Origin of the sequence: Nocardia lijiangensis NBRC 108240 (assembly GCF_001613045.1) — a bacterium.
GTDB classification, from domain to species: domain Bacteria; phylum Actinomycetota; class Actinomycetes; order Mycobacteriales; family Mycobacteriaceae; genus Nocardia; species Nocardia lijiangensis.
Genome location: NZ_BDBP01000089.1, coordinates 1 through 43,345, shown reverse-complemented (window position 1 = coordinate 43,345; position 43,345 = coordinate 1). Strand labels below are relative to the sequence as shown.

The 43,345-nt window shown below is 68.1% G+C and carries 18 protein-coding genes and 2 pseudogenes; 14 read left to right on the top strand and 6 right to left on the bottom strand.

Going from position 1 to position 43,345, the window contains the following annotated elements; all coding sequences use genetic code 11:
- The 3 genes and pseudogenes from NL1_RS28395 to NL1_RS28385 all read left to right on the top strand — a co-directional run.
- The coding region (locus NL1_RS28395) for a type I polyketide synthase (RefSeq protein ID WP_067845504.1) at positions 1 to 3,990 on the top strand (3,990 nt) is incomplete at its 5' end.
- A 36-nt stretch (positions 3,991 to 4,026) separates the two neighbouring features.
- Positions 4,027 to 15,126 (top strand): annotated as a pseudogene (locus tag NL1_RS40455) (type I polyketide synthase); the annotation flags it as partial.
- 62 nt (positions 15,127 to 15,188) lie between these two features.
- Positions 15,189 to 27,518, top strand: coding sequence for a type I polyketide synthase (locus NL1_RS28385; RefSeq protein ID WP_084511048.1), 12,330 nt, complete (start codon positions 15,189 to 15,191; stop codon positions 27,516 to 27,518).
- Positions 27,519 to 27,702: 184 nt separating this feature from the next.
- On the opposite strand, the gene NL1_RS28380 is transcribed toward NL1_RS28385, so the two are convergent.
- Positions 27,703 to 28,539: an SAM-dependent methyltransferase gene (locus tag NL1_RS28380; protein WP_084511046.1), complete on the bottom strand. Its 837-nt coding sequence runs from the start codon at positions 28,537 to 28,539 to the stop codon at positions 27,703 to 27,705.
- 55 nt (positions 28,540 to 28,594) lie between these two features.
- The gene (locus tag NL1_RS28375) at positions 28,595 to 28,981 is read right to left on the bottom strand and encodes a VOC family protein (protein ID WP_067845497.1); all 387 of its coding nucleotides are present in this window, start codon (positions 28,979 to 28,981) and stop codon (positions 28,595 to 28,597) included.
- Between the two features lie 182 nt (positions 28,982 to 29,163).
- Here NL1_RS28375 and NL1_RS28370 point away from each other — a divergent pair, with 182 nt between their 5' ends.
- On the top strand, positions 29,164 to 29,760 hold the full coding sequence (locus NL1_RS28370; protein ID WP_067845494.1) for a TetR/AcrR family transcriptional regulator: 597 nt from the start codon (positions 29,164 to 29,166) through the stop codon (positions 29,758 to 29,760).
- Between the two features lie 378 nt (positions 29,761 to 30,138).
- Positions 30,139 to 33,036 (top strand): VWA domain-containing protein, encoded by a 2,898-nt coding sequence (locus NL1_RS28365; protein ID WP_162272779.1) that lies wholly within the window; start codon positions 30,139 to 30,141, stop codon positions 33,034 to 33,036.
- A gap of 83 nt (positions 33,037 to 33,119) precedes the next feature.
- On the opposite strand, the gene NL1_RS28360 is transcribed toward NL1_RS28365, so the two are convergent.
- Both NL1_RS28360 and NL1_RS38660 read right to left on the bottom strand, forming a co-directional pair.
- Positions 33,120 to 33,329 carry a hypothetical protein gene (locus NL1_RS28360; protein ID WP_067845489.1) on the bottom strand — a complete coding sequence of 70 codons (210 nt, stop codon included), beginning with the start codon at positions 33,327 to 33,329 and terminating at the stop codon, positions 33,120 to 33,122.
- A 213-nt stretch (positions 33,330 to 33,542) separates the two neighbouring features.
- Positions 33,543 to 33,713: a hypothetical protein gene (locus NL1_RS38660; RefSeq protein WP_169813615.1), complete on the bottom strand. Its 171-nt coding sequence runs from the start codon at positions 33,711 to 33,713 to the stop codon at positions 33,543 to 33,545.
- A gap of 375 nt (positions 33,714 to 34,088) precedes the next feature.
- Here NL1_RS38660 and NL1_RS28355 point away from each other — a divergent pair, with 375 nt between their 5' ends.
- The 8 genes and pseudogenes from NL1_RS28355 (at position 34,089) to NL1_RS28320 (ending at position 39,788) form a co-directional block, all read left to right on the top strand.
- Entirely contained in the window at positions 34,089 to 34,601 is a 513-nt protein-coding gene (locus NL1_RS28355) for a DUF2231 domain-containing protein (RefSeq protein WP_084511050.1), read from the top strand.
- 34 nt (positions 34,602 to 34,635) lie between these two features.
- Positions 34,636 to 35,052 carry a hypothetical protein gene (locus NL1_RS28350; RefSeq protein ID WP_067845486.1) on the top strand — a complete coding sequence of 139 codons (417 nt, stop codon included), beginning with the start codon at positions 34,636 to 34,638 and terminating at the stop codon, positions 35,050 to 35,052.
- A 260-nt stretch (positions 35,053 to 35,312) separates the two neighbouring features.
- Positions 35,313 to 36,800, top strand: coding sequence for an alpha/beta fold hydrolase (locus NL1_RS28345; protein ID WP_245673599.1), 1,488 nt, complete (start codon positions 35,313 to 35,315; stop codon positions 36,798 to 36,800).
- Positions 36,801 to 37,060: 260 nt separating this feature from the next.
- Positions 37,061 to 37,481, top strand: a pseudogene (locus NL1_RS28340) (PPOX class F420-dependent oxidoreductase).
- A gap of 33 nt (positions 37,482 to 37,514) precedes the next feature.
- On the top strand, positions 37,515 to 37,979 hold the full coding sequence (locus tag NL1_RS28335; RefSeq protein WP_156095096.1) for a nitroreductase/quinone reductase family protein: 465 nt from the start codon (positions 37,515 to 37,517) through the stop codon (positions 37,977 to 37,979).
- Between the two features lie 355 nt (positions 37,980 to 38,334).
- Positions 38,335 to 38,859 carry a L,D-transpeptidase gene (locus NL1_RS28330; protein ID WP_067845479.1) on the top strand — a complete coding sequence of 175 codons (525 nt, stop codon included), beginning with the start codon at positions 38,335 to 38,337 and terminating at the stop codon, positions 38,857 to 38,859.
- A 21-nt stretch (positions 38,860 to 38,880) separates the two neighbouring features.
- Positions 38,881 to 39,207: a carboxymuconolactone decarboxylase family protein gene (locus NL1_RS28325; protein WP_156095095.1), complete on the top strand. Its 327-nt coding sequence runs from the start codon at positions 38,881 to 38,883 to the stop codon at positions 39,205 to 39,207.
- Positions 39,204 to 39,788, top strand: coding sequence for a carboxymuconolactone decarboxylase family protein (locus NL1_RS28320; RefSeq protein WP_245673597.1), 585 nt, complete (start codon positions 39,204 to 39,206; stop codon positions 39,786 to 39,788). Before NL1_RS28325 ends, NL1_RS28320 begins: the two co-directional genes overlap by 4 nt.
- Positions 39,789 to 39,816: 28 nt before the next feature.
- On the opposite strand, the gene NL1_RS28315 is transcribed toward NL1_RS28320, so the two are convergent.
- Positions 39,817 to 40,428 (bottom strand): phosphoribosylanthranilate isomerase, encoded by a 612-nt coding sequence (locus NL1_RS28315; protein WP_067845466.1) that lies wholly within the window; start codon positions 40,426 to 40,428, stop codon positions 39,817 to 39,819.
- A gap of 180 nt (positions 40,429 to 40,608) precedes the next feature.
- On the opposite strand from NL1_RS28315, the gene NL1_RS28310 reads away from it, so the two are divergent.
- Positions 40,609 to 41,604 (top strand): hypothetical protein, encoded by a 996-nt coding sequence (locus tag NL1_RS28310; protein WP_156095094.1) that lies wholly within the window; start codon positions 40,609 to 40,611, stop codon positions 41,602 to 41,604.
- Positions 41,605 to 41,750: 146 nt separating this feature from the next.
- Here the strand turns inward: NL1_RS28310 and NL1_RS28305 are convergent.
- Positions 41,751 to 43,345 (bottom strand): helix-turn-helix domain-containing protein (locus NL1_RS28305; RefSeq protein WP_162272778.1); only part of this gene is annotated, 1,595 nt, incomplete at its 5' end.

Here is a 43,345-nt window from a genome sequence, read left to right as displayed (position 1 = left end):
GCCGCGCCCTTCGGCGACAGCGAGGTCGTCGTAGACGATCGCGATGTCGTGCCCTGGGTGTTGAGCGGAAAGTCCGCTTCGGCGCTGACGGACCAGGCACGGCGGCTGCGCGAATTCGTCTCGGCGGATCCGGATCTCGATCCGGCCGACGTGGCCGCGTCGTTGACGACGCGGTCGGTCTTCGAGTATCGGGCGGTCGTGCTCGGCCGGGACCGTACCGAGTTGCTCCAACGGCTGGCGACTCTCGCCGGTGGCGGAGAACTCGAGTCCGCCGCACCCGGAGTGGTGACGGGCCGGGCCGGTGCGGAGGGGAAGACGGCATTCGTCTTCCCTGGTCAGGGTTCGCAGCGCCTGGGAATGGGCCGGGAACTGCACCGCGCGTTCCCGGTGTTCGCCGCCACCTTCGATGCGGTCGCCGACGAGCTGGATCGGTACTTGCCGCAGCCACTGCGTGAGGTGGTCTGGGGCGGGGACGAGCAGTTGCTGGCACGCACGGATTTCGCCCAGGCCGCGCTGTTCGCGGCTGGCGTCGCACAGTACCGATTGCTCGCCGACTGGGGCGTGAAACCGGATGTGCTGCTCGGCCATTCGGTCGGCGAGATCGCCGCCGCACACGTGGCCGGGGTGCTGACGCTGGAGGATGCGTCCAGGCTGATCGGTGCGCGGGGCCGACTGATGCGGGCGCTGCCCGAAGGCGGCGCGATGGTCGCGATCGAAGCGAGCGCGGACGAGGTCACGCCTTTGCTGAGGGCAGGCGCCGACATCGCGGCGATCAATGCCGCGGACGCGGTGGTCATCTCGGGCGCGGCGGAGGTCGTGCTCGGGATCGCGCAGAAGATCGCCGCCGAAGGACGCAAGACCACTCGCTTGGCGGTGTCGCACGCGTTCCACTCGGTGCTGATGGATCCGATGCTCGCGGACTTCGCGGCGGCGGTGGACGGGATCGTCGTGTCGGACGCCCGAATTCCCATCGTGTCGAATCTGACGGGTCGGCTCGGGGGCAAGGGCTACGGCGCGCCGGAATACTGGGTCGAGCATGCGCGGCGGCCGGTGCGCTTCGCCGACAGCGTCGCCGCGGTGCGGTCGATGGGAGCGACCCGATACGTGGAGCTCGGACCCGGAGCCGCTTTGACGGCGATGATCACGCGATCGGTTCCGGCCGACATGGCCTCCGCGATACCGCTGCTGCGCGGCCGTGCGCCCGAGCCGGTGTCGTTGTCGAACGGACTGGCGCAACTGTTCGTTCGCGGCGCGGTGGTGGATTGGGCGCGAATGACGGCGGACCGCGGTCGGCGGATCGCACTGCCGACGTACGCGTTCCAACGCCGACGTTACTGGCTCGACGCCGTGATCACCGGTACGGCCGCGCGGCAGGGACTTCGCCGGACGGGCCATCCGCTGATCACGGGCGCGATGGAACTCGCCTCCGGCGGATTGGTCCTGACCGGAACCTTGTCCTCGGCGACACATCCGTGGTTGGCCGATCACGCGGTGTGGGGCTCAGCGCTGTTCCCGGCGACCGGGTTCGTGGAGCTGGCGATCGAGGCGGGCGCGTCCGTGGATTGCGCCGCGCTGCACGAGCTCACGCTGCATGCGCCGTTGATCCTGCCGGGAACGGACGGGATACATCTACAGGTGACAGTCGGCAGTGTCGATGCGTCCGGCCTGCGGCCGGTATCGGTGTACTCACGCCTCGACAACGCCGCGGAGTGGACCCTGCACGCGGAAGGAGCCGTGGGGGCGGGCGACGTGCCTGCGGTCGATCTGGTGGAGTGGCCGCCGACCGGTGCGGTCGAGGTCGATATCGTCGGTGTGTACGACCGTTTGGCCGAGCGTGGGTTCGAGTATGGGCCGGTGTTTCAGGGTTTGCGGGCGTTGTGGCGTCGTGGTGGTGAGTTGTTCGTCGAGGCGGTGTTGCCGGAGTCGGTGGCGCACACCGGGTTCGGGCTTCATCCCGCGTTGCTGGACGCCGCCTTGCACGGAGTCCTGGCGATCGGCGACAGCGCGGGCGCCGATGGTGAGCTGCGCTTGCCGTTCGCGTGGCAGCGGGCTGTCCTGCACGCGGGCGGAGTGCGTGCGATTCGTGCGCGGATCAGCGGTGTGGGTTCCGACATCGTCGAGGTCCGGGTCGCCGACGAGCACGGGACGGCGGTCTTCGGCGCGGAATCGTTGGTGTCGCGAGCGGTGACCCGGGATCAGCTCGGGCGCGGCGCGTCCCGTGACGCCTCGATGTTCGAGGTCGTCTGGGAGCCGACGGTTGGTGACGACGAGCCGATCGCCGTGACCGAGTGGGACGCGGTGGGCGATGCCGAGGTGGTGTCCGGTGCGGTGGTGCTGCGGTGTGATCCGTTACCGGGAGACGGTGTACAGGGGGTTCATGCCAGGGCGCTCGCGGTGCTGGGGGTCCTCCAGAGGTGGTTGAGCGAGGCACGATTCGTCGATTCCCGGCTTCTTGTGGTCACGCGGGGGGCCGTGGGGCTGCCGGGGGAGTCGGTGACCGATCTGGCCGGTGCGGCGGTCTGGGGTTTGGTCCGTTCGGCGCAGTCGGAGAATCCGGGCCGTATCACCCTCATCGACACCGACACACCCGTCGGGTCGTGGACGCTCACGTCCGCGCGGGACACCGAAGTCGCGGTGCGTGCGGGACAGCGATTCGCGCCCCGGCTCGTTCCGATCGAGACCGCGGAGCACCGCACCACCGCGCTGGACGGCACGGTACTGATCACCGGCGGCACCGGCGGGCTGGGTCTGGTGCTGGCCCGGCATCTGGCGCTGGAGTACGGCGTGCGGAACCTCGTTCTCACCGGCCGGAGCGGGACGGTGCCGCCGGGCTCGGAGGACCTGTACGCCGCGCTGCTCGACTCGGGGGCGGACGTGCGAATCCACGCCTGCGACGTATCCGACCGCGCGGCGTTGCGAGATCTCTTGAACGACATACCGAGCGACCGGCCGCTGGCCGGCGTGATCCACGCCGCCGCCGTGCTCGACGACGCGGTCGTCACCTCGCTGACGCAGCAGCAGATGGAGTCGGTATTCCGCCCGAAGATCGACGGTGCGTGGCACCTGCACGAGCTCACCCGGGACATGGATCTCTCGCTGTTCGTTCTGTTCTCGTCGATCGCGGGCGCCGTCGGCGGCGCCGGGCAAGGCAACTACGCGGCCGCGAACGTCTTCCTCGACGCGCTCGCCGCTCAGCGAGCAGCGAGCGGTCTCGCCGCGACATCCATCGCTTGGGGGCCATGGGACTCCGGAATCGGCATGGGCCGACGGTTGACCGAGGGGGACCGTGATCGCTGGCGCCGCAGGGGAATTCGGGAAATCGAGCCGACCGCGGCGCTCGCGGCGTTCGACGCGGCCGTCGCGAGCGGCCCGGTCGGGTCGATCGTCGTCCGCGTCGGCGAGCGCGCCGCCACGGACACGGAGCTTCCCCGGTTGCTCGACGGCGTCGTGCGCAGACGCCGCCCCGCCACCGCGCCGAACGGCGCGGGGGAACGGTTCCTCTCGCGGCTGCACCGCCTCGACGCCGGCGCGAGAGTGGCCGAGCTGGTCACCCTCGTCCGAACCGAGGCGGCCGCCGTGCTCGGCTACGACGGGCCGGAGGATCTGGAGCCTGACCGCGCATTCCGGGAAATGGGTTTCGATTCGTTGGGCGCCTTGGAATTACGCAACAGACTGGCCGTGGTCACCGGAATGAACTTCACCTCCACGCTGATGTTCGACCATCCCACGGCCGCGGCGATCGCCGAGCACATCGCCGCACGGCTGAACCATTCGACCGGCCCGGAATCGGCGGATCCCGAAGTGCAGCGCTTGATCCAGGCGATCCCCCTCGACCGGCTCCGCGCATCGGGACTGCTCGCCGCGTTGCGCGAGCTCGCCGACGAGCGGAGCGCGCCGGAATCCCGGGAATCTCGTGTTGCCCGAATCAATGACATGGACGAAGACGCGCTGATCAACGCGGTGCTCGACCGCGTGAACGCGGATGAATAGCTTCGAAGGAACGAAACGATGACGACGTCGAACAATCGGTTGGTCGATGCCCTGCGCGCCTCCCTGATCGAAATAGAAGACCTGAAGGAAAAGAACAGAAGCCTGGCGAAGGCGCGGGTGGCCGAACCGGTGGTGATCGTCGGGCTCGGATGCCGCCTTCCCGGCGGTATCGGGTCTGCCGGCGAACTGTGGCGCATGGTGGCCGAGGGCCGCGATGTGATCGACGAGTTCCCGACGAACCGCGGCTGGGACGTCGACGGGTTGTACGACCCGGAACCTGGCGCTCCGGGGAAGTCGTATGCACGCGAGGGCGGATTCCTTTACAACGCTGGCGATTTCGACGCCGACTTCTTCGGCATCAGCCCGCGCGAAGCCTTGGCGATGGACCCGCAGCAGCGGCTGCTGCTGGAGACGTCGTGGGAGGCGATCGAGGATGCCGGTATCGCCCCGGAGTCGCTGCGCGGCAGTCGCACCGGCGTGTTCTCGGGGGTGATGTACCACGACTACGGGATCCGATTCGGTGATCGGATTTCTCCCGAGGTCGAGGGATACGGCAGCAACAGCACCCTGGGCAGCGTGGTCTCGGGCCGGGTGGCCTACGTGCTGGGCTTGGAAGGTCCCGCGGTCAGCGTCGACACGGCGTGTTCCTCCTCGCTGGTGGCGCTGCACCTGGCTTGTCAGTCACTGCGGTCGGGGGAGTGCGACCTGGCATTGGCGGGTGGCGTGACGGTGATGTCGACGCCCCAGACGTTCACCGAGTTCTCCCGGCAGGGTGGGCTGGCGCGCGATGGCCGGTGCAAATCGTTCGCGGAGTCGGCGGATGGGACCGGATGGTCCGAGGGTGTGGGAGTACTTGTCCTGGAGCGGCTTTCGGACGCGCGCCGATTGGGTCACCGGGTGCTGGCCGTGGTGCGCGGCTCGGCGGTCAATCAGGACGGCGCCAGCAACGGATTGACCGCGCCGAATGGTCCGTCGCAGCAGCGGGTGATTCGGGCGGCGTTGGCGAGTGCGGATCTGACGGCCGCCGAGGTGGATGTGGTGGAGGCGCACGGCACCGGGACGGTGCTGGGTGATCCGATCGAGGCTCAAGCTCTTCTGGCGACGTATGGGCAGGATCGGCCGGTGGATCGGCCGTTGTGGTTGGGGTCGATCAAGTCGAATCTCGGTCATGCGCAGGCTGCCGCGGGGGTGGCTGGTGTGATCAAGATGGTGCAGGCGATGCGGTGTGGGGTGATGCCGTCGACGTTGCATGTGGATTCGCCTACGTCGCATGTGGATTGGTCGTCGGGTGCGGTGCGGTTGTTGACCGAGGCGCGGTCGTGGGATGTGGAGGTGGGGTGTCCGCGGCGGGCGGCGGTGTCGTCGTTCGGGATCAGCGGTACCAATGCGCATGTCATCCTCGAACAAGGCCCCGAGCTCGAATCGGCCGCCGCGGTAGTACCCGATGACCACGAGGCCATCGCGGCATCGGACCCGGCGGACGCATCGGTGATCGCGTGGCCGTTGTCGGCCAAGACCCCGGAAGCGCTTGCGGCGCAGGCTGATCGTCTCCGCAAGTACGTTTCGGCGCAACCGGAGGTGGACCCCGGTGACGTCGCCGTGTCGTTGGCGCGGCGGTCGGTGTTCGAGCACCGCGCGGTCGTTCTCGGCGCGGACCGCGCGGAACTGACGGCCGGATTGTCGTCGCTGGCGAACGGATCCCCGGTGGCGGGAGTGTTCGAGGGGAGCGCAGCCGCGGGAAAGACGGCCTTCGTGTTTCCGGGACAGGGATCGCAGTGGCTGGGTATGGGACGCGAACTCTACGAACGATTCCCGGTGTTCGCGGCGGCGTTCGATGCGGTCGTGGCGCAGTTGGATCCGTACGTGGGCGGATCGGTGCGAGACATCGTGTGGGGTTCGGATGCCGCGGCGCTGGAGCAGACGGTCTGGGCGCAGGCCGGTCTGTTCGCGGTCGAAGTGGCGCTGTTCCGGTTGCTCGAGGGCTGGGGCATGCGGCCGGATGTGCTGGTAGGCCATTCGATCGGCGAGATCGCGGCGGCCCACGTGGCCGGCGTCCTGACGCTCGAGGACGCGTGCCTGCTGGTCGGCTCGCGGGGACGGTCGATGCAGGCGTTGCCCGAGGGCGGCGCGATGGTCGCCGTCCAAGCCACGGCGGACGAGGTCGAGCCGCTGCTGGTGGCCGGCGTCGACCTCGCGGCCGTCAACGCGGCGGACGCGGTGGTGATCTCCGGGGTCGAGGACGCGGTGCTCGGCATCGCGCGCGAGTTCGCCGATCGGGGACGCAAGACGCGTCGGCTGACGGTGTCGCACGCGTTCCACTCGGCGCTGATGGATCCGATGCTCGCGGATTTCGCGGCGGCGGTGGACGGGATCGGGGTGTCCGCCGCTCGGATCCCGATCGTGTCGAACCTGTCCGGGGACATCGCCGAGGAGGGCTACGGGTCGCCGCGATACTGGGTCGAGCATGTGCGTCGCCCGGTACGGTTCGCCGACAGTGTCACCGTGCTGCGGTCGATGGGCGTGACGAGGTTCGTGGAACTCGGACCCGGAACCGCCTTGACGGGGATGATCGCGCAATCCGTACCGGCCGGCACCGTCTCCGCGATACCGCTGCTGCGGACCGACCGGCCCGAAACGCACTCGTTGCCGACGGCGCTCGCGCAACTGTTCGTTCGCGGCGCGGTCGTGCACTGGGCCGACCTGACAGCCGGTCGAGGTACACAGATCTCCTTGCCCACCTACGCTTTTCAACACAGGAACTTCTGGCTGTCGCCCTCGCCCGCCGGTGACGCCACAGGCTTGGGGCTTCGGTCGCTCGAGCACTCGTTGCTCGCGGGAATGCTGGAACTTCCCGGTGCCGACGGAATGGTGGTGACCGGGCGGCTGTCCGTGGCCACGCACCCGTGGTTGGCCGATCACGCGGTGTGGGGCACGGCGTTGTTCCCCGGGACCGGTTTCGTCGAGTTGGCGATCCAGGCGGGCCGGAGCGTGGATGCCGCCGCGCTGCGCGATCTCACGGTGCAGGCGCCGTTGCTGATCCCGGAGCACGGTGGAGTGCGGATTCAGGTCGTCCTCGGCGGGGCCGACGAATCCGGACAGCGCACGGTCTCGATTTTCTCGTGCCCCGACGGTGATCGGACAGCCGGATCAGGGACGTGGACGCTGCATGCGCAAGGCGTCGTGGCCTCGGATGCCGTAACGCCGGTGGAAGCCGCGGTCGATCTGGTGGAGTGGCCGGCGACCGGTGCGGTCGAGGTCGATGTCGTCGGTGTGTACGACCGTTTGGCCGAGCGTGGGTTCGAGTATGGGCCGGTGTTTCAGGGTTTGCGGGCGTTGTGGCGTCGTGGTGGTGAGTTGTTCGTCGAGGCGGTGTTGCCGGAGTCGGTGGCGCACACCGGGTTCGGGCTTCATCCCGCGTTGCTGGACGCCGCCTTGCACGGCGTGCTCGCGGTCGACGCGGGCGGTGGAGACGACGGTGCCGTGATGCTTCCGTTCGCCTGGACCGGGGTCGCGCTCCATGCGGGTGGAGTGCGCGCGATTCGCGCGCGGATCACCGGGGCAGGCACCGACAGCGTCGCGGTGCATGTCGCCGACGAGGACGGGCATCCTGTTCTTGTCGCGAACTCGTTGGTGTCGCGGCCGGTATCGAGCGATCAGCTCGCGGCCGGCACGCCGGTGGACGGTTCACTGTTCGAAATCGCCTGGGAGCAGGTGTCTTTCGACGCAGGCGACGCCGCAGTGGTCACCGACTGGAACGAGGTCGGTACGGCCGAGTCCGTCTCCGGCGCCGTGGTGCTGCGCTGTGATCCGGTGCCGGGCGAGGTTGTCGCTGCGGTGCATGCCAGGACGATTGCGGTGCTGGAGGTCCTCCAGCGGTGGTTGAGCGAGGAGCGATTCGCCGATTCCCGGCTGGTGGTCGTCACCGCGGGCGCGGTGGCGCTGCCCGGTGAGACGGTCACCGACCTGGCGGGCACCGCGGTGTGGGGTCTTGTCCGTACGGCGCAGCTGGAGAATCCGGGCCGGATCTCGCTCGTGGACATCGGCGACCAGGTCGGATCTCCCGCGCAGTGGCCGCTGTCGGCGACCCGGGACGAGCCGGAGATCGCCCTGCGCGCGGGCGAGGTGTTCGTGCCCCGGCTGGAGCGCGTCGTCCGGGACGCGGCGAGCGAGATGAGCACGCCGGTGGCGGAATCCGCCGCGGCCGCGCCCGTGGCGCCGGGCCAGATCCGTGTCGCGGTGCACGCGGTCGGTGTGGACTACCGGGATCGGATCGCGCCGGGGGACGATGCGGGCGAGGACGCCGCGACGGGAGCGGGAGCGGGCGTCGTCATCGAGGTGGGTGCGGATGTGCCGGATCTGGAGGTCGGCGCACGGGTGATGGGGACGTTCACCGGGCCGGTCGGGCCGGTGTCAACCACCGACCACCGGCTCGTCGTTCGTATTCCGCGCGGATTGAATTTCGCGCAGGCCGCGGCCGCGATTCCGGTGGCGTCCGCGACGGACTTCTACAGCCTCGGTGATCTGGCGAACATGCTCGCGGGCGGACTACTCAAGCCGCCGGCGGTGATGCAGTGGAGCATTCACCGTGTGCGCGAGGCGTTCCGGCACTTCCATCGCGCTCGTCATGTCGGAAAGATCGTGCTCACCTACCCGCACCCCGATCCGGAAGGGTGGGTGCTGATCACCGGCGGCACCGGCGGCCTCGGCGCGGCGCTGGCACGGCATCTGGTCACCCGGCGCGGAGTACGCCGGTTGCTCCTGGTCAGCCGAAAGGGTCCGGCGGCGGCGGGTGCGGACGCGTTGGTGGCGGAATTGACGAGCCTCGGGGCCGAAGTCGAGGTGGCGGCCTGCGATGTGTCCGATCGCGCCGCGGTGACCACGCTGCTGGCGGGAGTGCGGCTGTCGGGTGTGGTGCATGCGGCCGGGGTGCTCGACGACGGTGTGATCGCATCGCTGACGCCGGAACGAGTGGACGCCGTGCTGGCGCCCAAGGTGGACGCGGCCTGGAATCTGCACGAGGCGACGAAGGATTCGGACCTGTCGATGTTCGTGCTGTTCTCGTCCGTCGCGGGCGTGCTCGGCGGCCCGGGGCAGGGAAACTATTCCGCGGCGAACACGTTCCTCGATGCCCTGGCGGTCCATCGCCGGGTCCTGGGACTACCGGCGATCTCCCTGGCCTGGGGATCGTGGACGCAATCGGGCGGCATGACGGAAGGCCTGCAGCACGCCGACGTCAGTCGCGCCCGGCGCAGAGGACTGTTGCCGCTGTCCACCGAACAGGGGATGGCGCTGTTCGACGAGGCGTTGAATGTCGGTGGCGCCGCGCCGATTCCGGTGCGGCTGGAGCTGACGGCACTGCGCGCGATGGCGTCGAGCGGTGTCCTCGCGCCGATATTCGGTGGACTGGTCGGCACGCGGTCGGTCGACACGGGCGGAGTGCAGCGCCGGTCGAAGCTTCGGGACCGATTGGCGACAGCGCGTTCCGACCAGCAGCGACAGGTCGCGCTGGACACCGTGCGCGCGACAGCGGCGGCCGTCCTCGGGCATTCGTCTCCGGCGGCGATCGATGCGGATCGGGCGTTCGACGAACTCGGCTTCGATTCGCTGACCGCGGTGGAATTCCGCAACCAGCTGGGTGACGCGGGGGATCTGCGGTTGCCGTCGACCATGGTCTTCGATCACCCCACGCCGCGTGCGCTGGCGGATTTCCTGCTCGATGAGCTCTCCGACGTCCCCGCGATACAGCAGAGCCGGGCGAACGTGCCCGCAGTCGTCGCGAACGAATACGAGCCGGTGGCGATCGTGGGTGTGGGCTGCCGCTTCCCCGGCGGTATCCGCTCCGCGGAGGACCTCTGGAAGGTGGTCGCCGAGAGCCGCGACGTGATCGGCGAATTCCCGGACGATCGGGGCTGGGATCTGGCGCGGTTGTTCGATCCGGATCCGGACGCCGCAGGTAAGTCGTACGTACGGGAGGGCGGTTTCCTCTACGACGCTCCGGATTTCGATGCCGGGTTCTTCGGTATCAGTCCGCGCGAGGCGTTGGCGATGGATCCGCAGCAGCGCCTGCTGCTGGAATTGACCTGGGAGGCATTGGAGCACGCCGGTATCGATCCGGCCTCGCTGCGCGGCAGCGACAGCGGGGTGTTCGCCGGGGTGAGCAACGTGAGCTACGCGATCGGCTCGGGTGACGTCGGCGAGGTGCAGGGCTTCCGGCTGACCGGAACGACGCCGAGCGTGGCGTCGGGCCGCGTCGCCTACGTGCTGGGGCTGGAGGGTCCCGCCGTGAGCGTGGACACGGCGTGTTCGTCGTCGTTGGTGGCGTTGCATCTGGCGGTGGCGTCGCTGCGGCGCGGGGAGAGCGCACTGGCGTTGGCGGCGGGCGTGACGGTGATGCCGACACCGGAGACGTTCGTCGATCTGAGTCAGCAGCGAGTGTTGTCGCCGAACGGGCGATCCAAGTCCTTCGCCGAGACCGCGGACGGTGCCGGCTTCAGCGAGGGCGCGGGTGTCGTTGTGCTGGAGCGTCTTTCGGATGCACTGCGGCATGGACGCCGGGTGCTCGGCGTAGTGCGCGGTTCGGCGATCAACCAGGACGGGGCCAGCAACGGATTGACCGCGCCGAGCGGTCCGGCCCAGCAGCGGGTGATTCGCGCCGCGTTGGCGGACGCGGGACTGCAGCCGGCGGATGTCGACGTCGTCGAGGCGCACGGCACCGGGACGGTCCTTGGCGATCCGATCGAGGCGCAGGCGATCATCGCCACCTACGGGCGGGAGCGGCCGCAGGATCGGCCGCTGTGGCTCGGATCGATCAAGTCCAACATGGGCCACACCCAGGCCGCGGCCGGGATGGCCGGGTTGATCAAGATGCTGCAGGCGATGCGGCACGAGACTCTGCCGCAGACGCTGCACGTGGATACGCCGACCTCACATGTCGATTGGTCGCCGGGGACGGTGCGCCTGCTGACCGATGCCCGGCCATGGGAGGCCGGGACGGGCGGCCCGCGGCGTGCGGCGGTCTCGTCGTTCGGGATCAGCGGCACCAACGCTCACGTCATCCTGGAGCAGGCCCCCGAACCCGATCCGGCTACGGATCCGGGCGTCGGCGTGGACGACGCCGCCGCGGTGGCGTGGGTGTTGTCCGGCAAGAGCCGGGAGGCGTTGCTCGAACAGGCCGACCGCTTGCGCCGGTTCGTCGCCGAGCGCCCGGAGTTGCGTCCCGGAGATGTGGCGGTCTCGTCGGCGACCCGGTCGGCGCTCGAGCACCGCGCGGTGGTCGTGGGTACGGAGCGCGCCGAGCTGTCCGCGGGACTGTCGGCGCTGCTGGACGGGACACCGGCGGCCGGAGTTTCCGACGGTCGGGCGTACACGGGCGGCAAGACGGTGTTCGTGTTTCCCGGACAGGGGTCGCAGTGGCTCGGCATGGGACGCGAACTGTTGGAGACCGCACCGGTGTTCGCGGATCGAATGCGCGAGTGCGCGGCGGTGGTCGACCCCATGGTCGGGTGGTCGCTCCTCGACGTCGTCCGGGGAGCCGACGGAGCTCCCTCGCTCGAACGCATCGAGGTGGTGCAACCGGCTCTGTTCGCCATGATGGTGTCACTGGCGGAACTCTGGCGTTCGTTCGGCGTGACGCCGGACGCGGTGGTCGGGCACTCGCAGGGGGAAATCGCGGCTGCCTACGTCGCGGGCGCCCTGTCGCTGGAAGACGCGGCCCGAGTGGTGGTGCTGCGCAGCAGGCTCTTCGCCGAGGCCCTGGTCGGCAAGGGCGCCATCGCCTCGGTCGGCGCGTCGGAAGAGGTTGTCGCCGCGCAGTTGTCGGATGTTTCGGAGCTGTGGATCTCCGGGGTGAACGGTCCGTCCTCGGTGACGGTCACCGGCGCCCTCCACCAGCTCGTCGACTTCGTGTCGAGCATGGTCGAGCAGGGATTCCGGGCGCGGATCGTCCCCAATACCGTGGCGTCGCACTCGCCGTACGTCGAGCCGCTGCGCGACCGTCTCCTGGAATCCCTGGCGCCGATCAGCGCGCGAGCCGCTGACATCCCCGTCTATTCGACCGTGTTCTGCGGCGCCATCGAAGGCGCCGAGATGGGTCCCGAGTATTGGTACGAGAACTGCCGATCCCCGGTGTTGTTCGAGCAGACCGTGCGAGCGCTGCACGCGGACCAGTTCGACGTGTTCGTGGAATGCAGTCCGCATCCAGTTCTCGTGTACGGCATCGAGGAGACCCTCGGCAACGCCGCGCACCCCACCGCCGTGGTCGGCTCGCTGCGGCGTGGCGAGGACGCGTGGCGGTCGTTCGCGGAGTCGATGAGCGAGGCGTTCGTCCGCGGCGTGCGGGTGGATTGGCCCGCGGTGTCGGCTGGACGCGGTCGATTCGTGGAATTGCCGACCTACGCCTTCCAGCGGCGGCGGTATTGGATTCCGGCGACCTGGATGGGCGGCGACGTGTCCGGGCTCGGCGTGAATTCGGCCGGACACCCGTTGCTGGGTCTGGTGATGGACACCGCGGCCGATGGCCGGGTGGTGTTCGCGGGTCGGTGGTCGTTGGCGAACCAGGAGTGGCTGGCCGACCACGCGGTGTGGGGGCGTGTCCTGTTCCCCGGCGCCGGGTTCGTGGAATTGGCGATGCGCGCAGGCACCGAGGTCGGCTGCCCCGCGGTGCGCGAGTTGCTGTTGCAGGCGCCGCTGTTGATTCCGGATCGAGGTGCGATCCGGGTTCAAGTGGTGGTCGACGCGATCGACGACGCCGGGCATCGTCCGGTCGCGGTGTATTCCAGCGGCGAAGACGACGAGATCGGTAACGGCGCCTGGACACTGCACGCGCAGGGCATCCTGGCCGCCGATGCCGAGCCGGCTGCCGCGGCCCCGTGGACCGTCCAGTGGCCACCGGCGGGTGCGGAAATGGTGACCGCGGCGGCCGAGGCCTACGATGCGCTCGCCGATCGCGGCTACGACTACGGTCCGTCGTTCCAAGGGCTGCGCGCAGTGTGGCAGCGCGACGAGGAGATCTTCGTCGAGGCGGAGCTGGCGCCCCAGCCGGCGGCGGACGCGGACTCCTTCGGGATGCATCCGGCTCTGCTGGACGCCGTCCTGCAGGGCATCGCGGTGGCTCGGGGAGACGGCAGCGCCGATACCGGCCAGGTGGACTTGCCGTTCGCGTGGAGCGATGTCACCGCGCATGCGGGTGGCGCATCGGTGGTGCGTGGCAGGATCGCCCGGGTCGCCGACGGTGTCTCGCTGGACATCACCGACCCGGGCGGCCGCCCGCTGCTGTCGGTCGGTGCGCTGTCGTCGCGGCCGGTGCGGCCGGATCAGCTCGGCGCGGGTCGCCGTATCGATTCGCTGTTCCAAGTCGGGTGGACTCCGGTGACCGTGGCGAACGGCCATGGGACCGTGTGCGATTGGGGCGAGACCGATGACGCGAACGAAACCGCCGACGTGGTTGTCTGGCGGTACGCTTCGACGTCCGACGGGGCGCCGGAGGCGATGCGCGGCGGTGTCCACGCGGCGCTACCGGTTCTGCAGCGGTGGTTGGTCGACAACCGCTTCGCCGACTCGCTGCTTGCGGTGGTGACCGAGGGAGCCGTCGCCGTGCCCGGCGCCGAGGTGGCCGATGTCGCCGCGGCGGCGGTGTGGGGTTTGGTGCGCTCGGCGCAGTCGGAGAACCCGGGCAGGATCGTCCTCATCGACACCGACGGGTCCGTCGACGTCGCTCTGCTCGCCGATCCACACCGACCCGAGCTCGTCGTACGAGACGGGCAGGTCCTCGCCCCCCGCCTGGAGCGCGTATCGGTGGCGGAAGCCTCTGTGCCGCAGCTGGATCCGGCGGGAACGGTGCTGGTGACCGGAGGCACCGGAGGACTCGGCGCGCTGGTTTCGCGACACCTTGTCGCCGAGTACGGAATACGTCACCTCCTGCTGCTGAGCAGGCAAGGGGAGACTGCGCCCGGAGCGTCCGAGCTGTGCACCGAGCTGACCGAGATGGGTGCGCGCGTCCAGATTCTCGCCTGCGACGTCGGCGACCGGCAGTCCTTGGACCGGGCGCTTGCGGAAATACCCGCCGATCACCCGCTGACCGGTGTCGTCCATGCCGCGGGCGCCCTCGACGACGGCATGATCGGGTCGTTGACGCCGGAACGGATCGACGCTGTGCTGGCTCCGAAGGCGGACGCGGCATGGCACCTGCACGAATCGACCGCCACCGCGGATCTGGCGTGTTTCGTGCTGTTCTCCTCTGCCGCAGGCCTGTTGGGCAGCCCCGGACAGGGAAACTATGCGGCGGCGAATGCCTTCCTGGACGGGTTGGCGTCGTATCGTCGTTCCCAAGGACTTCCCGCGACATCGATGGCGTGGGGTTTGTGGGAACAGGTCGGCGCGATGGCAGGCCATCTGTCGGCCGCCGACACCGTGCGGCTCGGGACGGCGGGCGTCTCGGCCATGTCGGCCGAGCAGGGCTTGGCGCTGTTCGATGCGGCACTGAGCTCGGGGACGGAGTTGGTCGTACCGATCCGACTGGACATGGCCGCGTTGCGCGCGGCGGACGCCGAGCCGGCGCCACTGCTCCGGGGTTTGGCGCCCGCCCGTCGACCCGCCGCCGAGAGCGCCTCGCTGTCGCCATACCGGTTGGCCGGGCTCGAACCGGACGAGCAGGAGCGCTTGGTGACGGTCGCCGTGCGCGAGCAGTCGGCACTGGTGCTCGGTCACGGGTCGGTCGAGATGGTCGATCCCGACCAGGAATTCGGTTCCCTGGGATTCGACTCGCTGACCGCGGTGAAGTTCCGGAACCGCATGGCGACCGCGACGGGTCTGCACCTGTCACCGACCGTGATCTTCGACTACCCGACGCCGAGGGACCTGGCCCGGTTCCTGGTCGCCGAGATCACGGAAACCGTTCGGCCGGAACCGGGCGCGGAGCATCCGGCGGACGAAAGGGAAATACGGCGATTGTTGCTCGAGATTCCCATGTCGCGATTGCGCGATACGGGTGTCCTGGACACCTTGTTGCAGCTGGCCGGAAAACAGGACTTCGACCGTACGGAAGAAGTCTCCGACACAGCGATCGACGAGATGTCGGCCGAAGCTCTCGTTCAGCTCGCGTTGGATACCAGCGGCGCGAGCCTGTCCGACGATCGCTGACGATTCATTTCCACGCCAGCATTACCAAAGCACTACCGAAAGAGATCAGGGGAGATCGGATCATGGTCGGCGACAGTGAACTACTCAACAGCCTGCGATGGGCCACCATCGAACTCGACAAGCATCAGCGGGAATTGAACCTGCTGAAGGCCAGGGTGGATGAGCCGGTGGCGATTGTGGGTATGGGTTGTCGTTTTCCGGGTGGTGTGGGTTCGCCGGGGGATTTGTGGCGGGTTGTTGGTGGTGGGGTGGATGTGGTGTCGGGTTTTCCGGTGGATCGTGGGTGGGATGTGGGGGGTTTGTTCGATCCGGTGCCGGGGGTGGTGGGTAAGTCGTATACGTGTTCTGGTGGGTTTTTGTATGGTGCGGGGGATTTCGATGCGGGGTTTTTCGGGGTGTCGCCGCGTGAGGCGTTGGCGATGGATCCGCAGCAGCGGTTGTTGTTGGAGGTGTCGTGGGAGGCGTTGGAGTCGGCGGGGATTGATCCGTTGGGGTTGCGTGGCTCCCAGACCGGCGTCTTCGCCGGTGCGTACTTCCTGGGGTACGGACAGGGCGCGGCGGCGGATGCCGAGTTGGCGGGCTATCAGCTGACCGGTGGGGCGGGTTCGGTGGTGTCCGGTCGGCTGTCGTACACGTTGGGACTGGAAGGCCCCGCCATGACAGTCGATACGGCGTGCTCGTCGTCGTTGGTGGCACTGCATCTGGCGGGGCAGTCGCTGCGGTCGGGGGAGTGCTCGCTCGCGCTGGTCGGCGGGGTGACGGTGATGGCGACTCCCGGGGTGTTCGTGGAGTTCTCGCGCCAGCGCGCGTTGTCGGCGGATGGGCGGTGCAAGTCGTTCGCCGAAGCCGCCGACGGCACCGGCTGGGGTGAGGGCGCCGGTGTCCTTGTGGTGGAGCGTCTTTCGGATGCCGTGCGCAACGGCCGCCGGGTGTTGGCTGTGGTGCGTGGTTCGGCGGTGAATCAGGATGGCGCCTCGAATGGGTTGACCGCGCCGAATGGTCCCTCGCAGCAACGGGTGATTCGTGCGGCGTTGGCGAATGCGGGGTTGACGACGGCGGATGTGGATGCGGTGGAGGCGCATGGGACCGGGACGGTGTTGGGTGATCCGATCGAGGCGCAGGCGCTTATCGCGACGTACGGTCAGCGGGGGGTGGGTGCGGAGCCGTTGTGGTTGGGGTCGTTGAAGTCGAATGTTGGTCATATGCAGGCGGCTGCGGGGGTGGGGGGTGTGATCAAGATGGTGGAGGCGTTGCGTCGTGGTGTGTTGCCGAAGACGTTGCATGTGGATTCGCCTACGTCGCATGTGGATTGGTCGGCGGGTCGGGTGGAGTTGTTGGTCGAGGCTCGTGTGTGGCCGGAGGTGGGTCGTGTTCGGCGGGCGGGTGTGTCGTCGTTCGGGGTGAGTGGCACCAATGCGCACGTGATCCTCGAACAGGCGCCGCCTTCGCTGTACCGGCCGGACGAACCATCGGCGACCCCGACGGACGCCGCGCCCGACCCTGTGGTGTGGGTCGTCTCGGCGCGCGACCGCGCCGCGTTGGACGAACAGGCGCGGCGGCTGCTGGAATTCGTGACCGCCGACGAGGATCTGTCCGCGTCGGATGTGGGATTCTCGCTGACCGAGCGGACGGTCTTCGACCATCGCGCGGTGCTGCTCGGCAGCGGCCGGGCGAATCTGGTGGAGAGTTTGCGGGGACTGGTCGAGGATCGCCCGGACTCGGCGGTGATCACCGGGGCGGTCGGGCGGACCGGCAAGACGGTGTTCGTATTCCCCGGGCAGGGCTCGCAGTGGGTGGGGATGGGCCGGGAGCTGATGCGATCGTCCCCTGTCTTCGCCGCCCGCATGCACCAGTGCGCCGAGGTGTTCGCTCCCCTGGTGGACTGGTCCTTGCTCGATGTGGTGAACGGTTCGGAGGATGCCGCGTCGCTGGATCGCGTGGATGTGGTGCAGCCGACGCTGTTCGCGGTGATGGTGTCACTGGCGGAGCTGTGGCGATCGCTCGGCGTGGTCCCTGATGCGGTGGTCGGGCACTCGCAAGGCGAGATCGCCGCAGCCTGTGTGGCGGGCGCACTGTCGCTGGAGGACGCGGCGCGAGTGGTGATCGTGCGCAGCACGATGCTGGCGGAGGAGCTGGCGGGCGCCGGTGGCATGGCTTCGGTCGCCCTGCCATCCGCCACGGTCGAACAGGCACTGGTCGGGTGGGGCGGCCGGATCGTCGTTGCCGCGGTGAACGGCCCCAACTCCACCGTTGTCTCCGGTGCGATCGACGCCTTGGAAGAGTTCCTGAATTCCTGTGCGGCCGAGGGAATCCGAGCGCGGCGGATACCCGTGGACTATGTAGCCCACTCGCCACAGGTCGAGAGACTGCGCCGCCCTCTGCTCGAGGCGTTCTCGGATGTGCGGCCGCGGTCGTCGGACGTCCTGTTCTACTCCACGGTCACCGGTGCCGCGCTGGATACCGTGAACCTGGACGCGGAGTACTGGTACCGGAACTTGCGCGATGTCGTGCGCTTCGACGACGCGACCCGCGTGCTGTTCTCCGACGGTTACCGGGCGTTCGTCGAGGTGAGTCCGCATCCGGTCCTGACCGTCGGGGTACAGGAAACGCTGGAGACGGTGGGCGCGAAGGACGGCGACACGGTCGTCACAGGATCGATTCGCCGCGGCGAAGGCGACCTCGGCCGGTTGCTGAGTGGGGCGGCGGAGCTGTTCGTGGCGGGCGTGACAGTGGAGTGGTCGGTGTTGTTCGCCGCCCGCGGCGCTGGCCAGCGAGTGGAGCTGCCGACGTATGCGTTTCAGCGGCAACGGTATTGGCTGGTCGGCGGTGGCGCAGCCGACGCGTCGGGCCTCGGGTTGGGTGCGGCGGGGCATCCGTTGCTCGCCGCGGTGCTGTCCTCGCCCGATTCCGGCGGTGTGGTGTTGACGGGGCGGTTGTCGGTGGCGGGGCAACCGTGGCTGGCCGATCACAGGGTTTCCGGCCGGATCCTGTTCGCGGGCACCGCTTTCCTCGAGCTTGCCGTGCGGGCCGGCGACCAGGTCGGTTGCGGGGTGGTGCGGGAACTGACGCTGCGGTCGCCGCTGGCGCTGCCTGCTGACGCGGGGATACAGGTCCAAGTCGTGGTGGCAGGACCCGCCGAGGACGGACAGCGGTCGGTATCGATCTACTCTCGCGCCGAAGGTCTCGACACCGAGGGCGACTGGACGCTACATGCCCTCGGGACACTGAGCCCGAACATCGAAATCATCGAATCTGCAACAATGTTCGCGCATTGGCCGCCGTCGGCGGCCACACCGGTGGCCATCACGGGACTGTACGAACAGCTCCGGGAAGCCGGTTACGACTACGGCCCCGCATTCCAGGGACTACAGCGCGTCTGGCGGCGCGGCGAAGAACTGTTCGCCGAGGTTGCATTGCCCGAATCGGTGGCGGCGGAGGCGGGCCGGTTCGGACTGCACCCGGCGCTGTTGGATGCTGCCCTGCACACCCTGTTCGCCGACGGCGCGCTCGGCCAGACTCCGATGTTGCCGTTCGCTTGGCAAGACGTGACCCTGCACGCCACCGGCGCCACCATGCTGCGAGTGCACATCACCCCGGCCGAGCAAGGCGCCGGGATGCGCGTAGAGGTGGCCGACGCGGCGGGCCAACCGGTGCTCACAGCGCGATCACTCGTCTCACTTCCGGTAGGTACGGCCGAGCCGGTCGGGGCCGGCAGCGACCTCTATGTCGTGCGGTGGTCGTCCTTCTCGATGCCACCGCCTGCGCCGGTTTCGGCGTTCGCCGAATGGTCCGAAGTCGCGTCGCGCGGTGACGAGTCCGCCTCCGCGCCACCGGTCGTGGTGCTCGATTGCCGCCGCGGTGACAGATCGGGCGTCGCGGCCGAGGCGGTCGTGCCTGCGGATGTGCATGCGGCAACGCGCGAGGTCTTGACGGCACTGCAGGCGTTCTCGAGCGAGGACCGTTTCGCCTCGTGCACGTTGCTGGTGCTCACCCACGGTGCGGTGCGGCTCGGCGGCGAAGAAGCCACCGATCTACCAGGGGCGGCGATTTGGGGTTTGGTGAGAACCGCGCAATCCGAGGACCCCGGACGTATCGTGCTCGCCGACATCGATGCAGGCCGAGAGGACTTGGGCGAGGCCGGGTTGGCCGATATCGTGTCGGCGGTCCTCGCACCGGGGGAACCGCAGGTGGCGATCCGCGCTGGTGTCCTGCACGCGGCTCGCCTGACCAGAGTCTCCCAGCGCGACGGCCTGGTTGTTCCCGAGACGGAACACTGGCGGTTGGAGATTGTCGACAAGGGCACGTTCGACGGTCTCACGCTCGCGGCCGATCCGAGGTTCGGCGGACCACTCGAAGCCGGGCATGTGCGTATCGCGGTGCGAGCGGCCGGCTTGAACTTCCGGGATGTGCTCATCTGCTTGGGGATGTACCCGGATGCCGACGCGCTGATCGGCTCCGAGATGGCCGGCGTCGTAATCGAGGTCGGCGCCGATGTGACCGGCTTGAAGCCCGGTGATCGGGTGATGGGGTTGGCCGACGGCGGCGCCGCTCCGATCGTAGACGCCGATCGTCGGCTGATCACCCGCATACCGGCGGGCTGGTCGTTCGCCGAGGCGGCGGCGATCCCGGTCGTGTTCCTGACCGCCTACTACGCGCTGCGGGATCTGGCCGATGTCCGAGCGGGAGAACGGTTGCTGATTCATGCGGCGACCGGCGGCGTCGGCCTGGCCGCGATACAGCTGGCGCGGCACTGGGGGATGGACGTCTTCGTCACGGCCAGCAGGCCGAAGTGGAAGACGCTGCACGACTTCGGTTTCGACGATTCGCGCATCGGCGATTCGCGAACGCTGGAATTCGAGGAGAAGTTCGCGTCCGTCACCGGCGGTTCCGGAATGGACGTCGTGCTGGACTCCCTGGCCGAGGACTTCGTCGACGCCTCGTTGCGGCTGTTGCCGCGCGGCGGGCGCTTCATCGAGATGGGCAAGACGGATATCAGGGATCCCGAACAGATCGCCCTGGATCATCCTGGCGTCTTCTATCGCGCGTTCGAAACGGGTCAGGCAGGCGCCGACCGGATTCGGCAGATGTGGGTGGACCTCGGCGCCCTGTTCGACAGCGGCGCGCTCGGCCGACTTCCGGTACGCGCGTGGGATATTCGCGAGACCCCGGACGCCCTGCGGTTCTTCAGCCAGGCTCGCCACATCGGCAAGCTGGTTCTTACGATGCCGAGCACCGCCCACGGCACGGTTCTGGTGACCGGTGGAACGGGCGGTCTCGGCAAACTGATCGCCAAGCATCTGGTGAGCACGCACGGTGTTCGCTCGCTGGTGCTGGTGAGTCGCCAGGGGACGGCGGCGCCCGGCGCCGCGGAGTTGACAGCGGAGCTCACCGGCCTGGGGGCCCGTGTGCGGATCGCGGCGTGTGACATGTCGGACCGCGCGGCGGTTCAGGAACTGCTGAACTCGCTGCCCGCAGACATCCCGCTGTCCGGAATCGTCCACGCCGCAGGTGTCCTGGACGACGGTGTCATCCCGTCGTTGACACCCGAGCGGCTCGACGCCGTACTGGCCGCGAAGGCCGACTCCGCATGGTATCTGCACGAGCTGACCGCACACCGTGACTTGTCGATGTTCGTGTTGTTCTCGTCGGCCGCGGGCGTAATGGGATCGCCGGGCCAGGGCAATTACGCGGCCGCGAACATGTTCCTGGACGGGCTGGCGGCGGCCCGGCGCGCACAGGGTTTGCCCGCGCTGTCGATCGCCTGGGGATTGTGGACCTCGGCGACCGGAATGACGAGTCATCTCGGGGAGACGGATACCGGGCGTACAGGCCAGGACGGTTTCCCCTCGTTGTCCACCGAACAGGGGCTGCGCCTCTTCGATGCCGCCATGCGGCAACAGCATGCGGAGGTAGTGGCTGTTCGCATCGATTCGGCCGCTCTCTCGGCACGATCGCGAGCAGTGACGGTGCCGCCGCTGTTGCGAGAACTGGTGCGCGGATCACAGCGCGCGAGCGCGGCCGGCGTTTCCGGCGACGCCGACGCGACGGCCGCCCTGCGGAGCCGCCTGACCGGGCTGACCGAGGAGGAGCAGCACCGGATCGTCCTGGATGTGGTGCGGACCCAGGTCGCGGTGGTACTGGGGCATCCGGGGCCGACCGCGGTCGATCCCGACCGCGCCTTCCGGGATCTGGGGTTCGACTCGTTGAGTGCGGTGGAGGTTCGCAATCGATTGAAGTCGGTGACCGGATTGTCGCTCCCCGCGACGCTGGTCTTCGACTATCCGTCATCGGCCGTGCTCGCCGAGCATCTGCGCACGCTGATGACCGGTAGCGATGCGCCCCAGGCGATCTCCGTCGCGGCGCCGGTCAGGGTGGATGAGCCGGTGGCGATTGTGGGTATGGGTTGTCGTTTTCCGGGTGGTGTGGGTTCGCCGGGGGATTTGTGGCGGGTTGTTGGTGGTGGGGTGGATGTGGTGTCGGGTTTTCCGGTGGATCGTGGGTGGGATGTGGGGGGTTTGTTCGATCCGGTGCCGGGGGTGGTGGGTAAGTCGTATACGTGTTCTGGTGGGTTTTTGTATGGTGCGGGGGATTTCGATGCGGGGTTTTTCGGGGTGTCGCCGCGTGAGGCGTTGGCGATGGATCCGCAGCAGCGGTTGTTGTTGGAGGTGTCGTGGGAGGCGTTGGAGTCGGCGGGGATTGATCCGTTGGGGTTGCGTGGCTCCCAGACCGGCGTCTTCGCGGGGGTCATCTATCACGATTACGGGCTGACCGGTGGTGTCGGGGTGCAACCGGGTTCGGTGGTGTCGGGCCGGGTCTCCTACACGCTGGGATTGGAAGGTCCTGCGGTAAGCGTGGATACGGCGTGTTCGTCGTCGTTGGTGGCACTGCATCTGGCCGTGCAGTCGCTGCGGTCGGGGGAGTGCTCGATGGCGTTGGCCGGCGGCGTCACGGTGATGGCGACTCCGGCGGTGTTCGTCGAGTTTTCGCGGCAGCGCGGCTTGTCGCCGGACGGTCGATGCAAGGCGTTCGCCGAAGCCGCCGACGGTTTCGGATCGTCGGAGGGCGTGGGTGTCCTCGTGCTGGAGCGTCTGTCCGATGCTGTGCGCAATGGTCACGAGGTGTTGGCTGTGGTGCGTGGTTCGGCGGTGAATCAGGATGGCGCCTCGAATGGGTTGACCGCGCCGAATGGTCCCTCGCAGCAACGGGTTATCCGGGCGGCGTTGGCCAATGCGGGGTTGACGACGGCGGATGTGGATGCGGTGGAGGCGCACGGCACCGGGACGGTGTTGGGTGATCCGATCGAGGCGCAGGCGCTTATCGCGACCTACGGTCAGCGGGCGGCGGATGCGGAGCCGTTGTGGTTGGGGTCGGTGAAATCGAACATGGGACACGCGCAGGCCGCCGCGGGCGTGGGCGGCGTTATCAAGATGGTCGAAGCGATCCGGCGTGGCATCCTGCCCGCCACATTGCATGTCGACAAGCCCACATCGAAGGTGGAGTGGAACGAGGGGCGGGTCGAGTTGCTGACCGAAGCCCGCGACTGGCCCGCGAACGGGCACCCGCGCCGAGCGGGCGTGTCCTCCTTCGGAATCTCGGGCACCAACGCGCATGTGATTCTGGAGCAGGCGCCGCGCCCGGAATCGGATGCCCCGCGTCCGGACGCGCCGCGGGCGATCGCCTCCGATACGGCGTCGCAGCCGGTGGTGTGGACGGTGTCCGCGCGAGACCGGGCGGCTTTGCGTGACCAGGCGCGGCGGCTCTTGGATTATGTGACCGCGCGCGAGGATGTTTCGGCGTTGGATGTGGGGTTCTCGCTGGCCGCGCGTTCGGCTTTCGGGCAGCGCGCGGTCGTGGTGGGTAGCGGTCGTGACGAGCTGGTGGAGCGGCTGCGCGGGCTGGTCGACGATCGTCCGGATTCGGGAGTGGTCGTCGGCGCGGCCAGGCAGAGCGGGCGGACCGTTTTCGTATTTCCGGGACAGGGTTCTCAGTGGGTGGGAATGGGCCGGGAGTTGATGGAGACGGCTCCGGCGTTCGCCACGCGGATGCGCGAGTGCGCGGAGGTCTTCACCCCGTTGGTGGACTGGTCGCTGCTCGATGTGGTGCAGGGCGCCGAGGGCGCCGCGTCGCTGGACCGCGTCGACGTGGTACAGCCGACGCTGTTCGCGGTGATGGTGTCGTTGGCCGAGCTGTGGCGCTCGCTGGGGGTGGTTCCGGACGCGGTGGTCGGCCATTCACAGGGGGAGATCGCCGCGGCTTGTGTCGCCGGTGCGTTGTCGTTGGCGGATGCAGCGCGGGTGGTGATCGTGCGCAGCAGGATGCTGGCGGAGCGGCTCGCGGGTGCGGGAGGCATGCTCTCGGTGCCCTTGCCCGCGGCAACAGTCGAGCAGCGTTCGACGAAGTGGAACGGCCGGGTCGGTGTGGCCGCCGTGAACGGGCCCACCGCCACGGTCTTGTCCGGCGAGAACGAAGCTCTGGCAGAGTTCTTGACTTCCTGTGTGGCGGAAGGGGTTCGGGCTCGGCGGATACCGGTCGACTACGTGGCCCATTCGCCGCAGGTCGAGGTCTTGCGCACGGCGCTGGTCGAGGCGATCTCGGACGTACGTCCGAGATCGTCCGAGATCGCGTTCTATTCGACGGTGACCGGAGCCTCGGTGGATACCGCGGATCTGGACGCCGAGTACTGGTACCGGAATCTGCGCGACGTCGTCCGCTTCGAAGACACCACCCGCGCATTGTTCGCCGACGGTTACCGAGCCTTCGTGGAGGTCAGCCCGCACCCGGTTCTGACGGTCGGTACGCAGGAGACGCTGGAGTCGGCGGGCGCGACGGAGACCGATGTCGTCGTCGCCGGTTCGGTTCGTCGCGGCGAGGGCGGTTGGGGCCGATTGCTGGCAGGCGCGGCGGAGTTGTTCGCAGCGGGTGTCGAAGTGGATTGGCCGGTGGTCTTCGCGGGCCGCGGCGCCGACCGAGTGGACTTGCCGACGTACGCCTTTCAGCGGCAACGCTATTGGTTGACCGGTGCGGACGGTCCGGCTGACGTGACGGGTTCGGGTTTGGGAGCGGTGACGCATCCGTTGCTGGCCGCGGTGCTCGACTCGCCCGATTCCGGTGGGGCGGTGTTGACCGGTCGGCTGTCGCCTGCGGCCCACCCGTGGCTGGCCGACCACGTGGTGGCCGGTCGGATCTTGTTCCCGGGCACCGGCTTCCTCGAGTTGGCGATGCGGGCCGGTGACCAGGTCGGTTGTGGCGCGGTCCGCGAGTTGACGCTGCACGCGCCACTGGTGCTGGCCTCGGAGACCGGGACGCAGATCCAGGTCGTGGTGGCCGGACCCGACGACGACTGGCTGCGGTCGGTGTCGATCTATTCCCGCGCCGAGCATGCCGAAGCCGGGGGCGAGTGGATGCTGCATGCCCAGGGCTTGGTGAGTGCACTGCTCGACACCCCGGTCCCGGCCGCGGTGTTCGACTCGTGGCCGCCGGAGGGGGCGGTGCCGGTGCCGGTGGCGGGGTTGTACGAGCGGTTGCCGGACGCCGGTTTCGACTACGGCCCGGTATTCCAAGGCCTGCAACGGGTTTGGCGGCGGGGCGACGAATTGTTCGCCGAGGTGGCGTTGCCCGAGTCCGCAATCGAGGAGGCGGGCCGGTTCGGGTTGCATCCCGCGTTGCTGGACGCCGCTCTTCAGGCCGCCTTCACCGAGGATGGTGTCGCCGCGACGCCGATGTTGCCCTTCGCCTGGGAGGGGGTGACGTTGCACGCCACCGGCGCCACGATGCTCCGGGCCCGCATCACCCCGGCCGATCACAGCGGCGGGGCTCGGGTGCAGGTCGCCGATGCCGACGGTCGTTCGGTACTCACCGCACACTCGCTCACCTCGCGACCTGTACCGGTGGAACGCCTGCGCGCAGCGGGACACTCCGGCACGGAGGGATTGCTGCGGCTGCGGTGGACAGCCATCCCGGTGCCGAGTGGCGCCGCTCCCAAGTCCATTGCCGCCTGGGACGATCTCGACACCGATACCGGCGAGGTCGCGCAGGTGGTCGTGGCGGACTTCGGAGGTGGCATCGGTCTCGACGCGGTACATACCGAGACGCATCGTGTGCTCGAGTACGTGCAGCGCTGGTCGGCCGAGCCGCGGTTCGCTGGGTCGACCCTGGTGATACGCACCCGAGGTGCCGTAGGACGCACCGCAGCGGAGATCACCGATCTCGCCGGTGCGGCGGTGTGGGGTTTGGTTCGATCGGCCCAGCGGGAGGATCCGGGACGGATCGTGCTGCTGGACATCGACGCGGAGGACCTCGAGATCGACCTGCCTGCGCTCGTGGCGACCGAAGAACCCCAGATCGTGATCCGGGACGGTCGGCCGTACGGCACCCGGTTGACGCGCGTCGATGCGCCGGGGGTCGAAGGCGGCCCGGTTGCGTCGTTCGGTCCACAGGGCACCGTGCTGATCACCGGCGGCACCGGTGTCCTCGGCGCGCTGCTCGCCAAGCATCTGGTGACCGAGCACGGGGTGCGCCGTTTGCTGCTGACCAGTCGCCGCGGGAGGGATGCTCCCGGAGCGCCGGAGTTGCAGGCCCAGCTGACCGAGCTGGGCGCACAGGCGCAGATCGTCGCCTGCGATGTCTCGGAGCGCAGCGCGGTTGCCGCACTGCTCGCGCGGATACCCGCCGAGCACCCACTGACGGGGATCGTCCACACCGCGGGAGCGCTCGACGACGGCGTCATCGGATCGTTGACTCCGGAACGCATCAGCTCCGTGCTCGCGCCGAAAACCGATGCGGCTGTTCATCTGCACGAGCTGACCGAGACGATGGGGTTGTCGGCCTTCGTCATGTTCTCCTCGGCCGCGGGCGCCCTCGGCGCTCCGGGACAGGGCAACTACGCCGCGGCGAACGCGGCGCTGGACGCGTTGGCGGCGTACCGGCAGGCGCGGGGACTGCCCGCGCTTTCGGTGGGATGGGGCCTGTGGGCGCAGTCCAGCGGGCTGACCGGGCACCTGGACGACGGCGACGTCGGCCGACTGACCAGGGGTGGTTTCGCGGCGCTCGGCACGGCGCAGGCGCTGGCCCTGTTCGACCGAGCCATCGACGACGAGCACGAGCATGTTCTCGCCACGCAGGTGGACACGGCCGCCCTACGAGCCATGGCCCGGACCGAGCAGTTCCCGGCTCTGTTCGCCGAACTGGTGCCCACGGTGCGTCGTGCGGTGAAGCCGGCCCGGCAGGACTCGGGCCTGCGACAGCGTCTGCGAACGATGGACGACATCGAACAGCGGCGCGCGATAGCGGAGATGGTGCGGGCCCAGATCGCGACGGTCTTGGGTCACGATGGGCCTGCGGCGATCGATGCCGATCGGGCACTGCTGGAGTTGGGTTTCGACTCGCTGAGTGCCGTCGCGGCGCGCAATCGCTTGAAAACGGTCACCGGGCTGTCGCTGCCCGCGACACTGATCTTCGACCATCCGACCCCCGGCGCGCTCGCCGACCACCTCCACATGCTGCTCCGAGAGGAGCGCGAGAACGGAGGCGTCGACACCGCGGAAACCGATGCGGGAGAAGACTTCTCGCAGGAGTACACGCAAGCGAAACGGGCGGGCACGCTCGCGACCTTCTATGAAAAGCTGCGAGCGGGTGCGGACGCGAGACAGAAGTTCGAGTCCCACCTCTACGTCTCGCTCCCCACGCCGGTGCTCCTGGCGGACGGCCCCGACGACATCCGGATCTTGTGCATCCGATCGCTCACACCTGCGGGTGGCGTTCCTCAATACGCGAGACTGGCAGCGGAATTCAACGGAAAACATCGCGTTCTCGGCATCCCGCTCGTGGGATTCCAGCGGGGCGAGCAGCTTCCGGCAACGCCCGAGGCCGCGCTGAAGATGGTGGCGGAAGTGGTGGTCGAAGCCGCGGCGGGGCGGCCCTGCGTGCTCGCGGGATTCTCGTCGGGCGGCGCTATCGCCCACGCGGTCGCCGCGTATCTGGAGGACGACCACCGCGCGGACGTACTGGGCGTCGTTCTCGTGGATTCCTACGACGCCGCCAGTGGTGACACGTACGACGATGTACTGAGCATGGCCGAGAACTTCTCGCTGTTCGAACGAGATCGAGTCGGCGATATCGACAGGTTCGGATGTGAAGGAATGGTCGGGTGGGTGGATGTCTGCCGCTCGTTCGACTATGGCGAAATCGATCGCAGCGAGCTGTTCTTGCAGTGCCGAATTCCCTTGCGACCCGGTTTCGCCCTGGCGGAGCCGTGGTACCCGAGCCAGATCGTCAAGAAGATCTCGTCGGACCACCTGTCCGTCGGTGTGGAGGGCGCTTCCGAAGTAGCCCAGCTGATCGAGGAATGGCTGGGTTCTCTTCTCGAAGAAGGGAATTCGGGACATTGCGACTGAGGTCCGACAACGAATCCCGGCCGGCTCGGAAGGGCCGGCCGGGATCGCCTCGGGAATGCGAATACTTGCTATCCCCAGCTGGACGACGTCGCCGCGCCCGATCGAAGTGGATCCGGTCGACCATCCCGCCGCCGACGCCGCCCGAGCCCGCCGTCGGCCGCAAGCGGCCCTGTCGATCGTCGAATCACGTTGTGGCGTGGACGAAGTAGCCTTGCGGAACCTCGGGAGTGCCGCGGGGTGCGTCCGGGAAGGGCCAGCGGCCGAGGGTGGTGCCCGCGGTGCCGATTCGGGTGACGGTCGTTTTCCAGCCGTGGCTCTCGAGCAGGGTCTCGGGCTCCTCGTTTCCGTACTGCCAGGTCATGTCCCGCGCTGCGAGCAGCTCGAGCATGGGGCGCATCGCGCGAGACTCCAGCAGCGAGGTGCCGACGAAGTCGATGAGAAGATGGCAGCCCGGCGCGGAGAGCTCGGTGATCCGGTCGAGTAGCCGGTGCACGTCGGCCTCGGTGAGATATTGCGTGAGCCCCTCGACCAGCCAGCACGTCGGCAGCTCGGCTCGGAAGCCCGCGGCTACCAGCGGGGTGGTGAAATCGGTGGTGAGGTCCACCCCGACCGGCACCCGGGTGCAGCTCGGAGTTGCCGCGCCGAGCAATTCGCTCTTGAGGTGGAGCAGTCCGGGCCGATCCAGCTCGAAGACGACGGTGTCGGTCGGCAGATCGAGACGGTAGGCCCGGCTGTCCATCCCGGCGGCGAGGAGAACGATCTGACGGACCCCGCGGCCGACGACCTCGTCGATCATGTCATCGAGGTACCTGGTGCGCACGGGGATGATCGGACTGCCGTGCATCTGGAGCTGATCGAGCAGGGCGCGACCCGGCTCGCCGGCGAGCTGCGCGGCGAACGGGTCGGTGAAAAGCCTGTCGGGGCGCGTCGACTCCGCGGCGCGAATGGCCGCGGTGAGCCGGGATGTGGTGGCGACCGGGTCGATCATTGCCTGGTTGGTTGTACCGGACTGTTCTGTCATCACGTGGCTTTCTCGGGTGGGTCGGTTCGACTCGATCGGCAGGGTCCGGTCGCGGTCAGTCGTGCTGTTTCACAGCGGCTTCGGATCGTTCGGCGACGTCGATATCGATTTCCTGGATCTGGACGGTGACGCCGTCGGGGTCGACGACGCGGATGCTGCGACCGAAGTCCTCGTCGACGAGCTGGTGGTCGTAGCCCGCTGCGGTGAGGCGCCGGCTGATGGCGTCGAGGTTCTCGTCGGTGGAGAAGCCGAGTTCGACGGTGCCGGGCGGGCGGCCCTTCGACACGGCGGCGTCGTGGATTCCCACGGCGCCCGCCTCGGCGTCGAGTTGTGCCCAGACGGTGAGGCTGCCCTGGGGTCGATCGGCCAGGCCGAGGCCCGCATAGAACTTCCTGGAGGCTTCGACATCGGCGACATACCTGATGGGGAGCACGGTCAGCATGGGGTGGGTTCCTTTCGGGGGAGTGTCGAGATGACGGCGAGGGAGGTCATCCGACTCCTAGTGAATCTCATTGACTGATAGTCAGTCAATAGGTTTGTCGTCGTTGCTGGCCTTAGGATTGCGGACCAGAACGCAACGATGACCAGCGCGACGATGACCGAGCGCAGAGGAGGGGGCCGACAGTGCCACGAACCAAACCCGCCGAGGAGCGACGAGCCGACCTGCTCGCCGCGGCGCGGCAGGTTTTCGTAGCCAAAGGCGTCACCGCGGCCACGCTGGAGGAGATCACGAAAGCGGCCGGTGTCTCGAAAGGACTCTTCTGGCAGTACTTCCACTCGAAGGACGACCTGGTCTTCGTTCTCCAGCAGCAGTACGCGCACAAGTTCGCCGACGCCGTCCGCGCCGCCACCCAGTCGGTGACGGACTGGGGAGTCAAGCTCGACACGTGCGTCGAAGCGTGCCTCGAGCAATACCAGAACGAGCTCGACCTGCACGACGTCTTGTTCCGCCACACCGGCCCGCAAACCCCTGACCAGTCACCGGCGCATACAGCGCTGGTCGACGTGCTCGCCTCGATCCTGTCCGACGGCGCCGCCGCGGGGGCCTATCGGATCGACAACCCCGAGATGACCGCCTACCTGCTCTACGGGGCCATGCACGCTTTCGATCCGACTTTCCGGGGCGGTGGTGAGTTGTCCGCCGCGGAAGTGCGCGTCACGCAGCAACTTTTCCGACGTGCCGCGGGGATCACCGAACCACCGGCTGCCGTCGCGGAATAGCACTGGTGGCGGGGGGCGACCCGAATGAGGGAAGGTCGCTCTGATCCATCTGCCTGTCGATATCGACTCGGGTCCGGTGCCCGCACCACCCGCTCGCGAGGCGAGCCGGATCCTGTTCCCGCTTCCCGGAATCGCGGCTGCAACGGTGAACATCGACCGGCCCTTCGCCACGCCTGCCGGCGCTCGAGTGCTGCCCGAATCGCGACTTCCGCCGCAGAGACCCGACCGAACTTTGGGGTAGTCGACTACTCGTGACCGCGCTCTCGGTGGGTCGTAGCTTCAGCAGTCTCAACGATGCGGGAAGGCACCGCGAGAGCGGCGACGCTCCGCTCCCGGTGGGCGCAAGGCGAATTCGTTCGCGAACCAGAGGAGGCCGCCATGACCCACAATCTCGGACGCGTCGTCGTCGACGGCCGGTCCGTGACCCAGGCGTCCGGCATCGATCTGGTCCCGACGGCCGGGCCGGTCGGGCCGGCGCGGTTCGTGATCCTGCACTTCGACAATGTCAACCTGACTGGTGGGGCCAAGCTGACCGTCGACTTGGGCTATGGCCAGGATGTGTTCGCCGCGGGTTCCGGCGCGACTTTCTGGAGCAGGCCTGCCGATCCCGCAGCCGGGCCGATCCAGATCCGCATCGTGGGCGGCACCGGCAGCGCGCGGTTGCGCGAGTTCGGCGTCGGTGAGCCTTCGACCACGTCCGGCCATGCGCCAGGGACCTCGCTGGGCAGCCAAAGCAATCCCGACGTCTTCCTGCACACCGACCCCTACCAGGAGCCGATCTACGAGACTCGGCTGGAGTGCAACGAGGGCTTCGCGTGGCGCAACGCCGCCTGCTCGCTGGCGCCTGCCGTGCCGGATGCGGTGAAGGACCGGGTCAAGGCTGCCACCGGCATCATCGTCGAGGTCCACGACGGTCACGTCTCGAGCTGCACGGGGACGCTGATCGGCGCCGACCTGTTCCTCACCGCCCGGCACTGCCTGACCGATCCTTCGCACGAGGATCTGCGCAGCGCCTCGGTTACCTTCGACTATCACGCCAATTGCGACGGGTCCCGGCCCGGCGGCCATGCCACCCGCTTCTTCAAGGTGCTCGCCGAGGTCGCCTCCGGGAGCCCGCCGACAGGCTCGGACCCGCCGGTCTCGACGGACTGGGTGGTGCTGCGGCTGGACGCGGCCCCCGGCGCTCTGCCCGCGCCCCTGACGATGCGCGGCGCCGCGCTGATGAACGGCGAGACCATCTTCACCATGCACCACCCCAATGGGGCGGCGAAGAAGACCCAGGCAGGCGTGCACGACGGCGGCGCCATCTCCGGTTTCGACTACGCGGGCGGCAGCTCCGGTTCATCGCTGTTCGACGTGAACGGTCAGGTGATCGGCGGGCCACTGGCTTCGGGCGCGGGATGCAGTGTCTCCTACGCGCCCATAGCCAGTGTGATCTCCGGTCTTACGGCTCCGCCTGCGCTACCGACACCGGTGGACGTCATGGTGGTGTTCGATCGGTCGGGCAGCATGTCGAGCAGCGCCCCACCGATCGGGCGCAGCAAGCTCGACGAGGCGAAGGATGCGGCCGCCCTGTTCGTGCAACTGGTGCGTGAGGGCGGCGGGGACCGCTTGGGGCTGGTGACCTATTCCTCGACGCCGAATCTCGACACCCCTCCCACGGCCGTGGCAACGGCCAAGCCCGCCCTCGTCGGGCCGGCACCGTTCACGACCGGCACGATCGGCACTATCAGCGCGGGCGGGACGACCAGCATCGGCGCCGGGCTCGAGTCCGCCCAGCTCGCGCTGGCCGGCGGGCCGACGGACAACGCGATCCTGTTGCTCACCGACGGGCTGCAGAACACCGCCCCGATGGTCGAGGAGATCGAGCCTGCCCTTGGCGCGACCCGCATCAACGCCATCGGGTTCGGCTCCGACGCCGATATCGACGGAGCACTGCTGAACCGGCTCGCGCAAGACCACGGCGGCCTTTTCACCCGGGCCATCGACGGCCTGTCCTTGCGCAAGTTCTTCGGCCTGGCGTTCGGCAACATCTTCGAAAGCGGTGCGCTCAGCGATCCGGACTTCCTGCTGCCCGCCGCGAAACCACAGTCCGATCCGCACAGTTTCGACGTCTGCGGCGAGCAGCGAATCACCGTCGTTCTCGGCTGGGACGATCCGACGACCCCTCTGCAAGCGTGGGTGCGCACACCCTCGGGAAAGGTGGTCGGCGGCAAACGGATACAGCCGGTCCGCGGCCGCAGCTGGCTGTTCTGGCGCATCGCTCTGCCCCACGAGTCGGAGCGCGACGGAACATGGCAATGCGTCGTCGAGCGGGTACGTACTGGCGGCGAATTCCCACCGCCTCCCACGGATGTTCGCTACTTCTTCCTGGTGGTCTGCTCGGGCGGGCCGAAGCTCACGCCGCTGATGCGCCGGCGGCGGGTCTACACCGGCGACGTGGTCGATCCGATGGTCGGACTGCATTATCCGGACCGAACCACGCCGCACGGCGCAGACGTCACGCTGACCATCGACGCGCCGGGGGTGGCGCTGGGCGAGCTGGCCGCTCAGGCAAAGCTCTCCGCGCCGGTGATCTCCGGCGATGCCGTCGACCCCTTCCACGCCACTCTGCAGGCGATAGCCAAGTCGGCGGGCGGCACGCTGCCGGTGGCGCCCTCGACCTTCACCGTGCCACTGTTCGACGACGGTACGCACGGCGACGGCGCCATGGAGCCCGACGGAATCTTCAACAATCCGCTGAAGGATCTCACCAAGGCCGAGGGGACCTACCACTTCCACGCGGTGGCGACCTACGGCGAACAGTGCCGGGCGAGCCGCGAGGCGCACTGGTCGATCCACGTCGAGCCCGGCATCGATCCGAGCAAGACCGGTGTCGTGTTCGAACGCGTAGACGACGGCGGGGTGCTGGTGATCACCCCGCGCGATGCTCACGGCAACCGGATCGGGCCCGGACGCGGGCACCTCTTCGACGTCTCGCCGTTGCCCGGTATCGAGATCCGCGGCAAGGTCGAAGACCGCGGAGACGGGTCGTACGAAATCCCGGTCACCTGGGACGAATCCACCGCACCGGCCCCCGGTGTCGTTGTGCAGCAGCCCGAACGCGATCCGGTGATCGTCCAGGTGCCGGGCGGAAAACCGCCGAGCGGCGACTGCACCGAGGCAGCCGAAGACCTTCTCGACTGCCTCGGCTTGACGAACCAGGACGTGAAGCGCGTGCGGATCAAGAAGGTCGAGCTGGAAGTCGACCTCGACCACGGTGACTGCGGCTGCTGAGCGGCTCATCGACCAGCCCCTTCGGGCGTTCTGGGCCCCGTGAGCGCCTGGGGTTCATCACGTACGCGCGGGTCGTGACCCTTCTAGACCAACTCGACCTCGTCGAATCCCACGGTCAGGCTGTGCCGCCGCTCACGCAGCACGCCTCCCTCGCGATGGACGAGTCCTTCGCCGATGTCGATGCGCAGTTCGGCGGTACGGGCGTCGACTTCCCTTACGACTCCGCAGATTCCGCTGAACGGTCCCTCCGGAAAGTAGACGACGTCGCCCGGCCCGTATTCGGTTAACCCCACGCCGCCACAGTAATCCAAGGCTGTTCGTTCTGAATTCTCGTCACAACTCGGCTCGGGACGATGACTATGTGCTGACACGAACCGTTGTGCGCGTGCGGCCGCGGTCTCCACCCGGGGTCGTGCGTCCCCGGGTGGAGATGCGTCCAAAAACATTGCGGCGGTGGCGATTCCCAGAGTCTCGCGCCCGACGCAGGCTGAGCTGGACTCAGGCGGTTACAGGCAGAAGCTGATCTCCACCGGGCCAACCGGGATACCGGTGCACACTTCCACCGAACCCGAGACGGGGGTGGCGGTGGGGGCCGCGGCGGCGGTACCGGCGCTCAGGGCGCCGGCGGACAGCGCCAGGGCGGCGACGGCAAGTGGGCGGACAATTTTCGAGGTCATACTTCATCCTCTGGTAGAGCAATACGATGCGTCCCAGGTTCGGGACGTGGCCCATCAGAACACGTTTCGTTACCCGCGGGTAGCCATCGGCGTGTGCTCTGTGGAGGTAACAAAGTATCGGCAAAAGTTTGTGTTAATCCGTTTCACAGCGGCCGGACGCCGATCTTCAGCTCGCCGGATATCCGTCAGTGCTGCCGGGAAGGCGATCCGACAACCGCCAGCCTGAGTGGTGCGATGGCGATCATCGCCCCGGACAAGATCGCCGGTGCCGATCGGGTTGGCGGAAACTCGCCGGGGTATCCGACCGGTACCGGCGGCTCGACTCGCGAGAAATTACATGGTTGGCATTACTCGGGGCCAGGAAAGGAGGTTGTCATGACCGGTGAGATGCAGCAGGCAAAACGCCCGGTCAGCGCCGCGCTGGCTGGACCGTACGGCCATCCGTTCCACCCGATCCTGGTCACGGTGCCGATCGGCGCCTGGGTGGCGAGCCTGGTGTTCGACCTCGCGTCGCACGTGGTCGACGATCCGGCCTTCCTCGCCCGCGGCTCCGTGTGGCTGATCGCGGTCGGGGTGCTGGGTGCACTGGCCGCCGCGATGGTCGGGTTGCTGGACTTGTTCGCCATCCCCACCGGTACCCCGGCGTTTCGGACCGGACTGGTGCACATGAGCCTCAACCTGACCGTGACCGCGGCGTACGCGATCAACTTCTGGTGGCGCAATTCCGGCGCCGGTCCACACGGCGCGGTCCCGGTCGGGCCACTTGTGCTGTCGATCGTCGGTCTCGCGGCACTGGCCGTGTCCGGCTACCTCGGCGGAAAGCTCACCTACCACTACGGAGTTCGGGTGGCCGACGAAGCCACCCAGGCCGCAGGCTTCCGCCACTGAACCCCAACCCACCCCCAACCCGTCGGGAGACATCATGGGCATCGCAGCGTTGATCCTCTGGTTGCTCACCGCCGTCGGCGGCTCCGTCCTGCTCGGTATCTGGATCGCCAAAGGCGGCGCACGCCAACCGAGCAGCAGCCACCTTCCCGCACCAGTCGTGTTCGGCCATTTCCTGCTGGCCGGTGCCGGGCTGATCGTGTGGATCATCTACCTCGTCGTCGACAACAAAGCGCTGGCCTGGGTCGCCTTCGGGCTGCTCGTCCCCGTGGCACTGCTCGGATTCGCCATGCTGCTGCGCTGGCTCCCGGTCTACCGAGCACGCGCCACGACCGAAACACCCGAAGCGGCCGAACGACACTTCCCCTTGGTGGCCGTCGGCGGGCACGGCGTCCTGGCCGTCACCACCGTTGTTCTGGTGCTGCTGACCGCCCTCGGCGTCGGCGCGAGCTAGCAGTCCCACCCTCCGCGCCAGGCCATCGTTGACCTGGCGCCCGAATCCGCTGCCCCGGAATCGCGGTCGGCGGATTCGTGAGGTGTGTCTCAGGTCTCTGTTGTGGCAGTCGCAGCCGGGCGTATGGCAAGATCGCCCGGTTCGCCGATCTGTGCACAGGAGGCTCTCGATTGGATCTGCGCTTGGGACCCAACGGATCTCACCGGATCCTTCGTGCCGCGTTGGCGCTTGCCGCCGGGGTCGGTGCGATCGTTGCCCCGGTGCCGGCGTCAGCGGAAGACGGCATCGACTCCTACATCGATCGCCTGGCCGAGGCGGCAGACACCCCGGCGCTGCAGTGGTCCGACTGCCAGGACGGCTTCCAGTGCGCGTCCGCGAAGGTGCCGCTGGATTACAACCAGCCGCACCGTGATCCGATCGAGTTGGCGGTGATCAAGCTGCCCGCCGCCGACCCGAGTCAGCGGATCGGCACCCTGTTCGTCAACTTCGGCGGCCCCGGCCCCTCCGGGGTTGATCGCCTGCGGGAACGGGCGCGATGGCCGTGGCTGTTCTCCGACGAGCTGCGGTCGCGGTTCGATGTGGTCTCCTGGGACACCCGAGCAGTGGCGCGCAGCGCGGCGGTGCGCTGTTTTCCGACGGTGGACGAACAGCTGGCGTTCCTCGGCTCCGCGCCCGAGATCCCTATCACCGCAGGCGAAGAGGGACCGTTCTACGACTGGTCCACGGAGTTCGCCGACCGCTGTGAGCAGCAGGCCGGTCCGATTCTGAACCACGCCTCGACCGCCAACACCGCGCGGGATCTGGAACTGTTGCGCCGCGCCGTCGGCGATCCGAAGCTCACCTATCACGGCATTTCCTACGGCACACAGCTCGGCGCGATCTACGCGAACATGTTCCCCGGCCGGGTGCGGGCGATGGTCTTCGACGGATCGATGGACTTCGAGGGCAACGTCAACGGCCACGACGGGCAGGGCGTCACCGTTCCACTGGACACCCGGCAGGGCGTAGCCGACGGCATCGCCGCTACCTTCGACGCATTTCTGCAGCAGTGTTCGGCGGCGGGGCCGCGTTGCGCGTTCTCGTCCGGTGATCCGCGGCTCAAGTGGACGGTGCTCGCGGAGCGGGCTCGCCTGGCACCCATCAAGGTGGAGGGTCAGGCGTGGACGTATTCGGCGATCATCAATGCCGCCGCCAATCTTTCGCAGTCGTCCACTTTCCCGAGCCTCGCGGTGCTGCTGCAGAAGTTGTTCGACGCGGGCACCACCATCCCGGGACTGCTGCCGGTCGCGCGCGGCGCGTCCTACCTGGGCAACCGCACCGAGGCGTATCACGCAATTCAGTGCACCGACAGCGTCGTCCCGACCGATACCGGCGTCTACAGTCGCGCAGCGGAATCGGAAGATCTGCGGGTCCGGTATTTCGGGCGGATCGGTGTATTCGGCACCGCAGGCTGTGCGTTCTGGCGAGGCCACGACGCCGACCGATACACCGGACCGTGGAACCGCCGCACCGCCGCGCCGATCCTGGTGCTCAACAGTAGATTCGACCCCGCAACCCCGTTGCCCGGTGCCTACGCGGGCGCCGCCCAACTGGCCGCCGCCCAAGTGGTGGTGATCGAAGGTGCGGGCCACAGCAGCATGTACGTGCCGAGCACTTGCGCCGAGCAGACCAAGCGGGAGTACTTGTTCAGCGGCCTGCTGCCACCGGCAGGCACCGGCTGCGCCATCGACAAGTCGCCCTTCGACTGACGGGTAGGGATCGGACACGTCGGCTCACCGAGCCATGCCGACGGCCGTACCCGCCCGCCTTCGGGATCGAGGTCGGACGGCCTTACCCGAGAGTGTGTGGCGACGCGGAACGCCGGGGTCGGGGTCAGGGTCCAGGGCGGTCGCGAGATCGCCGCGCGCGGCCTCCATGTCCTACAGTTGATGTCACGAACAATAAGCAGTATCAAGCCTCACTGTGCAGGTCGGCGCGGCAACGTCTGACAATCAAAAGGAGGCCTGCGATGTCGTTCACCGAAGAAGAGGTCGAGTACCTGCGGACCCAGCGGCTCGCCCGGGTTGCCACCGTCGACCCCGACGGGCAGCCCGACGTGGTCCCGGTGGGCTACGAGTTCGACGGTACGCACATCTACATCGGCGGCTGGGACCCGGTGCGGACCCGCAAGTACCGCAATGTCGAACGCGGCAACCCGAAGGTCGCCATCGTCATCGACGACCTGGTGTCCACGGACCCCTGGATCCCGCGCTATCTGCGCGTCTACGGAACCGCTGAACTCGTGCAACGCCAGGGCGAGTTCGGCCCGGCCCGCTACATGTGCATCACCCCCCACCGTTTCGTGGAGCTTCAACCTCGCCGGTCGCCCCTTCACCCACGAGGACGTGCAGGTGCAGCGCACCGTCCACACCCGCACCGCGACCGCCTGACCACTGGCCGACCAACACGAAAGTGAGAACCCGATGAGCTTCGGCACCCCCGCGGGCACCCGCGGCGCCCGGCAGCCCTCCGGTCGGATCGCTGCGTGGATGAACAAACTCATGGCAAAACGCCTGGGCCGCAAGGGCGACGGCAAATTCATGGGCATGGACGCCTTGGTCCTCACCACGCTCGGCCGCAAAACCGGCGTCGAGCGCTCCACGCCGGTGGCCTGGTTCCCCGGCGGCAACGACACCTACCTCATCGTCGCCTCGGCGGCCGGCGCCGCCGGTAACCCCGCTTGGTATCACAACATCGCCGCGAACCCCGACAAGGTCCGCATCGACGTCGCCGGCCGCACTCTCGAAGTGACCGCCGAACAACTCCACGGCACCGAACGCGAGCAGGCGTGGCGTCAGGTCGTCGCCACCATGCCGCGATTCACCGGATACCAGGAAAAGACCGACCGCGAGATCCCGGTCATTCGCCTCACACCCCGACCCAGCTGATCCGCCGGCCGCGCGCAAAGCGCGATGCAGCCCGCAAACGAGTCGAGACGACTGCCGGAGTGGGCATCGAATTCTTCACCTCATAGAGGTCGGCAGTCCGCCGCTGAACCGTGGCCCGCAGCTCGTCTGCCAGCCCGATCACAACAATCTGAAAATGGCAATCACGCCACGCTATCGAGATCGACTCGGTTGCCTACCGGTCGTGTCCGAATTGCCACGCCAGGGTCGAGAGCCGCTTCACAATGATCGACAACACTTTTCAGGTCACCTCGAACTCTCGTGTCGCCCACGCGTGTTCCCTCGCCCCGCGGTCGGCACGTTCCACGATGGGGTGAGGGAAAGGCAGGTCTGACCCATGAAGTGTCAGCTACGACTTCGCCCCTTGGCTCGGCTCGCGTTGTTGATCGGCACGGCGGTGACCGGACTCGCCGTTGCGGTCCCGGCACAGGGTGAGCCGCTGTGGCCCGGCGGCCCCGACATCCCCGGCGTGCCCCCGTTGATCGCGCCTCCACTGATACCACCCGCGCCGGTGGTGGCACCGTGCTCGGCCGAGGCGCGCGGGTGTATGCGCCTGTCGACCAATGAGGCGTGGCTGATGGACAACGGCCGGGTCACCTACGGCCCGACCCCGATTTCGCACGGCAGGCCCGGCTACCTGACCCGGGTGGGTGTCTTCGACGTCGACTTCAAGCGCGAGGACCACTGGAGCACGATGCACCACGTCTGGATGAAGTACGCGGTCTTCTTCGACGGCGACATCGCCACCCACATCGGCCCGATCGAAGAGCAGTCACACGGGTGTATCCGCATGACACCCGACGGTGCGCGCGAGTTCTTCTACTACCTGTCGCCCGGCGACATCATCGAAGTCGTGCCGTAACGACGCTGGATAGAGGTCGCTGTGTCCTATGAGGACAAGAAGCAGGCAGCACACCGTGCTCTGGTGGACCGCATCCTGAACGGGAAGGGCAGGACCTCTCCGGACCAGCGCGCCAGCGCCTTTCACAACGCCGATGTTCCGCCGCCTTTGCGGGCGCTGATCGACAAGGTCGTCACGAGGCCGACGCAGGTCACCGACGCGGACTTCCTTGCGGCCAAGGCCTCCGGCTTCAGCGAGGACCAGCTCTTCGAGCTGGTCGTATCCGCTGCGGTCGGCCAGTCCGCCCGGCTGTACGCCGCGGGACTCGCCGCCTTGGCCGAAGCAACCGGCAGCGAGGAGGCCGGATGATGCGGCTCGACATCCTCAACCACGGTTACAGCCCCGGGACCAAGGTGCTGTTCACGCTGATCCGGGTGTTCTCGAGGCAGCCGGTGCCGGACGCCGCCAAGCTGGTCTTCTACCGGCCCGACTTCTACGGTGCCCGGGCGAAGACGTTCACCCACGAGGCCATGCGGGGGCCCTCTGCCTGGTCGGTCGCCGACCGAGAGCTGATGGCGGCCTTCGTTTCGAAGGTCAACGACAGCGCGTTCTGCGTCGGCGCGCACTCCGCGACCGCGGGGCAGGCGTACCGGGACGGCGCGAAGGTGCGAGCGGTGCTGGCCGACGTGGAATCGGCCCCCATCGAGGACGGACTGCGGGCAACACTGCGGATGCTCGGCAAGCTGACCCGGGAAGGAACGGTGACCGTCGAGGACATGCGGGAAGTACTGTCCGCGGGTGTCACACGCCAGCAGGTCGAGGACGCCCTGGCGGTCTGCGCCGCGTTCAATACGACCGACCGGCTCGCCGAGGCCTTCGGTTTCGAACTGCTGAGCCCCGAGGGCTTCGAGGCAGGAGCCAAGTACCTGCTCGAACGGGGCTACCGATAGGACCGCAGGCCGTCGCCGCCCGTCGCGGTCAAGCCCCGCTGATGCTGCGCGCCGCGGCGATGAAGTCACGAACCTTCTGCAGGTCCTTGACGCCCGGGCTCGCCTCCACGCCGCTCGACACATCGACGCCCCACGGCTGAACAGCGTGAATTGCCTCGATGACGTTGTCGGGGTTCAGTCCGCCCGCGAGCATCCACGTGCCCTCGGGTTTGCGGGCACTGAGCTCCGAGAGGTCCCATCGTTCACCGGACCCCGGCTTCGGTGCGTCGAGAAGAAGTGCCTCCTCGCCGAATGCGCCGACGGTGAGGTCGGGGTTGCTCTTCAGTGACGTCGCCCGCCACAGTCGCGGCACGATCGCCAACGCGTTCGTGAAGTCGTCGCGCGTGTACGGACCGTGCAACTGCAGCACCGCCACGCCGAGCTTCGCGGCGGTTTCCGCGGCATCGACGGCAGAGAGGTCGTTGACGACGAGGACTGTGTCGACCCGGTCACCGGCCGCCGCGACGATCTCGGCGGCTGCACCGAACTCCAGCCGCCGGGGGCTGGTCCGGTTCATGACGACACCGATGGCGTCGGCGCCTGCCGCGATTGCCGCGTCCGCCGCAGCAACGGACGTTATTCCGCAGATCTTCACGTACACGGGAACGAACCTACCGTCACCGAAGTGACCGGCGCTCCCACGGGAACTGCGGAGAGGCGAACTCGACGCGCAGCGCTACCGAGCTGTTCGGCACCGAATCGGGTCGGTCGATCTCCGATTCGCGTAGTCGAGTACTCGCGTCGACGTCTGCGGAACGGTCGAGGATGGTTCCTGACAATCGTGGGGGCGGGTCCGAATTGCCATCGATATAGGGAGCACGACATGACCGACGCCTTCTTCACCGTGAAGAACCGCCCTCGATCTGTGACCGGCATCCGGCGCACCAGCGGCGGCGGCCCGCAAACGCTGGAACAATCCATCCCGGACGGCGACACGACCGGCGTCCACGTGCAGGGCAGCATGCTGGTGCGGTTCCTCGGAGTCGACACCCCGGAAAAGAGAATCGCGCTTCCCGTGGCCGACTCGCAGGCGTCCCTGGACTCGGATGACTGGGAGACCTATCTGTCGGATCCCTTCCGGCCCGAATTCGGCGCGTTCGATCTCGATCCGTCACTTGCCGCGCATCTGAAAACCAGGATCGGCGCCGGTGCGGCCGCCAATCACCACCGCCACGCCCAGAAAGCCGGCGACTCGCTTCGAGAACTCGTGCAGTCGGACATGACCGCACTCGGTCAGACCGCAGCCGACTTCCACTACTTCCTGGCGTTCGAGTTCGAGGTGTTCGATTCCCACGGCCGCTTCCTCGCCTTCGTCAACCGCGATCAGAAGAACCCCACCGTGCCGAGTCCGCGGCCGCCGACCTACAACGAACGCCAACTGGAGCGCGGTGTCGCGCTGCCGTTCTTCATCTGGCCCAACATCGATCCCTTCCGCGATGTCACCCTGCTCGACGCCGTCCTCGAACCTGGCACCGCACACGATGTCGCAGAGAACTCACCGTCGCTGAAACGTGCGCGCGACTTCGTCGAGCAGGCCCGTGCCGACAAGAAGGGAGTGTTCGACCCGCAGGATGCACTCCGTTTCGAGGCGTTCGAGATCCGATACCTGGCCCGCCGCCAACCACCGGACCGAGCGGTGATCGACCTGAGCCGCAACGACGACACACTGCGCGCCGCACAGCGGTACTTCGAGATCCCGAATCCAGAAGACCGCCTGTACATTCCGCAGCATTTCGTGCCCCTGTTCCTGAGTCGCGGTTGGCGGCTCGAACACTGAGCGCCCGTAGTAGTCCTCTGGCCGGATCGATTCCACGCCCGGATAGGTGCAGACATGACCTACAGTTCCGACTCCGGGAGTGGGTTCGGGCGACCAACGGCGGGAATCGAACTCGGCGCCGTGGCCGCTTTCGCACTCGGTGGGGCTCATATCTGGTGCGGAATCTGGCGGCGCGAGGTGATGCCGAGTTTGCGGAAGACCTTGCGCAGGTGGTACTCCACGGTGGCGGTGCTGAGAAACAGTTCGGCGGCGATCTGCTGGTTGGTGATGCCTGTGGCGGCGAGGTGGGCGACCTGGAGTTCTCTGGGGGTCAGGTCGTAGGAACTGCTGGGGGTGCGTTCCCGTGCGCGTTCTCCGGCGCCGGCAAGTTCGGTCCGTGCTCGCTGCGCGAAGGCGGCAGCGCCCATATCGAGGAAAAGTTCATGGGCGCTGTGCAATTGGTGGCGTGCGTCGCGACGCCTGCGTCTGCGTCGTAGCCATTCACCGTAGAGCAGGCGGGTGCGCGCCACCTCGGTGGTCAGCGGTGTACGTTCCAGCAGCGATAGGGCTCGCAGATACAGCTCCTCGGCCGCGGAGTCGTCGGCCACCAGGGCGCGGCTGCGGGCCAGTATGCCCATGGCCCAGGGGGTTTCACTCGCGCCTGCGCGTTCGGCCAATCGTTGCAGAGCTCGTTCGGCGGTGGTGGTGTCGTTGTTGCGGACGGCTGCTTCGATCAGGTCCGGCAGCACCATATTGCCGAAATGCGGTGGGTCCTCGTCGAAGACGATCGCGGCCGTCTCTCGGGCTGCGGCGTATCGGCACTGGCCGAGACGCAGCACGACGAGCGCGGTGCGTGCGAGTTGGACCTGCAACCCACCGGGGCGCTCGGCATCGGGCCCCGCCTGGATCGCCACCGCGGCCAGCGTGCGGGCCTCGTCGCCACGCCAGCCGTGCAGCAAGGCGTCGCTGCTGTCGGCGTAGCGCAGGTCCGCGCCGATGGCCGCGGCGACGTCCTTGAACTCGGCGAAATGTGCTGTCGAGGCGGTGAGGCGACCGCAGAGCAGTTCGTAGGTGGCTGCTCCGTGCGTCGCCGCTTGCAGCATGCGCAATGCGCCGCGCCCGCGGGCCGTCGAGCCGTAGCGCTGTGCGCACATGCCCAGTGCGTCGATGTCCCACAGCTCGATCGCGAGCAGCACACCGAGCAGGAACCAGCGTGCGGCGTCGCCGTCCTCGGCGCGTTCGGCCAGCATGGCCGCCAGCCCGCGCCGCATCAGTGGCACCGCCGACACGTAGTCACGGCCGACCAATTGCGCATGGGCTGCGAGCAACAGATCGGCGATGATGGGTTCGCCGGGCACCGGCGGTGCGTCGAGCGCGGCCTCGGCGATACGCAGCGCGCTCATCTCGGCGCCGATGCGGGCCACCACGATGGCCGCGTCGAACGCCTCGAGCAGCGTGTCGCGAGCGGTTCGAGGATCGGAGTCACGGAAGATCCGTGCCGCCTCGAACAGCAGCGGCACCGCTCCCGCACGGCCGAGCATGACGTTGAGGAACCCGCGCAGCCGCATCGCGTGGGCGTCCAGGATCGGGATGCCCAGGTCCGGAGTGAGCTTGTCCAGCAATTGCTCGGCGAGGTGGGGCGCGCCCGAGGTGAGCGCGGCGCCGACCGCGGCGAGCAGCCGCCCGTTGCGTGCCGGGCCCGGTGGAGTGATGTCGGCGGCCCGTTGCAGAAACGCCGCCTGCGCCAGGCATCCGCCGCGTT

Coding starts and splice junctions, on each gene's coding strand:
- NL1_RS28375 (WP_067845497.1), bottom strand. CDS start 28,981: ATGCTGACCGTGCTCCCCATCAGGTATGTCGCCGATGTCGAAGCCTCC.
- NL1_RS28385 (WP_084511048.1), top strand. CDS start 15,189: ATGGTCGGCGACAGTGAACTACTCAACAGCCTGCGATGGGCCACCATC.
- NL1_RS28335 (WP_156095096.1), top strand. CDS start 37,515: ATGAGCTTCGGCACCCCCGCGGGCACCCGCGGCGCCCGGCAGCCCTCC.
- NL1_RS28365 (WP_162272779.1), top strand. CDS start 30,139: ATGACCCACAATCTCGGACGCGTCGTCGTCGACGGCCGGTCCGTGACC.
- NL1_RS28320 (WP_245673597.1), top strand. CDS start 39,204: ATGATGCGGCTCGACATCCTCAACCACGGTTACAGCCCCGGGACCAAG.
- NL1_RS28355 (WP_084511050.1), top strand. CDS start 34,089: ATGACCGGTGAGATGCAGCAGGCAAAACGCCCGGTCAGCGCCGCGCTG.
- NL1_RS38660 (WP_169813615.1), bottom strand. CDS start 33,713: ATGACCTCGAAAATTGTCCGCCCACTTGCCGTCGCCGCCCTGGCGCTG.
- NL1_RS28330 (WP_067845479.1), top strand. CDS start 38,335: ATGAAGTGTCAGCTACGACTTCGCCCCTTGGCTCGGCTCGCGTTGTTG.
- NL1_RS28380 (WP_084511046.1), bottom strand. CDS start 28,539: ATGACAGAACAGTCCGGTACAACCAACCAGGCAATGATCGACCCGGTC.
- NL1_RS28350 (WP_067845486.1), top strand. CDS start 34,636: ATGGGCATCGCAGCGTTGATCCTCTGGTTGCTCACCGCCGTCGGCGGC.